The organism is Peribacillus sp. FW305-BF15, from assembly GCF_058783805.1.
In genome coordinates this window covers 56,706-114,376 of record NZ_JBYSYV010000004.1, presented here as the reverse complement: position 1 = coordinate 114,376, position 57,671 = coordinate 56,706, and the positions used below count along the sequence as shown (strand labels likewise).

Below are 57,671 nucleotides of genomic sequence, written 5' to 3'. Positions count from 1 at the left end.
CGGTAAAAAGTTTATAATCATATGATTCCAGATTGTAGACAGACTTGATGAAAACTCAAGTTTGCCTGCAGTTTTTTTTATTAAAAAATTTCCGTTGATTTCAGAAATCCGCTCCCTTTCCGCCGACTGTATGCCAAGCCTCCTCGGCGTAAGCGTCTGTGGGGTCTCGGCTAGCCAGTATTTCGGCAGGAGTGTCGCAAATTTCTTCAATCCAATAAGTATTTCAGGAAAAAAACATGAAGGGTAAATCCTGAGATATTCCGAAATCTCCTTTTGTTAACAAACTCGAAGAAAACCAGTTTCATACGTTCTTTTCTAAATAAATATCCAGCTGATTTCAGAAATCCGCTCCCTTTCCGCCGACTGTCTGCCAAGACTCCTCGACGTAAGCGTCTGTGGGGTCTCGGCAAGCCAGTAATTCGCCAGGAGTGTCGCAAATTTCTTCCATCCATTAAGGAGTACAGGAGAAAAAACATGAAGGATAAGCTAGTCTTAAAGAGTGTTTGGAATAAGACGAGTCAACAGTTTCTTCTTTTAAAACACAAAGTTGATTGGAACGGAAGGTACGAGACTCCTGCGGGAAAAGCGTGGCATGGGAGACCCCGCAGGCGAGCGCCGAGGGCGGACCGCCCGCGGAAAGCGAGTGCCTGGAGTGGAAATCAAATCTACTTTGTTCAAGCCATATAAAAATGGTAGGCAACGCCATTATTATCGAATTTATCTACAGTATGTAAGGTGCATCATGGCATTTTCCTGTTGTCGACAAAAGAGGTTCAATCTAAATGTTAAAACAAAGTTGATTGGAACGGAAGGTACGAGACTCCTGCGGGAAAAGAGAGTCGAAGGGAGACCCCGCAGGCGAGCGCCGAGGGCGGACCGCCCGCGGAAAGTGAGTGCCTGGAGTGGAAATCAACAAGTGGATGGTGGAAATTTTACTGAATTGGATGGTCCTAAAAATGGTTGTTCTTTTATTATAGAGGGGAAGGGTTTTACTAATATTTACTCAGTAAACACAAAGAGCGATCTACCTGTCATTTTGACATGCAAATTAGGTGCGATCTTTATGTAGTTACACTGCGAAATAGGATGAGAATCGGAATGATTTTAAATGGTTCAAGGAAATAGAAAATAATATTGGGAGGCGTTGATTCATGACGGTAAGTGTAATAGCAGTGGTGGTCATTTGTTTAGTTGCCCTGGTGGGCACCCTTTCATTAACGGGGAAAAGTGATAGTGATTATTCTGCAGCAACGAGAGGGAATTTATTGAACCTTAGTTATATTTATATCGGTCTCGCCCTAATATTAACTGTGGGCATCATCTACTTCGTAATAAAATCAGCCTAAGATACCGTGAATGATTATATAATAGCCTATCAAAATGAATAGGAATGTGAATTTGTTCACAAATGTGTCGAAAATATGAACGAAAAGAATCTGATCGATACCTGGAAACAATACCTTTGTAAGCTGAGTGAACAATCCTTTCGACATAATTATGGATGAAAAATATATAGATGAATCATTAAATAATAGTGTAGCGGAGATGATCAAAAATGACATGGCCTGTATTGATTTTGACAATTATCTTAAGTTTGCTTAAATTATTAGTTACGTGTCTTCCAACCGATGCCGTGAATTGGATTATGAGTAAATTTAAAATACATTCTGAAATTAGTGACGCGGATGCAATCGTGACCTTTGATGGAAAGCGTTTGGAAGGTGAAGATAAAGTTCAAGTGCTTCATTATTTTAACGAAGCTAAGTTTTTGAAAAAAAATCATATATTTCCCGGGAACGAGAAATTGTTTTTACATCCAGAGAACAGTGGGACTCCCATTATAATTGATGTAAAAAGAGGAAAAAACGATGTTAGATTATATGTGTACATTTACAACGACCATGTGGACGTAGTCAAACAGTACAAGAATAAAGTAGTGGCGTATAGTCTTCTTTCCGAGAGCCTCCAAGAACGTTCCATGCCAGTAATAAGGAATTTAGTTTAAAAGGAATAAAAGTGAACTGCACCCCAATTGGAGATGCAGTTTTTTTATGAAGAATAACGACAAGGACTTTTGCACAAGGTTCAGCTAAGCAAGCAAACTGATAACTTTCAGATGCCGAAAGTCAGTCGGTCTCGGTTAATACCTTTAAAGTCTTTTCCCTGATGCTTATCCGGTTTTTATAATCTTTAGCTACCAACTCTGTATATAATAAATCAAAAAGCAAAAGGAGCGGAAGCAATGGAGAGATGTTTTGTCCCATATGCATGCTGTTTTTGCTTGTGACCAATAGTGTTAGGTCGCCAAGCTGGGAGAGTGCGGAATTCTTATCTCCAGTAAAGACCAAGATGCATGCGCCTTGCTTCTTTGCGATTTTAACTGCAGAAATCACTTCTTTCGTCGTTCCGGAAATGGAAATGCCGATGACAACACTATTCTCGTTACTTAAAGCTGCATCCATCATGGACTGATGGGGGTCTGTAATGGCTTCGACAGTTAAGCCGATACGAAAGAACTTGGACTTGAACTCCTGGGCCGCTATACCAGAACTCCCTATTCCATATACATGAATCTTATTTGCCTTTGTAAGGAAAGAGACAGCTTTTTGGATATTGTCATATGTCGTTATATGAAAGGTATTATCAATGATACCTAAGTGATCTTGATACAGTTTAGCGAAATAATCCACCTGCTTGATGTTCTTCATGTTTTTCGGCGTATTTCGGAGATCGACGAACCTTTTTAACTCATGCCTGAACTCATTAAACCCAGAAAAGGCTAATTTCTGGCAGAAACGCGTAATGGTTGCAGGTGAAATATGAAGCTTTTTAGCTATTTGACTGATCGTTAACTGACTTACTTCTTCAGGGCGCTGCAGAATATAATGGGCCAATTCTTCCTCTGTTTTGGTGAACTTGTCCATGCTGCACTCTATGCCGTATATGAGGTTTTCTGCTAGGTATTCCATTTGATCACCCATTTCGGATTTCTTATCTGTATTTATAGTTTAATGTATCCAGCAGGGACGTCAATAACCGGAGGAACGGAAACAGGAATATGAAAAAGAAAAGACCCAAACTGTTGTTGCCAGTCTGGGTCTTTTCATTACCATGTGTCATTTTCTATTCTTGGATGGCGTCCACGAATCTTTTGGTGATTTGCTGCGGCCTGGTAATGGCACCGCCCACCACTACTGCATGGACGTTCATATCCAATACAGAGCGGGCGATTTCTGGTGTGATGACATTTCCTTCCGCGATCACTTTCGCTTTTTTCACTGCTTTTACAATCTCTTTGAGCACAGCATAGTCATCCTGATATATTTTCTCTCCGAGAGTTTCGTTCGTATAGCCGTATAAAGTGGGCGCCACAATATCGAATCCTAAATCGTCAGCGTATTTGGCTTCCTCAATGGTGGATACATCCGCCATTAGCAGGACATCCGGATATTTTGCCCTTATTTCACCATAAAACTGCTTTAACGTTTTACCGTCCGGCCTTACCCGGGTTGTAGCATCCGTCGCAATGATTTCCGCTTTGGTTTCCATCAATGCATCGATTTCGGCCATGGTGGGAGTGATATAGACATCGTTTTGTCCATACACCTGTTTAATGATCCCTATGACTGGAAGGTCCACATTTTTCTTGATTTCCATTATGTCAGCTACAGAGTTTGCGCGAATGCACTTCGCACCGCCTTCTTTGGCAGCAATGGCCATGCGTCCCATAATAAAAGAGCTGTGCAGCGGCTCATTCTCCAATGCTTGACATGATACAATTAAGCCCTTGTGAATTTTATCCAGCACCTGTTGCATGTTTAACACGTCCTTATCGTTGTCTATATTCTCAATGTCCCAAGAATTCTTCCACTTCATTTTTGATGATCGTCACTTGGGGACCGTAAACTATTTGAATGCCGTTTCCTTTTTTTACGACACCTTTTGAACCGGTTTGTTTTATGACGTCTTCTTTCACCAATGTTTCATCCTTTACCGTGACACGGAGACGGGTTGCACAGCAATCGACGATCTCGATATTTTCCTGTCCGCCCAATCCGTTAACGATGGTCTGGGTTCTCTCTGATGCCGTTACTTGTGTAACAGCGGCCTGTTCATCATCTTCACGGCCAACCACTTTCAAATTCTTCTTCCTGATCAAGAATTTAAAAGTGAAGTAGTATAGGAAAAACCACGGAATTCCGACGAAAAGTACATAAATCCAGTTTGTTTTACTGATGCCCTGGAGTATCCCGAATAAAGTAAAATCAATGAATCCTCCAGAAAAGGTTTGACCGATCGTGATATTGAATATATCTGCCATCATGAAGGCAAGTCCGTCAAACAAGGCATGAAAAACATAAAGGATCGGTGCGACAAATAAGAAACTGAATTCAAGCGGTTCGGTGATGCCTGTTAAGAAAGAGGTCAAGGCAGCTGAAAGCAGCAAACCGGCCACGACTTTCTTATTTTTAGGTTTAGCGCAATGGTAAATGGCCAATGCCGCGCCAGGCAGACCAAACATCATCGTGATGAACCGTCCCGACATGAACCGGGAAACACCCTCATAATACTTGACGGTAGTTGGGTCGGCCAATTGTGCAAAGAAGATGTTCTGGGTCCCGCTGACAAGCTGCCCTTTAATTTCCATCGTTCCGCCTAAAGCTGTTTGCCAGAAGGGAAGGTAGAAAATATGGTGCAGCCCTAACGGCCCGAGCATCCGTAATATGAATCCGTAAAAGAAAGTCCCGATCGTACCTGTGCTCGTTACCAGCGCACCTAATTGGTTTATGAAAAGTTGGAAATAAGGCCATACGATAAAAAGCACGGCTCCAACCAAGATGGATGCGAAGGAAACGATGATGGGAATGAAACGGGAACCCCCGAAAAATCCTAACACTTGCGGAAGCTGAATTTTATTATATTTATTGTGCAAAAGTGCGGCAACGATCCCTACTACGATCCCGCCGAACACACCGGTCTCCAGTGTCTGGATCCCGACGGCCATTCCTTGTCCGGAACCTGCCAAATTCTCTTTGGCAAGTTCCCCGGTTATTTGAAGCAGTGCATTGATTGAACTGTTCATGACGAAATAGCCGATCATGGCTGCCAATGCAGCGGTCCCTTTATCCGAACGTGCCAGGCCTACTGCAACACCTACGGCAAAAATAACCGGCAAGTTGCCGAATACGATGCTTCCTGCAGAACTCATGATCGTGAAAATGGCCTGCAGCCAAGCAAAGTCTAAAAAAGGATATGCTTCAACTGTATTTGGATTGGAAAGAGCACCGCCAATTCCCAGCAATAAACCGGCTGCTGGCAAAACGGCAATCGGGAGCATAAAAGATTTACCGAACTGCTGCGCTTTCTCGAAAGCTTTCTTCATAAATATTCCTCCCTCATTTAACGAGCCATTGATACTCTTTATTTTTTATCGCTCTATAGCTATATTAAATCCCTTTGAGAGCGTTTACAATGCGATGGAAGGTTATATCAACTGTTTTCAATCTTGTGCTTATTTCTCTGAAAAAGTTTTCATTAATAGAAGGTGCTGGATTGGATAAAAAATTATATGAATATATTGAAATCTTTATTGCTTATTTTTATAATTCGTGTATTGGTGAGTAAACGTACTATTTAATAAGAAAAAACATTTTTTTTGTGCAAAATCCGAATATTATCTTGTGCAATCAAAAAAAAGTATATATAATTACCTCAAACGATAGTTTGGCAGGTGATAGTCATCTTACCGATAAACGCTAACGAAACGAAGAAATTGCTTTCTCATATGTATAATGAGGTATCGAAGGAATTGTTCGGCTTTGGTACGACGCTGCTGAAGGTTACTGTTGAGCAGAATGTGATTACATTTCAGGCCAAACATCGACGTGCCCCGCGCTCTGAAGCTTTAGAAGGGGAAGTTCCCAGCCTGAAGCAGGAGGTTGACTTCCATATGTCCCTGCTTTATAAAAAGAAACTGAAACAAAAGCTGGAAACGCAAACGAATTGGGATATCGAAGCTGTCCTGAGGGATTATGACTCGGCGACTCAGCTGGCATTCACCAATATAGTATTGAAGGAAAAAATTATTTAATCATATAAGTGGATTTCCCTTCGGATTTATCTGGAGGGGACGCCGCTAGAGAACCAAATGATAAGTTTTATCTTTGTTTACAAAGAAAAGACAATCTTGGGTAGAATTTCAATTCTATTTAAGATTGTCTTTTTTTACATGTAAATCAGTAAAAAGGAAATTTTAAACAATATGAACTTGGAGGTTTGGATGATGAAAAAAATATTGATGATGTTATCACTGTTCACATTAGTTTTAGCTGCATGTTCTTCAAAGGACAATGGAAAGGAAAAACCAGCTAAATTGGTCGTTTCCACTTGGGGATTCGCCGATGATTTCTTCCGTCCTGAAGTCTATGAGCCATTTGAAAAGAAGCATAATGTCGAGATTGTCGTTGATTCAGGAAATAATGCAGATCGATTGAACAAAGTGCGCCAAGCGAATAGCGATGTGGATGTTATCTATTTATCCGACTACTATGCACAGCAGGGAATAGATGAAGGGTTATTTGAGAAAGTTGACCATAGCAAAATTCCGAATATTGATCATATCTACGACAAAGCAAAAGCGCCGAATGGTGCTGAGTATGGACCAGCCTATACCATTGCACAATTTGGGATTGCCTATAATCCCGATGAATTGAGTAAACCGATCACCTCTTGGAAGGATCTTTGGAGCAAGGATATGGCAGGGAAGATCACGATCCCATCCATCACTTCGACAACTGGACCGATGTTTTTGGATGCCGCTTCAAAAGCTAGCGGAAGTGAAGAGTTCAATGAGGATAAAGCGTTCGATCAAATGAAAAAAATCATGCCGAATGCGGTGAAGGAATATGGGCAAACATCAGAGTTCGTCAACATGTTCTCGCAAGGGGAAATCGCTGCAGGCCCGATCATGGAAATGTATTTTGGCGATTTACAGGAAGCCGTTCCCAATGCTAAGTTCATTTCCCCTCAAGAAGGCGGCTACGCAGTAATGAATACGGTGAATATTGTTAAAGCCAGCGATCAAAAAGAATTGGCAGGCGAATTCATGAATTACATCTTAAGCAAGGAAGTTCAGGAAAAATCAGCGAAAGCGAAAGTGGATTCTCCTGTCAATACGGAAGTCAAGCTCTCTGAAACGGAAGCGAAAGGCTTAACCTATGGAGATGACGTCATTGACAGCTTGCGTGTATTGGACATGAAGTTTGTTAATGAAAACTCGAAACAATGGATCGATCGCTGGAATCGTGAGCTTACACACTAAGAAAGAAACGAGGTGTGCTTGATGAAGAAAAAAATGATTCTTGATGTGGATACTGGAATAGATGATGCGATCGGGATCATTCTTGCTGTTAAAAGCCGTCAATTCGACATATTGGCGGTCACAACGGTGAACGGGAATGTATCCCTTGATACGGCAACATTGAATACATGCAAAATATTGGATTTATTGAATGAACAGGACATTTCAGTCATAAAGGGGGCAGATAGCCCAATTATCAGGAGCCCCTTTTTTGAACACCGGATCCATGGCGAGGACGGGATTGGCGGAGCCTTGAAGGATGTGCCAGTCAAAAAGCGGCCTGATGATGGATTTGCTTCTGATTTCATCATCAATTCCATTTTGAATTTTCCTGGTGAAGTGACGCTTGTCATGACGGGACCTCTTACGAATTTGGCATTGGCGGTGAAAAAATGTCCGCAAATCACAAAGCTCGTTAAAGAAGTCATTTTCATGGGCGGAGTGATCAAAGGGGGTGGCAATGTCACGCCGACCTCTGAATATAACACGTATGTCGATCCTGAAGCAGCCAAAATCGTATTACAGGCGGGATTCGCATCCATCACGCAAGTTGGTCTTGATGTCACGAGAAAGGTTCTATTGGGTGAAGAGCATATCCAATTGATTCAAAATCATGAACTTGCTGACTATATAAGGAAAAGTACATCAGATTACCGGAAAAGGTATTTTGAACGTAACGGCATATGGGCATGTGCAATGCATGATCCATTAGCTGTAGCCATTGCGTTGCAAGAAGATCTTGTCACCAGAGAAGAATATTATGTGGATGTTGAAACAAAAAGCGAGCTTTGTGACGGACAGATGGTTTGCGACTTTCAAAATAGGCTGATGAAGCAGCCGAATGCACAAGTTTGTCTGGACGTCGATGCGGAAGCGTTTTTCGACCTGTTCATTCGCATAATCAATTCATAAATAATACGAACAGGGGGTTCCGAGGTGAAGAAACGCTATCTATACCTGTTGCTGTTACCAGGCGTTCTATTTTTAACGATTTTCATGATCATTCCGATCCTAATGACGATTGGCACGACCTTTTTTCATGAAGGCGGCGGTTTTTCCGTACAAGGATATCTCGATTTTTTCCAAGACCGATACTTTATTGAAATTCTGCTGACGACACTTAGGGTGAGTCTGTTCACGACAATCATTTGCATACTATTGGGATTTCCAGCAGCTTATTATATTTCAAAACTGAAACAACGAAAAAAAGCCATCATGCTTTTGCTGACGATTTTCCCGCTATTAACAAGCCCTGTTGTCCGCTCATTCAGCTGGATGGTGATCATCGGTAAAAACGGTGTCGTGAATAAATTGCTGATGGGCATGGGCTTGATTGAGAAGCCGCTTGATATATTGTACACGCCCACTGCCATCATCATCGGATTGGTCCATTTATTCCTGCCATTGATCATCGTGACGCTGGTGGGTGTGATGGAGAACATCGAGACGGACTTATTAAAAGCGGCGGAAAGCCTTGGAGCATCAAGATTGGCCGTATTCTCAAAAGTGATCATTCCGCTTTCGGTTCCAGGTTTGGTCATTGGCAGCATCCTTGTTTTCGTAGGAAGCTTCACGGCTTATACTACGCCTGCTTTATTAGGCGGGAAACAGCGGGTCATTTCGACCTTTCTTTATCAAAACGCGATTACATTGAACGAATGGCAAGTGGCATCGATAGTCGCTACGATAATGATTGCCGTGACCGTCCTTATCATATCGATCATGAATGGTTTGGCAAAAAAATTAAATCCAAAGGGGTAGAGGTGTATGCAGGAAAAAAATCGAGGATTGGCCCTGTTTACATTCCTGGTGTTCCTTTTTTTACTAGGGCCTTTGCTTATCATATCCGTTACGTCATTTGAAGGCGGAAATATTTTGAAGTTCCCGCCAGAAGAGTTTTCTTTCAGATGGTACGAAAATATTTTTAATGTGGACATGTTTTTGGTCGCTTTTAAAACGTCCATCCTTGTTTCACTAGGTGGCAACCTTTTGGCACTGTTACTGGGAGTGCCGGCTGCCTATGCATTAAGCCGGTTTGATTTCAAAGGGAAAAGCGTGATAAATGCCTTTTTCGTTTCTCCGATATTAATACCGGGAATTGTGCTGGGCTTTGCGTTTTTACGTTACATTGTGGGGACTTATCAGCTTCCGATATATGCGGCCCTGTTTGTGGGACATACTGTTATCATGCTGCCTTTCATCATCCGTGTGATTTCTTCAAGCTTATCAAACTTTGACTTTTCCATTGAAGAAGCGGCCGAGAGTCTCGGAGCGAGTAAATTGGGCACATTCTTTACAGTCGTCCTCCCGAATATAAAATCAGGAATTCTGGCGGCAGTCATGATCGCCTTCTTGGAATCCTTCAATAATGTAGACATTTCAGTTTATATGACAGGCCCTGGGGTAAGTACATTTCCGATTCAGATGCTGACGTATGTGGAGAACTACTTCGATCCCACCATTTCGGCCATTTCCGTATTGCTCATGTTCATAACCGCTTTCTTCATGTTTATAGTAGAACGGCTCATGGGATTGTCTTATTTCACAAAACGATAAAGGAGGTAATGATGGGTGGCTTTATTCACTTTACAAGATATATCTGTAGCCTATAACAAACAGAATATATTAAAAGATTTCAATCTTGAGATTGAAAAAGGGAAACTGGTATCCCTTCTTGGCCCGAGCGGCTGTGGGAAAACGACGACCCTTCGTTTAATTGCCGGGTTTTTACAGGCGAATGAAGGTAAGTTTTTATTCAAGGAAAAGGACTATACGAAAGTGCCCGTCAACAAGCGGAATTTTGGCTTTGTGTTCCAAAACTATGCATTATTTCCGCATTTGTCGATATTCGATAATATTGCATTCGGTCTCCGTCTGAGAAAGAATTCAAAAAGTGAAATCGAAAAAAAAGTAATGAATGTACTCGAAATCGTTAATTTAAAAGGTTTTGAAAAACGATATCCCCAAGAGCTTTCTGGAGGGCAAAAGCAGCGGGTCGCGATTGCCAGGGCGCTGGTGATTGAGCCGGACATCCTCTTATTTGACGAGCCATTGAGTAATCTTGATGCCAACTTAAGGGTGAATATGAGAGTCGAGATTCGCCGTATCCAACAAGAGCTGGGGATTACAACGGTATATGTTTCCCATGACCAGGAAGAATGCTTTTCGATATCCGACCAGGTGGCGATCATGAATAAAGGGATCATCGAACAGCTTAGTGACCCTGCGACCATTTACAAATATCCTGAAACCAAATTTGTCGCGGACTTCATCGGCTTCAAGAACTTCATTGACTTCGATAAGCGGACAGATCATGACGGTAAAATCGAACTGAACAAATCTGGATACTCATTTGTGCTGCACAAGGATCCGCAGATGAGCAATTCAACGGGAAAAATAGGCGCCATCAGGCCGGACGATCTGTTGATCAGGGAAAAAGATAACACGGGAGCCGTTCAGGAAAATAGTTTACCTGGCCGGGTCAAGGTAAGTACGTATCTTGGAAGAAGCTATCAATATGTCGTTGAAACTCCAATAGGGGATTTCACTGTGAACAAGGAAATGGCGGAATCCTACCGGACGGGTCAGGAAATCATCCTTGAAATTCCGAGAAACCAGATGGTGCTTGTTGACTAGCTTAGGGGGGGAAGTTATGCGAATGGATATGCTTGTAAGGGATATCAACGTGTTTAACAGCTATTTTAAAAGATTCATTAAAGGGAATGCAGCCATCAAGGATGGAAAGTTCTATTATATTGGAGAACGTGAATTGGATGCCTTCGAGCCGGATCGAATCGTCGATGGACAGGGGAAGTATATGGTTCCAGGTCTGATCGATATCCATCTCCACATTGAAAGTACGATGGTGACGCCTGCGACTTTTTCCTACGGGCTAATCAAAAATGGCGTGACGACAATCGTGCCGGAACCACATGAAATGGCCAATGTTTTCGGCATTTCCGGTGTGAAGGAAATGATCAAAGCAAGTCAAGATTGCGTAGCGGATATGTTTTATGCCATCCCGAGTTCCGTTCCAGCCACATCGATGGAAACAACAGGCGGTTCGATCGAAATAGATGATATAGACGAATTGATGCAAACCGAGGACATTATATGTCTCGGCGAGATCATGAATTACTATGAGGTCATAACCGACCCGGATTGCAAAACGAATAAGATCTTGTCCCATATCCGTTCCCGTTATCCAGATTTGATCATAGAGGGGCACGTTCCAAAGCTGCTCGACTTGGACTTGCAAAAGATTATTAATGCCGGAGTGAATTCAGATCATACACACCAGACCGTGGAAGGGATGGATGCGAGGATCGCTGCCGGCATGTTCATTGAGATTCAAGAGAAATCAATGACAGAAGAAGTGATAGATTACTTGAAGGAAAATCAGGTGGATGAACATTTCTGCTTTGTCACCGATGATGTCATGACCGACTCTTTCCAAAACAGAGGACATCTGAACGTCCTTTTAAAGAAAGCCGTTCAAATGGGGATGACTCCGGAAAAAGCCATTTATGCATGCACCTATACACCTGCACAGCGGATGCGGATGCATGACCGTGGCGCCATTGCACCTGGGAAAACAGCAGACTTCCTGCTGCTATCGGATTTGGAAACATTTGAAATTGAACAAGTATACAAAAAAGGTGAACTAGTTTATGAATCTTCACGCCCCTATGTCCAAGAAGTGAAGGAAGAACAATTTCCTGAGCATTTCTATCAAAGTGTGAAGCTTGCGGAACTTACCGAAAACGATTTTAACATCCCGATCCCGGAGAGTCTTGAAAGCAGCAAGTGCCGGATCATAAACGTGCAGAACGGTTCTACTTTCACATCTGAAACCCATGATCGTATCGAAGGGAAGAATGGTCAATTAAGCTGGGAAGAAAGCCCTTATGGTTTAATCGCCACATTCGAACGATACGGGAAAAACGGTAATCGGGCGCACGGGTTGATCACCGGCGATGTATTGAAGCGTGGAGCTGTCGCCACAACCTATTCGCATGATAACCATAATCTTCTGGTGATAGGCCATAATAAGCAGGATATGATGATTGCCGCTAACGAAGTGATAAGGAAGCAAGGCGGTGTCTGCTGCGTCCACGATGGCAAGGTCCTATCGATGATTCCACTTCCGGTTGGAGGGATTCTTTCCGAAGAGCCGATGGACATCGTATCAAAGCAAGTTCAGCACCTGACAGATGCACTTAAGTCGTTAGGCTACGAACATTATAATGTCATCATGTCATTAAGCACCTTATCGCTTCCTGTCAGCCCGGCTCTGAAAATAACCGACCATGGATTGATCAACGTGAACGAAGGGAAAACAGTCCCTCTCATGATGAGTGATGAAGCTTAAACCGAAAAGGGGATTATCCAATGGATAATCCCCTTTCTTAATGCATCAAATGTTAGCTGGATTTGTTTACTTTCATATAATTACCATTAAAGGGAAAATATGATAAAATAGAGGAACAACTGAGGATAGAGTGGTAGGTCACGCTTTGCTTTTCCATCTAATGATAGATTGGAAAGGAGGTGACCGCTTGATTCATTTCTTATTGAACTTGATTACAGATATGGGTAAAGAGATATTTGTTGCTGTAGCAACCAGTCTTATCCTGTCTATGTTCGCCAAGAAACGGAAAAAGAACCACTCATCCTCCCAAGATGGCAATGGTTCTTCTTCTGACGATTAATTAAGTTAGTTGTGACCAACCACTCTTGCTAGTTGTCAGCCTCATGTTAGCGCATGAGGCTGTTTTTAGTTTATGTCAATATAAGGATAACATACCCCGATTTTAAAGTAAATATTCAGACAATGAAAAGGGGAGTACCATAGGCTTGGCTGCATTTTTTTCTTGAATCTTTTAATGAAACTTTGGAAAACCGCAAAAAAAGAATTGACTTTTTATTACTGATATGGTATGTTAATTCCAATCTAAGAAAAGGTGTGGTGTTTTATGTCGGGAGTAGGTATCAACTAATTTAGTTGAATAAGGTATTTAATCACTGATTTGTCAGTGGATTACGTATGCCTTTTTTCACAGTGCAATTCTGCATTGTGAATACCTACCTTAAGACTGCTTCCTTTTCCATAATTCGTGTAACATGCAGGTGTTACGGCGAAAAGCATGGTGGGATTTGTCCTATCATGCTTTTTTGTGTACGCAGGTCTATTCGAGCTGCCCTATTTGTTATCGATTTCAGGCACTTATCCATGGATAAGGCCGATGCCCGCAGGAGCTTTCTACTCAAATGGCTTGTTCATTTGTAAAGGTAGGGGGACCATTGCGGGCATTTTTTGGATTCGGGAATTTTTTAATCACTCACTCATTCAAGGAGGATCATTAGATGAATACAATGACTTATGAAAAATTACAATATATCCAACTCAAGGAAATGGTTAAAAACCATTGCGTAAGCGGTTTAGGGAAAGCGTTATTGGATCGGCTTAAGCCGAGCGGCACCTTGAAGGTCGTTAAAAGTCGTTTGAACGAGACCACGGAGGCAAGGAACTTACTGAATGCGGAAAGCCATATTCCCTTGAAGGGCATTTCACATATTGGCCTCCATATCGACAAACTGGAAAAAGGAATGATTTTGGAGCCGTCAGAGTTAGTGGCGATAGCAGACTTCTTAAGGGGCTGCAGGAATATCAAGAAATTCATGACCGATAAAGAGTTCTTTGCACCGACACTTCATTCCTACGCCCGCTCCATGACTGAATTCAGGAGCATTGAAGAAGAAATCCAATTCACCATAAAGGGAAATGCTGTCGTTTCCGAAGCAAGCAAGGACCTGAAACGGATCAGGAACCAAATCATCAAGACAGAAGGTAAAATAGAGGAACGGCTGAATAAGTTCTTGAAGAGCGGAGCCAATAAAGAGTTCATTCAGGAATTTTTCATCAGTAAAAAGGATGATCGCTACACCATCCCGATCAAAGCCTCCTATAAAAATCAAGTGGCCGGAACGATCGTGGAAGTATCCGCAAAAGGGGCTACCGTGTTCATTGAACCTGCCTCTGTTACGAAATTGAATGTAGAATTGGCAAGCTTAAAGGCGGAGGAATCGATGGAAGAGTATCAACTTTTGGCCACATTATCCGGAACGGTTTTCGAACAGCTGAAACCGATCAAGGTAAACATCGAGTTGATCAGTCAATATGACATGATCTTCGCAAAAGCCAAGTTCAGTAAAAGCATGGATGCCATCGAACCGAAAATCAATGATCACGGTTATATTAAATTAACGGGCTGTAAGCATCCACTATTGCCGCAAGACAGCGTACCTTTGGATTTTGAAATCGGTAAGGACTATCGCAGCTTGATTATCACAGGCCCTAATGCCGGGGGAAAAACTGTCGTCCTGAAAACGATCGGAATCCTTACATTGGCCGTCATGTCAGGACTGCATGTTGCCGGGAAAGAGGGGACGGAGCTTGCCGTCTTTGACCAGGTATTCGTCGATATCGGTGATAATCAAAGCATGGAAAATGCACTGAGCACGTTTTCATCGCATATGAAAAACATCTCGGAAATCATGGGGGCAATAACCAATAACTCCTTGCTGCTGTTCGATGAAATCGGGAGCGGAACGGAACCGAATGAAGGAGCCGCATTGGCGATTAGCATCCTTGAGGAATTTTATCAAAGGGGGTGCATAACCGTTGCGACGACCCATTATGGTGAAATCAAGCGCTACTCGGAAATACACAGTGATTTCATGAATGCGGCCATGCAATTCAACAGTGAAACACTTGAGCCAAAATACAAACTGTTGATCGGTCAATCCGGGGAAAGCAATGCCCTTTGGATAGCCAAAAAAATGAATGTCCGTGAAAAGGTTCTGCAAAAGGCAAAGCTCTATATCGAAAATAAAGACTATGATTTGGAGCGTGTCCAGGAAAGTAAAATCAAAAAAGCGAAGCCAGCGGCGGTTCCTAAAGAATCAACTTATGAATATGAAGTCGGCGACAAAGTGAAGGTTAGCGAACTGAATGGATACGCGATCGTTTATAAGAAAAAGGACTCCTTCAATAATGTCGTCGTACTTTTCGAAGATACCTTCAAGGAAGTTCATGCCAATAAGCTCGAGCTTGAAATAAAGGCCGTCGATTTATATCCTGAAGGCTATGATCTCGATTCTTTATTTGTCAGCTACAAAGAAAGGAAATTGAACCATGACTTAGAGCGGGGATCGAAAAAGGCGCTAAAGAACGTAGCAGCGGATATCAGGAAGAAGCTTGGTGAATAGACAGGGGGAATTTTGAACGGGAAAAACGGATGATTTATGAAATTGTAATAAAGTGGTTGTGATAACCGTGTTCCACAAAAAAAGTTAGACATTGGCAGGGTATGAGTTCTGTATGAACAGGGCTCATACCCTTTAATTTTGTCTTAATTTCTCGTGTGAAGAAGGAAGGATTAGGCTCTAGACGGAGATATAAAAGGTATTAAACAATCAAAATCAATTAGAGTTGAAAGATATAATAAGAAAGGGATACATACATCATCTGAAAGGTTGTTAGTATCACCTAGATATTTAGCTTCTTACATCTTTTGAATGATCTAACATCTTTAAAATATATCCCGCACGAAAAGAGCGAAAAAGGAAACGGCTATAACATTTATAAGCGTGGAGGAATAGAACGCTTCAAAGAGATACAAGCCCTTCACCGCGAACAAAACTGGAGTATGAAGCAAATAGAACAATACTTTGCTACTGGGGGGGAATCATTTAAGCCAGAACCAGAAAAGAAAGCTGGGGAATTGATCGCGGAAGAGTTAAAAGCCATACGTGAAGAAATGGCGGCACCTAGGGAAGAAAATAAACAAATGAAAGAACAGCTGGATAACCAAGAAACTATCAATAAAGAGTTTGTTATCCCAGGTATCCAACAAATAAAAGGTGAAGTATCTAGCATTAGAGGAAGTATAGAATGCGATAAAGAACTGGATGAATCCAATAGGGCAGCAAAAGAAGCTAAACAATTAATAGCAGCAGCCAACGAAAATCCGGATACTAACCTGGATAAACAAAAAAAGGGCCTCTTTGCTCGACTTTTCGGAAAGTGAACAAAGAAACCTTAGGCGTCTTCTTTATAGGTATTTCTTTAATGTAAAAAAAGGTAATTCAGCTGAATTACCTTTTTTATTAATGTTAGAACTTCCGGTAAAGTGCTTTATGTTAACTAAATTTCTATTTTTGCTTTTTTTATAGACGACTTACAAACGCAAAAACCGCGTTTTTTACTTGACACTCCCAAATTGAAAAATTCTAATGGCTCTTTTATATATTTATTTAGTAAATTAATTAAAAGTCTTTAACTTCTAAATTAATACCATCTACTTTATCTTTATAGATAAAGAATGAAATTAAAATATTGTTATCACGATCAACGTATTTAATTAATTTGTCAGCTTGATCACTTGAGCGTTCTATATAATTTTCCCCATAGATTTTAATTAAATCTTTTACAGATGTACCTACTGAAACATTTTTAGAAGTCTTGGAGCTAGAATCAAAAGCTTCAATTCTATATATAGTACTATTTTTTTTCTTATCTACAGTAATTTGTTTATTTACATTTTTATCAATGTTGTATATTGTATAACCCGGATGACTAACATCTTTACTAATAGAAAAAGAATGGTTCTTTTTATAGTTTTCCAAACTGTCTAATAAATATATATTATCTATATTTTCTTTGGATAAATTTGTGGTTTTTGTTTTATATTCATAAAACTTATAGGCTGCAAGAGAACTTATTACTACCAATATGATTATAGTCAATGACCAAAAAACATTTGTTTTTTTTATTTTCCCCAATTTTAAAAACTCCTATAAATTATTTTGAAGGGCTGAACCAGCCTGTGTGTTTGTGATAACCATTTGCGTGGCCTACGATATCTCCACAATGCCCATTTTTAGATGCAGGTTTTGCAGCACAATAGGGATTAGATCCATAATCTGCAAGACACTTGTTAGACTTACCAAGTGATACATCGCAATCACTTTGAAAAAAATTCCTAACCGCAGCCCAGCTTGCTTCGTCTTCATAGTATTTTCCGTCTCCTTGAAAGCCATTAAATCTATTACAATGAAGTGCACGTCCCCTTGAAGGTAATTGCTTATCGTCTAGATATGGAGCTTTTGCTTTCATTTCTCCAACTTGATCATTGCTTACTGCTGTGTTTTCAGTAGTATCATTACTTGTTTCTTTTCCCATGGAATTAAGTATATGATTTAAATTAATATATTCTTCGATAACAATAGGTTCATTGCTAACTTCAACAGTAGTGCTCAGTTTTTGCTCATCTTCTTTTGAATTTTTTCCACTAGCACTTAATTGTTCAGTTTCGATTTTAATATCTTCACCGTAACCTTTTTCTACAGGAACTTCTACTACACCATTATCATCTGTAGTATAAGGTTTACCATCAACTTCAATTTCTAAGTCTTTATAAGTTACAGGTTTTTCTAATTGATTTGAGGTAGGATTATATTGCCATCCTCCATTTTCATACATGTCGATGATAGAGCTATCTGGGTTCTCAGGTAACGTTATAATAAGGCGCTTAACAGTTTGAATTTCCAACTTTTTCTTAACTTGTTCAGAATCTTCAGCAAAGGCGCTTGTTGTTGTTACCAGAGGCATTAAAATTAATAATAAGATTGCAGTAGCTTTAATTAGTTTTATACAATTCTGTTTCATATGTGATCTCCCTTTTTAATGAAAAGTTGGTGTTCCATAGCCGTTTGTCTCATTCCACTTAGAAGCATTTGTCATTTCAACCAACTTTATATATATCTCTTTATTACTAATCTTTGGATTTAATTCTTTTAATCTAGCAATAATTCCACTCATGAATGCTGTACTAAAAGAAGTACCATCAACATACAAATTTTTATATCTATCTATTATTTTTACTCCGGGCATATTAAAATCTAATTCGTTACCGTAATTAGAATTGAACCACCTTTGACCTAAGAAATCATTAGCGCCTACACTAATTGTGTATCGAGATGAAGCTGGATATAATACTCGAGACTTTCCCTCATTACCGGTTGAAGCGACTAATACCGTGTTATGTTCATAAAGTTGTTCTAAGATTGGTTCAATAGTTGACATTACTGAATTAAAACCAAAGCTCATATTAACAATATCTGCTTGATTTTTCTTAAGCCAATTAAGCGCATTTTTTAAGTCATGTTCTTTTAATTGTCCATCTTCGTCAACAACCTCTATTAAATATATCTCTGCACCTGGAGCAATTGAACTGATGATACTAACTACCTGATCTGCATGAGTAGATTCAACAGGAGTACTATTATTAGTATGGTTAGACAAGAAATCATATTCACCCTTCAAGTTTGTAATTCTTTTAAACTTGATTTCTGTATCTAAAATTGCTATTTTAACTCCTTTTCCAGTACTTTGATTATTATTTAGGCCAAGAAACTCATTTGGCCATGTTTTTAGGTTTTCATAATATGTAGAATTAGAATTTGGTAGCTGATTATTTTTTTCGATAGTATAAGGTATGGCTGAAATCAAAATCCATATTAAAAATAAAAGTACAAACTTAGTTACTAAACTATTCTTTAATTGCATATTTAATCTTATGTTTCATTTTTAAAACATTTACTATATCTAATTTTTCTTGGAAATAGTTTTTACTCATATAAACATTTAAAATCTCTTTTTTATTCTTTTTTAAATTTAATAATGTATCATCCGATTTTGTAATTCCGGTTACTATTATTATTTTATGTTCAGAGCTATGTTCTTCATTCATTACGTGAATATAATCTCCAATCTTATTTTGAGAAAAATCTTTATTATACTCATTATTCAATGAAAATATATCTTTTTCTTGAACTACTAGAGAGTCTTTTTTAATAATATAATCAATATTGTTTTTTTTATGTAAAGCATTTTCTATTTTAGACAACTGCATATGGTTACCGCTAATCACTTTAACCGTTATTAAAAAATCCCCATTGTTATTTCGTTCATCTTCGAGAAATTTGGTTAATTTCTCATCATTTAAAGTGTAGTTTTGAGCTAATTTTCTTACATAAATATAATCTTCAACAAACTCTTTTGTTTGTTCATCAGCTAAATTTTTTTTACTACTATCAAATAATTGAATGTAGGGAAGTTGTTCTAACATTTCCTTACTAGAAGGTGATGCTAAATTTAATTCTTCCACTTCTAAATTAAGTAATTTTTCATTTATTAATTTGTCGGCTAATCTTTTCTTCTCTTTGTTATCTAATGTATTGATTAATTGTTTTTGAGTAATATCTCCATCATCTAAAGTAGCAATAACCTTATTTTCATTTTTGTAAATCTTCAATAGTGTAAAGGTTTCTAATACTAAAATGATAGATATGATTAGAATAACAATTTTTGTTGCGTGTTTTTTCATGTTGATCTCCTTTGTCTGCATTAACTGTTACCGTTTTTTTAATTTCACTACAGTACTACTATCGTAGAAAAGGACTTATTTCAAGCCCGTATTACTCAACTTTAGTATATATTTACATCCTTCGAGGCTTTTTTGCGTTGTATTGCCAAAAGTCCACTTTATTGAATTCTTTTCCTTCTTTCATTATACAGATTGATCAATTCTGCATTTTGCTCATTCATCTTTTTCACATTCTTATTAATCGTTGCCAATTCCCAAAGTACAGCCAATCCAAAGATTAGCATAAGCGTTAGTAAATCCATTGTTGCCCTCCTATTGATGTTGTGTACCTTTAATTAAGTGTTTCTTCTCACTTGAATTCATTTTCTCAACCCGGAAAGGCAAGTTTTTTCTTTGAAAATAATTGTTTTGAATCAAAGCATATATCACTAAAAAAGTTCCGAGTAATTCGTAGGATGATAGTGATCCCCCTTGGCTGAAAACGATGGCCAACGTGGTGATTGGAACTAAATTGATAAATAGGATTCCATTGATCGGTGTTAATAGTTTAATGCCTAAATTCCAGCTTAAAAGGGCTATGGCACCAGGGAAAATAATCATGAAAATCATCTCGCCATAAATGGATTGCATAACCTCTGCCGTAGGGACGGACAGGCCCATTGCCGTTGCGAGGAAGATTATGATGGCTGATACGGCTGTTCCTAAAATGCATGTTAAAGTCGAATAGCGAAGTGTTGACCATCCGTTAAATTGGTTGCCGCCCATCGTATAAATAACCCACCCTATAACCCCGATAAGAATGAAAAGGATAGGGATGATGCTATCTTTCAATAAAAATACGAATGATAAGCTGCCATTGGTAATGACAAGAATGGCCCCTATCAAGGCAAGGAGCATGCTGGCGATTGTATACTTCATGGGTCTGGCACTTTTGAAAACCCACAAAATTAAAATTGAAATCATGGGCATTAATGATTCCATGATGGAAGCAACAATCACCCCGTTATGCCCCAGTAAATCTTGACCTGCGAAAATGAGAAAATTGTAGACAGTGAAAGCCATCGTCCCAAAAAACAATAATTTCTTTCCTTGCCCTTCCAGGCTAAAAGACTTCTTACCCTCTTTCGTTAAAAGCAATATCCCTAAAATGACGCTAACAGCTAAATATCGCAAAAAAGCGAAATAAAAAGGATCAATATACATAAGGGCCCTTTCTGCAACTGGAAACATCGCTCCCCAAGAAATGCTGGCAGTCAAACATAAAAGTGCACCGATTAAAACTTGATTTTTTTTCATAAAAGCTTCCCCTCAAAAATAATGATTGATTTAATTCCTATACACACCTTATGATAAAGTCATTATCATGTAAAATGACTTAAAATGAATATAACCATCATTATTAATGATAGTTGAGAAAGGGGGGCACTTTTGTGGAAATGAGGGATTTGCAAATATTCCAGTGCGTCGCTAAATATGGCAGCGTAAGTAAGGCGGCTGTTGAGTTGAATTACGTCCAATCCAATGTAACGGCGAGGATTAAGCATTTAGAGCAGGAGTTACGGACGCCTTTATTCAATAGGCATAAACGTGGCATGTCACTAACTGCGGAGGCCAGAAAGATGCTGGAGTATGTAAACAAAATTTTGCTTGATGTAGAAGAACTCAAGCAAGTATTCCTGGATAGTGAAACACCTACAGGGATATTGAACATCGGTACAGTTGAAACGGTCAGCGATCTTCCCAAGATTCTAGCCTCCTATCATAAACAGTATCCAAATGTCGATTTATCCATAAAGGCGGGGTTAACGGAAGACTTAATCAAAGATGTCATTGAACACAGGCTGGATGGCGCTTTTGTTACAGGACCGATCAAACATCCGCTCATTCAGCCATACGATGTCTGTACAGAAAAACTTGTATTAGTTACAAGAAATGAAACATTTAACCTTGAAGAAATCATAACAGAACCATTTTTAGTATTCAGTCAGGGGTGTGGCTATCGCTCCAAACTGGAACAATGGCTGAGGGAAGAAGAGGTGATGCCCAAAAGGATCATGGAGTTCAATGTATTGGAAACGATCTTAACCAGCGTAACACTCGGCCTTGGCATTACCCTCGTACCACAATCGGCGGTAAATCACCTAACAGCCAATGAAAAAGTCCACGTGCATCCAATTCCGGAAGAATACCGCAATATCTCGACAGTCTTCATTCACCGTAAAGATGCTTATATGACAAACTCCATGAAAAGCTTTCTGCACACGATTGAAGCTCATCATGAAGACCGGTTCAAGCAAAATCCAGAAACAGCTCCTGAGGTGATATGAAGGGTGAGCAGCAAATCGCTTTGCATAGAATGATAGAGGATTGCTGAATAGGCTGCGAAACTATTCATAAAAAGTAAAACATAAAAAACATGGCGAAACTGGGACAGCGATATAGCATGGTATGGCATTTATTATTGTTTCGGCTCCTTATGCTTGTCGTTTATTAATCATGTTACTTCTAGAAAGTATTTTGGGAATTATTTAGACAAAAAGCCGACGATTTCGTTGGCTTTTTGTCTGTAGGATCCTTTCAATTATCATACATTCAAGTAACCTTCTTAAACTAAACTGGTAGTTTAGCTACAGAAAAATTGTATTACTTTTCATCAATTGGGAAAAAATATAAATAGGAACAAGAAGGAGGGAACAGAGATGGAAGTAAATATGAGTGTTGAAGAAGTCGTGAATCAAATTTCCGACTTAGTAGAAAAAGAAGGGAAGCTACCTCGAAAGAAAGAGGTAAAGAAGTCAGATCCGGAGTTAATGAAGAATGCATTGTATTATTTTCCTAATTGGGATACTGCAGTAGAACATAGCATTGGATCTTAACCAAAACATATATTTTTCAATTAGTACATATAAGGCAAGGGAAGTGAAGGCCGCCAATTGGCGGCCTTTTGAACGTGCGATTCTTTACATTATCATACATTCAAGCACTCCTACTCAAACTATCTATTGAATGGTTTAGTTAAATAAAGATATAGACGCATCAAAGTGAATCAATCTCATATTTTCTTTTTCGGAACGAGTGGAGTATCGATCTTTTTTAGTCGATAAAGTCTGATATTTCAATGAAGCGTAGTGTAACTTTTTTCCATATGGGACCGTATAATAATTTGTTAAAACACAAGAAAAGAGGGTTCCAATGAAAAAGATATTGTTGATTTTGGCAGCCGTTTTTTTGGTAACAGGGCTTAGTGCTTGTAAAGGAGTCCAGGAGGGAAATAAGGAATCTCCGCCAATTTCAGAAAAGCCAAATGATAATCCTAAGCAAATCGACGGGCAAGATGAAGATCCTCCAGGTGAATCGGTTGAAGACCCGACAAAAGGTCTGCCAAATACGAAAACGGATACAATTATATTGGAAGGTATGGAAGAACCATTCCAATTCACGCTTCATCATAGTCAGGCATTGGGATTCTCAACCTACATCGTGGATGACATGGTCGTTGAAGAGGCCAGTTCTGGTGAAGGAGATGCAATGATTGTTTTTGCGAATTTTGCAGGCGATAGAAATGAGGATGCCAAAGTTCAGATTTTTTCCAAAAGTGAGGGTACGAATGCGACAATAGAAGAACAGAAGGAGTTTGCGAGGGAAGTTGTGATAAGCAACGGCTTTGAGATAAAACAGCCATCTGATAATTCGCCTAACCGATTTGATTGGTCTGAGGTGGAATTTGACATTAGTCAGAAGGGCAGTAATTACTCCATATTAGGTACAGTGTCCGTTTTTCAACATGGCGACCGTGTTTACTATGCGATCGTGCAATACCCGGAAGATTATGAAGAAGGCTTCATACCGCGGGTTGTAAAAATGTTTGATGATATCGTATGGTATGAAGCAACTTGATCAATGAGTATCCGAAATTGGGTACACCATTTTAACAGAGAGTGGTAATATATTTGTCCGGTAAGGAATCCTGTTGAAAGGCAGGGAGCTAGTTTGTCTACAGTCTGAGAGCAGCTCTTTTGCTGCTCTTTTTTGTATGATAGGATAGTCTGGTCTATTTAGGTGAAGAAGGATAAATGATTAGGTTAGAGAATAATTAGTCATAGGTTTTCGAAAAACGAATTTGATAGAAAATAGGTGAAGCAGGTGGAGTTGGATACATTATATAAGACATATCGACCTTTTCTTTTTTCCATTGCATACCGGATGCTTGGATCGGTTACCGATGCAGAAGATATCGTTCATGATTTATTCCTGCAGCTTAAGCTTGATACCGACGAAATTAAGGACATGAAAGCATATCTTGCGAAAATCACGACAAATCGCTGTCTGAATTTTTTAAAATCAGCCCGTAAGAGAAGAGAGGTTTACACAGGTCCTTGGCTGCCAGAACCTCGGGTAAACGAAACAGATCAGCCTCTAGATAAGGTCGTAACGGATGAAACGGTTGCATATGCCTTCCTCGTTTTGCTGGAACAGCTTTCACCTGTTGAAAGAGCGGTTTTCGTGCTTAGGGAAGCATTCACTTACAGCTATGAAGATATCGCCGAGATGCTGGAAAAGAATGAAGTGAACTGCAGAAAGATCTACAGCCGGGCGAAGCGGAAATTACAGAATGATAGGCCCGTCCATCCGGAGGATACGAAACATGTCGATCTTTTGGCAAAAAAATTCATAAAAGCATCTGCGACAGGAAACTTTGAGGAGTTTTTGGACCTTCTTACAGAAGATGTTGTCCTTGTTACTGACGGCGGAGGAAAAGTGCTTTCTGCATTAAACCCAATTGTAACCAGACAGCGCGTATCCGCCTTTCTTAAAGGCATTTCCGCTAAAGGAGGCTTCATAGGAGAACTTCTTCCGGTGATGGTCAATGGACAGGAGGGAATTTTGCAAATGAAAGAAGGAAAGCCTACCAAAGTCATCTGCTTTGAAATAGATCCAAAACAAAAAAATATCCGCAAAATCTTCATTGTCACCAATCCCGATAAATTAAATCATATCCCTGTGATAGATTGAGGGATCTTTTTTTTGGATGTCACAAATCAAACCTCTATTTTGTCTTATAAGTGGAACCTAAAAAGATTTAATGGAGGAGATAGACATGGAACAACGGATTAACTACATGAAGACAAATCGTGAAGTGGTCAAATTAATGATGGGTTTGGAGGAGTACAAGAAAACAACGGAAATCGATAGCGCATTAATCGAATTGATAAAAATTCGCGCTTCCCAAATCAATGGCTGTGCGTACTGCTTGGATATGCATACAAAGGATGCCCGGGCAATGGGTGAAACGGAACAAAGAATTTACTGTTTGAGTGCTTGGCGTGAAACACCATTCTATTCTGATTCGGAAAGGGCAGCGCTGGAATTGACGGAAGCGGTCACGGCCATTTCCGCAAACGGTGTACCTGATGAACTGTATGAGAGGGTCCGCCTGCATTTTGATGAAAAACAATATATCGATCTCGTTACCATAATCATCACGATCAATGGCTGGAACCGATTGGCCATTTCAGCCCAAAACATACCAGGGCACTATAAGCCTATAATGGAAAAATAATGTCGTTATCAAAACCCCTTGTATGATTACAAGGGGTTTTAATTGTAAACACGTGGCTTTTAAATTATTTTTCTTTTTTATAAAAGCGTTCACCCGTATCAGGATTATAATACACCCTTGTTTTTTCTCCTGTCACGGGGTCTATATTTATTTCATCTGTCGATTGAAATCCATCAGGAACTTTTACACCGTGATTGCGTTTAAACCGTTTATCATAGATAAAGTATCCAAGTAAAATGCATAAGATAGCTATAATAATTTGCAATATATAGTACCCTATGATGAATTTCATTATATTTTCTCCACAATGACGGCAGTTCCATATGCAACGATTTCGCTCATATTCGTACCGATTTCCCCAGAATCATATCTCATCATTATAATTGCGTTTGCACCCATTTCATTGGCATTTTTTATCATACGGTCCATAGCTTCTTTTCTTGAATCTTCAAGCATCGCTGTATATTGCTTGATCTCTCCGCCTACCAGGGACTTTAACCCTGCCATGATATCGCCGCCAATCCCTCTGCTTCTTACAATTAGACCGAAGGCAGGCCCTTTTACCTCTACAATTTTGTATCCTTCAATTTTTTCTGTGGTAACTACCAACACATTAATCGCCTCCGACTTATTTACTTTATTATTTAAAACTACTCATGAAATTTTCCTGAACTGAAAGCATAAACAAATGAGCTTAAATATTATATGTAGTTCCTTTTTTATCAAGCGCAATAATCATTCCTTTAAATTTTAACATAATATAAGCTTTACCCCTCTTAACAATGGATAACATATGTCGGGTAAGCATAAAAAATCCCATTTCGCAGAAAAGAAATGGGATTAAATTCATCAGTGTTTTTACTGCTGTTTTTTGATTGTTATATATGTGTAGATTTATGATGCTCATTGCATACCTTCAAAATGAATTTCGCTTTTTATTTCTAAAAGTACTTTAAATTGCGGTTTTCCATCTTCACTTCATGAAGAATTTCATGCAATTTATTTTCATAATGCAAGCTGATTAATTGTGATCTGGAGGCCACGTCTAATTCTTCAAACAGTTTATTTATATGGTTACGAACTGTAGAAACGCTAATATGCAGATTATCAGCTATTTCTTTATCTTTGAGACCTTGCGTTATATTCTGGATGATTCGCAAATCAACATTATGCGGTTCCCTGGTGAATAAAGACGATCTATCTGTTTTTATTATTTCTTCAATTAATAATTTCTCACGGTAGACATGTAACTCGTAGGAGATTTGATTAGCGAGCATTTCAGAAATCATTTTGAAATTTTCACTATCATCCGTTGTGAATATACCTACATAGCCTTGCAATTCCTTATTTTTAATTTCATGGAAGGGGGAAGATATAACACTAAAATCCTTTCCGGAAATTTGATTTTGCTCGAGAAGGCAAAATTAGCTCAGGAGAATTTCTTATATTGGTCATCATATTTACGATAGGAGGTTCGATACTTAATGTACCTGCGCTGCTTGTCAATTTGGCAAAGCAGGATGCCTGGATTTCCTATATAATAACTACTCTCGTCAGTTGTCCGATTCCTTGAAAAACGACTCGGATAAAATGATTTCTTTCTATTGAAAAAGCCTTGGTATTTATAGGCTTTTTTTAGATTGAATCATATTCTAGCTTTTTCTCCGATATGGTCCCTCATTTTTTCCATGTTCTTGAAATCGTAAAAACAAAATTCGACAAGGATTTCATGGCTGGTGTAAGATGAATGAAAAAGCCAGAAAAGGGATGAATGCTTTGGTTGATTTATTACCGTCGCTGTTTGAAAAAGTGGGGATCATCGTGATTGCTGCCTTCCTGCTTTCTTATATGAAACCCTTTCGGCAAATGATAGGCCATGAACATGAAATGTCGAAGAAAATCATGCTTATCGCACTTTTTGGAACATTCGGCATCATAAGTAACTATACAGGAATCGAAATCGGAAACCATGCCATGCCGGATGGTGATTGGCATGCTGAGATTGATCCCGATAACGCGATTGCCAACACAAGAATTATGGGCGTGGCTATCGGCGGTCTGCTGGGAGGACCTTTTGTTGGGTTGGGAGTAGGTTTGATTGCGGGGCTTCACCGTTATTTTCTCGGGGGCTTTACGGCGGGGGCTTGTGCGGTCGCTGCAATTTTGGCTGGGGTTTTATCGGGTCTTTTGGGGAAAAGGCGGCGAAAGCATGGGACAATCACCCCTTGGTTTGCCCTGCCCATTTGCATGGCATTGGAAGCGATCCAAATGGGTATCATCCTGGTGACGGCCAAACCCTTTGAAAGGGCGTGGGAGCTCGTACAAGTAATCGGGATTCCCATGATCATCATCAATGGATTCGGGACTTTACTTTTCATGCTCATCATTCAGTCGATCACAAGGGACGAAGACCGGACTCGGGCCGTACAAACCAATCTTGCGTTCCTGATTGCGGATCAGACTTTGCCCTTTTTCCGGCAAGGCCTGAATCAAACTTCATGCAAGAGAATAGCCGAAATCATCTTGGGGCTGACTGAAGCCGATGCCGTGGCCATTACCAATGAACATAGCGTGCTTGCCCATGTTGGTGCTGCGTCAGATCACCATGTCCCTAAGGTGGGGATAGCGACAGGCTTAACGAAACAAGCCCTTGAACAAGGGAAAATCATTGTGGCCAAAACAAAAAAGGACATTTATTGCTTTCATGATCAATGTCCATTGCAAGCGGCCGTAGTCCTGCCGTTGCAGGTCCAACAGAAAACGGTCGGGACTTTGAAGATGTATTTCAAGCATCCGGATAAATTAAGCCAAGTGGAACAAGAGTTAGCTGAAGGATTGGCCAAACTATTCTCCACTCAATTGGAACTGGCAAAAGCGGAAATGCAAACGAAATTATTGAAAGATGCTGAAATAAAAGCATTGCAGGCACAGGTCCATCCTCACTTTTTATTCAATGCAATCAATACGATATCCGTTCTATGCCGGACGGATGTCGAGAAGGCAAGAAGTTTATTGCAGGAGCTCAGTGCCTTCTTTCGTTCTAATTTACAAGGGGCCCGCCAAATACTGGTGCCGCTAGAAAAGGAATTAGAGCATGTTAACGCATATTTATCACTGGAGCAGGCGCGTTTTCCAGATAAATATCATATCGATTATCGCATTGAGCCAAGGCTTAAGGAAGTTCTCATCCCTCCATTCACATTGCAGCCACTTGTTGAGAATGCTGTACACCATGCATTTCCACATGTGAAAAACAAAGGTCAAATCATCATCCGCGCATACTTTAAAGACGATGCGGTGCACATTGTTGTCGAGGATGACGGAAAAGGGATTCCGGGCGGGAGAATAGATGAATTGGGCAAGCATGCTGTAGAATCGGCTAAGGGAACAGGAACGGCCCTTCATAATATCAGTGAACGGCTGGAAGGGATCTATAAAGGTCAGGCCAGCCTCTCGATCGAAAGTGAAGCGGGTCACGGAACCAAAGTGAACATATCAATACCACTCAACGAGAAAGGAGTATGGCAACGATGATGAAAGCATTTATCGTAGAGGATGAACCACTGGCTAGAGATGAATTGAAATATCTATTGAAGAGAAGCAGGCAAGTTGAAGTCGTGGGTGAGGCCGAGGGGATAGAAGATGCCTTGAGGGATATCTCCCGCCTTAAACCTGAACTTGTCTTTTTGGACATTGAGCTTGCAGATGGCAATGGTTTGCAGTTGGCTAAGCAACTGGCGGAACTTGACCCCGCACCTTCGCTCATTTTTGCGACCGCTTATGATGAGTTTGCCCTCCAAGCCTTCGAGTTATATGCATTTGATTATTTATTAAAGCCCTTTAATGAAAAAAGGATACGTCAAACATTGGATAAGCTCATGAAGCAGCGTCAAATCGGGAAAGACGAATCCGGAACAGCAGCTCCCGCCAGCCGAATGGCGGTGGAACAGACAGGTAAATTGGCTGTAGAGATAGATGATCGGATCGTTTTGATCGACCGGGATCATATTTTGTTCATAGGTCTCGTGGAAGGAAAGACGGTCATTAAAACCGGGAAAAATGAATATAAAATCGGCGACCCTCTCATCGTGCTTGAAAAGAAGCTCGATAAGCCCTCATTTTTACGGGTGCATCGCAGTTTTATCGTGAATGTCATCCATATATCCGAAATACAGCCTTGGTTCAACTCGACTTATAATCTCATTATGAGTGACGGATCAAACATCCCGGTAAGCCGGACGTATGTGAAGGAGCTAAAGCAGCTGATCGGTTTTTAAAAATTTTCATAATTCTGCATTTTACCTTCATCATAATGCAGTCCATCCCTCGATATTTGCATTATAACTTGAAAACCCATTGAATTCGCTTTCATTGTGATATCATTTTTTTACGATGTAAGTAATAGAGGGGGTTCAAATATGAATGCGGTTACAATTGTCATAGGCTCCATTTGTATATTAATGATTGCCTACCGTTTATACGGGACATTCATAGCACTCAAAGTATTAAAACTTGATGATTCCAAGCCGACACCGGCCCATAAATTAGAAGATGGAAAAGATTATGTTCCAACAAATAAATGGGTGGCATTCGGCCACCATTTTGCAGCCATTGCAGCGGCTGGTCCTTTGGTGGGACCCATCCTTGCTGCACAATTCGGGTATTTGCCAAGTTTATTATGGCTTCTGATCGGGGCTGTAATCGGGGGAGCGGTCCATGATGCCGTCGTGCTTTTCGCGTCGATGCGTAAAGACGGAAAATCCCTTTCGGAAGTTGCGAAAGAAGAACTTGGACCTGTAGCAGGCTTCTGTACAGGACTCGCGATGCTTTTTATCATCACGATCACGATGGCAGGACTTTCAATGGTCGTTCTGCATGCTCTGGAAAACAATCCATGGGGGACGTTCGCTGTCGGGATCACCATTCCGATCGCCATGGGTGTAGGGCTTTACCATAAAAAAACCGGCAACCTGAAAGGGGCGACCATCGTCGGGTTCGGGCTCATCATGGCCGCAATTTTACTTGGGCCGAACATTCAAGGAACGGCACTTGGCGACTTATTGACACTTGAGGCGAGCACACTTGCCATCATTTTGCCGATCTATGCTTTCTTCGCTGCCGCCCTGCCTGTTTGGCTGCTGCTGGCACCTCGTGATTACCTGAGTACATTTATGAAAATCGGTGTATTTGCCGCATTGATTATCGGCGTTTTCGTAGTGAATCCAGAAATCCAGTTTCCTGCGTTTACCGAATTCATTAATGGCGGGGGCCCGATTGTAGCCGGTCCTGTTTGGCCATTCATTTCAATCACCATCGCCTGTGGCGCGATTTCAGGATTCCATGCATTTGTCGGATCCGGTACAACTCCAAAAATGTTAAACCGATGGAGTGATATCAAATCCGTTGGTTTCGGAGCAATGCTTGTGGAATGTGTCGTTGCCATCATGGCATTGATTGCTGCGGTTTCACTGCAGCCAGGAGATTATTTTGCGATTAACTCCACACCTGAAGTATTTCAAACATTAGGTATGGAAACCATACATCTTGACGAACTCAGTGAAGAAATCGGCATTAATTTGGAGGGACGGACAGGCGGGGCAGTTACACTTGCTGTCGGCATGACCTATATTTTCACCGAAATCCCCTTCTTTGACAAACTGGCTTCATTTTTCTTCCAATTCGTCATCATGTTCGAGGCGGTGTTCATATTGACTGCCATCGATTCAGGGACACGTGTTGCCCGTTACTTAATCCAGGACTTCTTCGGGGAGTTCTATAAACCATTAAAACGAGTCGACTGGCTGCCGGGGAACATCTTCGCCAGCGCATTAGCCTGCTTTATCTGGGGATACCTGCTTTACTCTGGGGACATCGGTTCGATCTGGGCACTCTTTGGCGTATCCAACCAGCTCATGGCTTCGATTGGACTCATCATCGGTGCGACCGTCGTACTGAAAATCGCAGACAAACGCTGGTATATGTGGACATGCCTCGTGCCCCTTGCCTACTTATATGTAACAGTCAATGTCGCAGGGTACTGGATGGTGAAAAACGTATACCTGAACCCGGACTCTGCAGGATTCAGCATCTTGAACGGAATATTATCGATCACCATGTTAATCCTGGGCTTGATCATCCTGGTTGCCGCCTTGAAAAAATGGCGGGAGCTTTGGAAAATCCCTCAAGCAGAACTATTGAAAAGATCAGCCTAAGCATAAAAAATCCGGGCGGAAACTGCCCGGATTTTTGTTCGTTATGATGCCCACAATTAAAATCAAGACCCCAAAACCTGAAAAAGGAAAGTATCAATCACCACAACTTTGTTAATGATAGCAAATGAGGAGGTGTGATAAGATGGCAAAAGATGTTCTATGTGAAGTGAATAATTGTAAATATTGGGATTCTGGAAACAAATGCAGTGCAGATGCTATTTATGTTGTCAGCCATAAAGGGAACCATGCATCAAATAGCAAAGAAACGGATTGCAAAACATTTGATCCAGAAATTTAAAACATCGAGGGTAACCATCAACTGGTTACCCTTCTTTTATTTTATTATTGATAATAAAAATCATTTTCATTCAAGAATATAGAAATTCATTTTATTTTTCTTCATGAAAAGGATATTTGGGTGACAATATCGTGAGTTTGAGCGATTTATTCGTGATTTTGGCAGATATAAACTGAGTTTGATCGATAAAATCAAAAATTTGATCGATATCCACGAGAATTCGTGCGATAACCCCGTGAATTCGCCGTTTACTCGTGTGTTTGGGCCATTTACTCGAGTGTTTGGGCCATTTACTCGTGAGTTTAGGCAGTTTACTCGTGAGTCTAGGCAGTTTTACTCGTGAGTTTGAACAGTTTACTCGTGAATTTGCACTATTTACTCGTGAGTTTGGGCCGTTTACTCGTGAGTTTGATTGATTACTTTTGAAAGGGTCAGCCCGTCACCGATTGGGATTAGCATGGATTCCAGTTGAGGATGTTTGGCCACGGTTTCATTGAATGCCTTCATAAAGGCAGTGTGACGTTTAGGTTCAGCATCCGGATCTGCGACACTGCCCCTTGCAAGTACGTTATCCATGACGATTAAAGCGCCTGGCTCTGCGAGTTTAATGCAATATTGCAGGTAATTTTCATAATTGTCCTTATCAGCATCTATAAAGAAGAAATCAAATTTCTTGTTATCATGAGCGAGTTTTTCAAGGCTTAGCAGGGCTGCTCCGGTCATATAGGATACTTGATCGCCAAAGCCAGCTTTGGTTAGATTGCGATAAGCTAATTTTGCGTATTCCTCCTGTAATTCAAGGGAGGTTAATTTACCTTCGCTGCCGAATCCCCTGGCAAGGCAAATCCCGCTATAGCCTCCAAGAGCGCCTATTTCCAACACATTTTTAGCTCCTGAAATGGATATGAGCATGGTAAGAAGTTTTCCAGATGAGGGAGAAACCGATATGGACGGCATTCCGTTTTCTTGTATGGACGCAATGACTTCTTCCAAAAGATCATCTTCAGTATAAAATAATGAATCGATATAACTGTTAATTTGTTTCATTCATTTCCATTCCTTTCTCATTGGAAGTTTCCTTTTCTTCACTGCCCTTTTCGGCTGCTTCTTCATTTTCTTGTATTTCAAATAATTGAATGAATTCGTTGATTAACATATCAATCGCTTTTAATTCACCGACTAAGATTTGCTGAATGGATTGAAATTCTGGTTGATCTAACTGTTCCTTAATGGTTGAACGTTTAAGGTTCATCATGTCTAAAAAAGCGATGGCTCTTCCGCGGCGAAACGTTTTTGGGCCACGATGGTGTGCAGCATGGACTTTTCCTCTGTGATGTACATCTTTTTTGGATTTTTCATTTCTCATAGGAAAACCTCTTTCCGTGTATACATATGTATACATTTTTCTCTCTTGTGTTAAATGTATACATATGTATACAAAATGTCAAATGGCAAACGAATAGAAAAATTAAATTAAAAGTTTGTCTAAATTGTGAATTCGTTATTTAGAGGGGCAAAAAAGTACTTACATTCAAAGATTTTTTTTTGTTATAGTTACAAATAGACCGGTTGGTATGGCGGGGGTGTGCTACGGATATGGATACAAAATCGTTGATAATCGACAATGCAACGATTCTTTTCCAACAAAAAGGATATAAAGGTGTTGGACTAAGCGAAATCTTAAAAGTATGCAATGTTACGAAAGGTTCGCTTTATCACCATTTTCCTAATGGAAAAGAGGAATTATTAATCGCTTGCCTTCATTCTTTGAATGAAGTTATTACGATGGATATCGTGGATATTTTTGAACGATATCCGACAACGTTTGAAGCGACAAATTACATGATTGAAAAGCTGATCGTCAATTTAGAAAGGGAAGGGACGATTACGGGTTACACATTTAGCAGCATGGTAAGTGAAATGGCCACATTAAGTGATCCCGTACGAAAGGCTTGCGCCGATCTCTATGCGAAAATTCAGGGGATTTATTTTAAAAAGCTATTGGAAGATGGATATCCAAAAGAGTCAGCTTCCAATATGGCATTGATGATGACAGCCACTATCGAAGGGGCAATGATGCTTTGTTTGGCCGAAACATCGGCAAAGCCGCTAAAAGTAATTTCGCAATTGTTACCTAATATATTGAAGGAGTTTTAACAGTGGATAATAAACATATTAAAACAGGACCGATAATGGCTGCTCTTTTGGTAGCAGGCTTTGTTGGGCTTTTTAGTGAAACCGCATTGAACATCGCCTTAGGTGAATTGAGCCACATTTTTGGCGTGGATGCGACGACAATACAGTGGCTTGCAACAGGCTACTTTTTAACGCTTGGTATTTTAGTGCCGGTAACAGGAATTTTAATGCAAAAATTCACAACACGCCAAATGTTCATGGCGTCTTTATTCTTTTCGATTATCGGAACGGTCATTGCTGCAGTAGCACCGGTTTTTAGCGTGTTATTGACGGCCCGTGTCATTCAGGCAGCTGGACTGGCTATCATTTTGCCATTGACGCAAAGTGTCATTTTCACGATTTTTCCACCGAATAAACGCGGCGGGGCAATGGGTGTGATGGGCTTAGTCATCTTGGCGGGTCCAGCATTCGGTCCTACATTGGCAGGGATGATTTTAGATACGTTATCATGGCCTTGGATATTCTGGTTTACGATTCCATTCTTGTTATTCTCGCTTATCTTCGGCTATATCTATATTCCGAATGTCAATGAAACCAGGAAAGTATCAATCGATATTTTGTCAGTTGTGTTATCGACGATTGGCTTTGGTGGAGTTGTATACGGTGTAAGTGTAGGCGGGGATCATGGTTGGACTAGTATGACGGTAATTGGCATGATCATCGTTGGATTGATCGCCCTGATTCTCTTTGCAATCCGTCAAACGAAGATGGAAAACCCAATGTTGAATTTAAAAGCATTCAAATACCCGTTATTTGTGCTGGGCCTTGCGATGAACATGATTACGTTCCTTAACATGTTATCGATGCTGGTTGTGTTACCCATGTATATGCAAATGGCGCTATTGGTATCTGCGTTCGCCACTGGGCTTATCATGCTGCCTGGCAGTCTATTAAACTGTGTTTTTGCCCCGATCATCGGCCGGCTATTCGATAAATATGGACCACGTGCCGTAATTACACCAGGAACGATTCTGGTCGTCATTGGCTATGGGCTATATGCAATGTATGGAACGGACACAGCACTATGGATCATGGTTGTTACGCATATCGTGATGATGCTTGGCATTGGCATGGTACTTGCTTCCGTACAAACGAATACATTGAATGCATTGCCAAAACAATTCTATCCGGATGGCATTGCGATTACGCAAACATCTCAACAAGTATCAGGGGCAATTGGCATAGCGGTCATGGTTTCGCTATTCTCTGCGAAGCAAAATGGCTATTTGACTGATGTAGCAAATGATTTACCAGCAGCTGCTGCCTCTGGTTCATCACTTGTATTTAAAATTAGTTTGATTTTCGCCATCGTGAATGTGTTGCTTTCATTGTTCATGAAAAAACCGAAGTAACAAAGATAGAAAAACAGATCACCATTCAAACGGGTGATCTGTTTTTATTATTTTTGAACCTTACTAAGAAAATCCAAAAGCTGCTGTTTTTCCGTTTCATTCAAGTTGGCAAACTGTGATGCCTGAAAATGCTCTTGTTTTGGAACGACTTCATGAAAAAACTCTTTACCTTCCTCAGTCAATGACAGGTACTTCGTTTTCCATACCTGTTCCCGTTTAATCAATCCCAACTCTTCCATTTTCCTTAATAGTTGAGTGATATTGCCTTTCGTCACAAAAAGCTTGTTTGCCAGTTCCTGCTGAGACAATCGTTCATGGGAACCCACTTGAACCAAGATATCGAATTGGGCTGCCGATAGATTCCATTTCTATAAATGTTGATTGGATTCGCGGATACTCTGGTTATATATCCGTGTAATCCGGAACCATAACATTAAACCTAGTCTTTCCTCATTATAAGATGTGGAGGGATGCATGAAGGTCACCTCATACTTTCTTTGTTCCAATCTGTTTATGAATAAACCAATTGTGTGTCAGTATTATCGTTAAATACTCGTTTCTTTGATCCCTTTATTATGTAGTCGTTAGTTTAGCATAGATGATAAAGAACAGTGTTAATTCGGCTATTACCACAATATTCGGTACACCGACAAACAAATTAAAAATAAAAAAGACGGCTAAAATCCCTAAAAATAACCCTAAATGATATATTTGCAACCGCTGGTGCTTATGTCTATATTGGTGGAAAACAAACGTTGCTGACATGAAATAGAGCAATACGGAACCAAAAACAAAATAGAGGATAAATGAATAATGGACCTCATGTAAAAACAATAACCTGATGGCTGCTGCAATCATGCTTATAGACATTAAAATAAACAGATGACCGTAAATGATGATTTGGCCGGAAGATTGTACAGACTTGTCGACTTTCTTGTCCATATTATCGAAATATTGCCACCACATGGCTATTATCAGGGCAAATGAAATGATGGAAAAGGCTATCGAATCCCAATTTCCTTGTTTAGGTTGAATGACCGCAAGCGTGCTTACAAGAGCTTCCCCAAAGAGAATGATGGTAAATAGGCCAAAGCGCTCCAACAGGTGGGCCGTATTTGTAGGAACCTTTTCCAAGCACTTTCTTCCAAGGATCGGGACAATGATATCGACCAGGATGCCCAAATACAACACAGCATACCGAAGCCAAGAATCAAAAAGGACGGACAATATTGAAATGGCGATTCCAATCCAAAAATACCTTCCCAAAAAGAGTGCTGCCTTTTTTCGAAATCCCTCTTCTATCCGCTGTACAACGAGATATTGGATAGCAGTAACGGCTCTTAAACCAATATAACCAATTAAAAAAGAAAGGTAATAAGGATCAAAATCTGCAGATAAGCTTGATGTCATGATCAGGACAAAAAACATTTGCAATATCAAAAATAGCCGTTGATGAAATACATCCTTTCCAAACCGGTTAATAAATATGGTTTGCCCTACCCAAGCCCACCAGATAGGAATAAAAATCAGCACGAACTTTAATAAATACTCTGGATGGATATATCCATCTTCAACATGCAGTAAAACATGAGTTGCGCCCGCAACGGCCGCAACAAATAACAAATCATAAAAGAGCTCTAACCATGTAACTTTCTTTTCATCCATTTCTGTACTCCTCCCAACGCCTTATAGGTTATAGTATGTTGGAAACATTCAGAAAATGGAAGGGGTCCAATATAACTTTGAGGTAAGATATGAAGTTCTTTTTTCCCAATATTAAGTTAAGCCAAATTTAGTACATACAAGCTTGTAATCAGGAGTAACGTCGCTTTTTTACTTTTGGTATATTGTGGTGCCGCATGAGATAAACAGGGAGGGAAGTAGATGACCCGAACCATCGGCTTTATTTGCGGCAGTTTACGGGAAAATCCTTATAATCGAATCATTGCGCAAATATTGATAGATATGGTTGATTCGCATCAATTAAATCCGCCATCCAGGACGTCGACGTATTTATCGTAAGTCCTGAGTACGATTCTGGAATGCCAGACGTATTAAAAAATGCATTGGACTGGGCATCAAGACCTCGTGAGTCCGCCGTTCTTACCAAAAAACCAGTTGGCCTTGGCAGACAGTCGGCGGAAAGGGAGCGAATTTCTGAAATCAAGTTTTGTAAAATATGAACGTTGATTTCCCTTTCATTTTGATTAGATGAAGCCCTTTAAAACGCTCATTCCACCCCCTCAACTTTCATCCCCGAATCCCCTTTATACCTTGTCCTCATGACCTCACTTGCCTCCAAACTGCATATGTACAAACCTTCCAAATATAGCCTGTATTGAAAACTGATTACATGCAGTATTGTGCACAAATGTTTAAAGAGTATATTATTGTGCAGTAACCATGACAACATTCGGACTGAGAAACGCTACATTTTTAATAAGAAGTGAGATATCGTAGAAGCAGGGAGAGGGATTGAGAATGTTTTTAGATGAAAGAAGCGCCAATTTACTAAAACTATTACAGCATTCGCCCATTTCAAAAATGAAAGAACTTGAAGCCCAAACAGGTCTGACGAGAAGGCAGATTCAATATGGATTGAGCAAAGCGAATGACTGGCTCCAATTTCATGGATATCAACCGATTCAATATAATCGTGAAATGGGCTACTCCTTTTCTGAAACAATCAGGGATGAAGAATTGAATGTAAAACTGACAAAACGCAATTATATATTTTCAGAGACAGATAGGGAAAAGGTTTTTTACCTCATGATCCTGTTAAGCCAAGAAGAATTGTCCGTCTTTCATTTCCAGACGATCACCGGGGTTTCGCGAAATACGGTGCTGAAGGATTTAAAAAGACTTAAAGAGAAAAACAGGGACATATCGCTCAAGATCCAGTATTCCAAACAAGATGGCTACGTGGTGATTGGGGACAGCCGAACAAAGAGATATATCATTGAACGTCTCGTGCATGATGTACTGAACAGTCCCAATAGTGAATGGATCATGGAGTGCATATGGGGAAATCATGAAAAGCAAATCGGCTCGATCCGGTTGCAGCTTGAAAGGGCCGAACGTAAATTGGGCATCACCTTTACGGATGAACGGCTTCATGAACTGAGCTATTTATTTCTATGTACAGATCAGCTCATAGGAAAAGGGGAAGAGTTACAGGCCGACCAGAGCTGGGCGCCGTTTGTTGCGACGGAAGAATACAAACTGGTCGAGGAGATGACCGGGACGGATGCCTTTCAATCAGTATGGAGCGAAACGGAAAACTTATATGCAGCCTTACATTTATTGAGCATGAATCGAACGAAGGATATTTCCCCTCTTAAGGATGATGAAGTCATTCAACACCTTTTGCAGGAAATCGTGGAAGAATTCGAGAGGCTGGCATTTGTTCACCTGAAAGACAAAGAGCAGCTATGCCAGCAATTATACGTTCATTTTAAACCGGCATATTATCGCCTGCGGTATGGTCTCCCGCAAATAAATCCGATGACGGGACGGGTGCAGAAGGTATATCCCGAACTGCATCATTTGACAAAAAAATCCCTGTGGGTGCTGGAGAAAGAGGTTGGCTGTCCAGTATCGGAAGAAGAAGTGGCCTATTTCACGATTTATTTTGGCGGATGGCTGCGCAGGCAAGGCACAACATTGGATGATCGAAAACGGGCGATTGTCGTATGCCCGAATGGTATCGGCATCAGCAATATCCTCATTTATACATTAAGGGAGTTATTTCCTGATATTTTGTTCCTGGATGTTTTGTCCGTTAGAAATGCGGCTGAATACCCGCTGTCGTACGATCTTGTTTTCTCGACCGTGCATATGAGAACAAAAGCGGCATTATTCGTTGTACCGCCGATTTTGGAAATGCAGGACAAACATACATTGCGCCAGCAGGTCATGCAGGAATTGTATGGATATACGACGGAAAGTGTGGATGTTGCAGCTTTATTAAAGATCATTTCCAAGTATGCAACCATCCATGAACAGGATCAGCTTGAAAAGGCTTTGAAGTCGAATGTGTATACCCATACACCAAAAATAACCCAATTTTCTTTAAAGGAGGCAGAGAAGCCCGTGTTAGAAGAACTGCTCAATATGCAAACGATCCAATTACAGCAGCAAGTTTCCGATTGGAAAGAAGCGATTCAAGTCGCGGCCAAGCCTCTCGTGGACTTAGGTACCGTCGAAGAACGATATGTGGATGCCATGATCGAGGCCATAGAAACAAATGGCCCATATGTAGTGATAACGCCTGGAGTGGCGATTCCCCATGCACGCCCGGAGCAGGGGGTCAGGTCTTTATCCATGAGTTTGCTGAAATTGGACGAAGCCGTGGACTTTGCTCCGGATAAACCGGTTCGCCTGATTATCATTTTGGCGGCCGTAGATAACGATTCGCATCTGCGGGCATTGATCCAGCTCACTCAATTATTGAATGATCCGGCCAATATAGAAGAAATAGTAAGCACTTCAGATAAATCGGTCCTTATGGAGTACGTTCATAAATATTCGAAGGAGGAAGCGGAATGAAAATCATGGTAGTATGCGGAAACGGATTGGGAAGCAGCTTCATCATGGAGATGAATGTGAAGAAAGCATTGACGGAAATGGGGAAGACGGCCGAGGTGGACCATACGGATCTGGCATCCGCAAAAACGGTTCAAGCTGACATTTTCCTGGGGGCAGCGGATATTGTCGGCCAGCTGGATGATGGAACCCGGACGATCGTCACACTGGAGAACATGATGAGCATCCCTGAAATTAAATCTAAATTGGAAATGCATGTAGGATAAAAAAAGGAGAGATTGATATGAAGAAAATCATGGTAGTATGCGGAAATGGTTTGGGAAGCAGCTTCATCATGGAGATGAATGTGAAGAAAGCATTGACGGAAATGGGGAAGACAGCCGAGGTGGACCATACGGATCTGGCATCCGCAAAAACGGTTCAGGCTGATATTTTCCTGGGAGCGGCGGATATTGTCGGCCAGCTGGATGATGGAACCCGGACGATCGTCACACTGGAAAACATGATGAGCATTCCTGAAATCACATCTAAATTGACTTCACATCTATAAGAAGAAAACATAAAGAAGAGGGGGAGAGGCAATGCTGGAACTTATCATGAATGACATCTTGGGTACACCTTCCATACTTGTGGGGCTGTTTGCCCTCATTGGACTGCTGTTACAGCGGAAATCCAGTGCGGATGTCGTATCCGGAACGCTAAAAACCGTCATGGGCTTCATTATCATCGGAGCGGGAGCGGCAGTGCTCATTGGCGCCCTTGATATATTCAGTAAAATGTTCGATCATGCATTCAACGTACAAGGCGTCATACCGAATAACGAAGCCATTGTCGCAGCCGCCCAAAGTGATTTTGGGACTTCGACTGCACTTATCATGGTATTTGGGATGGTTGTCAATGTTTTGCTTGCTCGTTTCACGCCATTTAAATATATATTTTTAACGGGACACCATACCTTATTCATGGCTTGTTTACTTGCAGTCACCCTATCCGTCGGCGGGCTCAGCGGATTTCCGCTTATCTTGGTCGGCTCCATTCTATTAGGAGTATGCATGGTGTTGTTCCCAGCCCTCCTTCAGCCATACGTACGGAAGATTACCGGCAGCGATGATTTTGCCATCGGCCATTTCGGGACTATCGGATATTTCGTATCCGCGAATGTGGGAAAATGGTTTGGAAATAAGGAAAAAACGACAGAGCAAATCAAGGTTCCCAAGTCTTTAGGATTCCTGAGGGACACATCGGTCGCTGTATCGCTTACGATGACGATGTTCTTCGTGATCGTCGCATTGTTTGCCGGGCAGAACTATATTGAAACGGAATTATCCGGCGGTTCGAACTTCATCGTATTCTCTTTCATCCAGGCGATAACATTTGCTGCGGGAGTCTACATCATCCTTGCAGGAGTACGGATGTTAATTGCTGAAATCGTCCCTGCATTCAAAGGGATTGCCGATAAAGTGGCGCCGAATACAAAACCTGCATTGGACTGTCCGACCATCTTTCCATTCGCTCCAAATGCAGTGATCATCGGGTTTCTATTCAGTTTCCTGGCTGGACTACTATCCATGTTCCTCCTTCCGGCACTTGGATTGAAAGTAATCGTTCCTGGGCTCGTACCGCATTTCTTCACCGGAGCTGCAGCAGGTGTTTTCGGAAATGCCACGGGAGGCAGACGCGGAGCGATGCTTGGATCGTTTGCCAACGGACTCATCATCAGTTTCCTGCCGGCAATACTCCTGGTCTTCTTGGGGGATGTAGGGTTTGAAGGCACCACATTTGGTGATTCGGACTTCGGTGTGGTAGGTCTCTTGATCCTGAGTGTCATGAAACTTTTAGGATTATCCTAAACTGTTATACTGATAAGGTACAGAAATAAAAATATATGAATGAAACCAACAGCCTAAGATCTTATAGATAATGGGCTGTTGGCATTTCATCATCATTCTGATTTTAGAGGTGATTGGCATGGCCAACAAAGCAATTGTGCTTGATTTGGATGGCACGACATTGAACGAAAGAAATACTGTGAATGAGACGCTGGAACAATACATAGGCGAACTTAGGGAAAGTGGTAAGCTGATTTTCATTGCAACAGGAAGAACGCTGGAAGAGGTGAGGGACGTTTTGCCGGCCGGCATAGAGGCCGACGGAATGGTGACCGCCAATGGAATGTCCGTATTCATCGGAAAGGAACAAATTGTCGAACACGCCCTGTCGACGGAACTTGTCGAAGAATTGGTCGCCAAAGCAGGAGCGGAAGAGATTTTTTACGAAGTTCATCCGAACGAAGGAACACGGATGGCATTACTTAAAGATAAAGACTATATGGTTAAACAAGGTTTGAAACCAAAACCTGAAACAGTCGATGAAAATGAATGGCTATCAAGACAGGATGCAGTCGAAGACAAAATAAGATGGTCAGAACAACTGGATATAAAGAGCGTCGCCAAAATCTACTTTTTCAGCAATGAAATGAATACGATTCGAAAATGGAAAGCGGAGTTGGGGAAAATCAAGCAGTACAATGCCTTTACCACAGCTTCCTCCACCCATCATAATGTAGAAGTGACCGTGGAAGGCATCACAAAAGCAACAGGCGTTCAACTGCTGCTGAAACATTTTCAGCTAGCACCCGAAGAGATCCTCGCAGTAGGCGATGGCGAAAATGACCTCCCGCTATTTAAACTCGCCGGACATTGCGTTGCCATGAAAAACGCCACTGACCTGGTCAAAGAACAAGCCGATGAAGTGACGGAGTATTCATATCGAGAAGATGGACTGTATAGCTTTTTAAAGGGAATGTTTCACTGAAACCTGGAAGAGCGAGTGTCTTACGTTCCAAACAACGTATGAGTTTTGACAACTTAATTATGTCTACAAAACGGGTTCGGAATGGTATCATTCCGGATCTTGATATTAAACAATATTCCTTAATGGTTTTAAACTGTTTGAAACCCTCAAAGGATTAAAGAAATTTGCGACACTCCTGCCGAATAACAGGCTAGACGTGACCCCACAGACGCTTGCTTTGATGCGGCTTGGCAGACAGCCGGCGGAAAGGGAGCGGATTTCTGACATCAACTGGAACGTTTTTAGGTCCAGTCCTAATCGGCATCTTGATTGAAGTGTTTTCAAGATCCACAGGTTACCTGATCATGGGGGCATTATCAATTGCTTCAACCATTCTTATCAAAACCTCCATAAAACGCTCAAAAAAAGAAGCTTCCAAAGAAGAACTTCCTCTTGAAGAGATGCTGATTAATAGAAAATAATTTCCGAAACAGGAAAGAGCAGACCTTAACGGGTTTGCTCTTTTTTTACTTTTTTTAATGTTCAACTTCACGTTATCAATAAAATGCATGCAGATTGTCTTAATGGCCATAATGATTTTTATTCACAAAATTTCATTAATATTGACGGTATCAATCTATGACTTTATCATAACAGCAGGATAATGATAATCATTTTCAATTATGGTTAACTCGTGAAGAAGGTATAGATGACGGGAAGGGTGCAAAATATGAGGGAATTTAGAAAAGTAAGAGCGTTTGGGGGAGGAGCATTCACCCTGTTACTTGCTATTATGGTGATGTTATCAGGATGTAATAATTCTCAAAAAACAACAGAAGCAGAGAAGACTTCTGCCAAAACAAGTAATCAAGAAACACGGACGATTAAGCATGAAATGGGAGAAACGGAAATGAAAAATACTCCTAAAAAAATCGTTACGCTTGAGTTATCTTTCGTTGATTCTTTAAATGCCCTAGGGATAAAACCTATCGGGATTTCAGATGACAACAAAAAAGATATGATTACAAAACTTGTAGGTCAAGAAATGGATTATACTTCTGTAGGGACACGTGAGCAGCCTAATTTAGAGGTGATCAGTTCTTTACAGCCGGATTTAATCATTGCAGATGCTGAGCGGCATAAAGGGATTTATAAAGATTTGCAGAAGATTGCTCCTACCATCGTCTTAAAAAGCCGGGAATCTACCTATCAAGAAAACCTGGATTCTTTTAAAACGATTGCAAAGGCAGTGAATAAGGAAGATGCTGCAGAAAAAAGATTGAGCGAGCATGAAAAAACGATTAAGGAACTTAAAGCAAAGCTTACTGTTGATTCAAATATGACGGTTTTACCTGCAGTTGTACGAGATACTTCATTCCAAGCCCATACTTCATCTTCTTATGATGGAGAATTGCTTGAGCGCATGGGATTGAAAAATGCCATTCAGCAGAAACAGCCACATGCCGAGATGAACCTTGAGCAGCTTGTCGAGATCGATCCGGATGTGTTGCTTTTAGCGAACAATGAGGGTAAGTTACTTACTGATGAATGGAAAGACAATCCACTTTGGAAAGACTTGAAAGCTGTAAAAAACGGACAAGTGTATAGTGTTGATCGAGACTTATGGACGAGATACCGCGGTGTTGTATCAGCGGAGGCCATTGCTAAAGACACTTTAAACATGCTTGGAGAAGAATAGACGAACAAAAGCGAAGTAAGAGATCCCATTCTTACTTCGCTTTCCATTAGGTTTAAATTTTGTCAGGAAGTGTGTTGTATAGAAAATGGAAACTGTAGGTAGAAGTAAACTGAAAGTATTATGTACGGCTATAGCTGGGATCGTTTTGTTAATTTTAGGCATCCTGACGAGTATTTCTGTGGGAGCGTCCGATATTGATGCATCAATGGTTTTGAAGTCCTTTTTTGAGGCCGACTCGTCCAAGGAACAGACTATTATAAGGACTCTTCGATTGCCACGAGCTTTAGTTGGAGCGTTGGTCGGTGCCAATTTAGCGGTAGCGGGTGCTCTCATGCAGGCTATTACCCGGAATTCATTAGCTTCTCCACAAGTGTTTGGTGTTAATGCCGGTGCCTCATTTTTTATTGTGTCAGCTTTTGTTTTCTTTCCTAACCTTTCTTCCGTGACTCTAGTTTGCGTTGCATTCATTGGTGCAGCAGTGGGAGGGATGGCAGTCTATTCTTTTGCTTCGGGAGGAGGAATGACCCAAGTGAAGCTGGCATTGGCTGGAATGGCTGTTCACTTTTTTTTATCTTCTTTAACGCAAGGCATGATCATCTTTAATGAACAAGCGAAAGATGTGCTCTATTGGTTAGTCGGGTCAATTAATGGAAAAACATGGGCCCACGTGAACATGATTCTTCCTTGGTCTATCTTCGGGCTGCTTGTTGCTGCCATGTTCTCTCGATCTGTTTCTATCCTTGTCTTAGGAGAAAATATGGCGCAGGGACTTGGGCAGCGCGTGAACCGAATCCGTATTTTAGCAGGAATATTGGTGATCATTTTGGCAGGATCTTCGGTTGCCGTCGCAGGACCGGTAGGCTTTGTAGGTTTGATCATTCCTCATATCGTCAGGAGACTGGTGGGCGGGGATTATCGAAGGATCATCCCTTTTTCTGCATTATTCGGCGCTTTACTCTTAGTGTACGCAGATATTCTCGCACGTTTCATCGCTTATCCTTTTGAGTCGCCGGTAGGCATCGTAACCGCTATGATCGGTGCGCCATTCTTCCTTTATTTAGCGAAGAGAGGGAGGAATATTAAGCAATGAAACTAAAACGGACATTTGGGTTGAAATCAAATTTGCCCCCTTATTCCATTATCCTGTTGCTCTCGGTTACCGTGCTGATTTTAGCAATGGTGAGCCTGGGCTTAGGGGCCATTTATATTTCACCTTTAGAAATTCTCCAAAATTTCCTTGGAAATGGCATGCAAAGTCAGACATTCATTCTGCACAACTATCGCATACCGCGCATTCTGATTGCCGTGATGGTGGGGGCCGGATTGGCAACGGCCGGAGCCATTCTGCAAGGGGTCCTTCGAAATCCGCTGGCTTCTCCAGATGTGATTGGGGTAACAAAAGGGGCCGGATTGGCAGCAGTTATCGTCATTGTTTTATTTCCGCAATCGCCCATTATCATACTGCCTCTTTCAGCATTTATCGGAGCGGCGGTCATGGCTGCCATTTTGATGATATTTGTTTATAAAAAAGGAGCACAACCAAATACGATAGCTTTGGTCGGAATCGCTTTAGGGGCCATATGTCAAGCTGGCATAGAGTATTTCATGGTCAAGTTCCCGGATGATGTAAACACGACACTGCTGTGGTTGACTGGCAGTCTATGGGGAAGAGGATGGGATCAAGTATTCATTTTGCTACCATGTCTTATGCTTGTACCGGTATTGATTGCATTAACTTCAAAAATGGATGTACTGAGCCTTGGAGACGATATGGCCACAGGTCTCGGTGAAAGGTCAAAATTACTGCGTTATATATTGTTAAGCGTTTCAGTCATATTGATCGGAGTCTGTGTAGCTGCGGTTGGTTCAATCGGGTTCATTGGTTTGATCGCCCCCCATATTGCAAGGAGAGTGGTAGGGCCAAAATTCAAGGTTTTACTTCCCGCTTCAGCTCTTTTTGGTTCTATCTTTCTACTTGTTGCCGATAGCCTGGGAAGAGGATTATTCCCTCCAATAGAAATCCCTGCCGGAATTATCACTGCGGTGATTGGTGTACCATATTTTTTATATCTATTGCGCCGTGAAAGAAAAATAACATAAGGAAGGCTGAATATCATGACAACATTATCAGCAGAGCATCTTTCGCTCTCTTATGGGGCAACTCAAATCATTGATAATATCGATTTGGAAATTCCTGAAGGTAAGATCAGTATAATCATTGGTTCCAATGGTTGTGGCAAATCTACGATTCTGCGGTCCCTAGCTAGATTATTGATGCCGCAGCAAGGCACGATCTATTTAGATGGAAAGTCCATTCATCAGCAATCTTCCAAAGAAGTGGCCAAGAAATTGGCCATCTTACCCCAAGCTCCGGAAGCTCCGGAAGATATAACCGTTAAAGAACTATGCTATTATGGCAGGCATCCGCATAAAGGCTTATTTTCCAGACAAACCCCAGAAGATCATAGGATTGTCGAACGTGCCTTATCAGCAACAAAAATGACGGAGTTCGCTGATCGGACATTGGATGCCTTATCTGGAGGACAAAGGCAAAGAGCATGGATTTCGATGGCCTTGGTACAAGAAACCGACCTTTTACTGTTAGATGAACCGACAACCTATCTGGATTTAGCGCACCAAATTGAAATATTGGAATTACTGCGCGATTTAAACGAAACGTATGGACGCACGATTGTCATGGTTCTGCATGATTTGAATCAAGCGGCACAGTATGCCGATCATCTGATTAGCATCAAGCAGGGAAAAATCTATAAAGAGGGACCGCCTGAAACGGTATTCACAAAAGAGATGATCAAGGACGTTTTCAGACTGGAATGCTGCATTATTGAAAACCCTGTTGATCAAACGCCTCTATGCATTCCCATAGGTTTATCTCAGGATTAGAAAAACTATTTCTAATAAAGTTAGAGATGCATTTAGAGTCTATCGAAGGCAAAAAAACATCAGGGGGATTTCCCATCCCCCTGATGTTTTTTTGTTCTTATTTATTTCCTGGGGCAGGTTGATCGACCCCTGTAATTCTATGTCTATGCCCATCATCTTCCGTTGTATAAAAATCATAGTAATGAACATGCATTCCATTTCCAACCGGAATGGGCGGTCCCGAATATGCCTTATAATAATGGGAATGTCCATCCTCAAATAACACATATCCTTCAGTATAATGAATATGTCCTCCCTCTTGTGCTGAAATTGGCGGGGATGTTACATCTAAACATTGATGGACATGGCCGTCCGCTATGGAAGTATAATCAACAGATCCATGATTGTGATGTGGTACAAACCCAGATACAAAATCATTTTTTCCTACCTTATTCAATCTCTACACCCCTTGTACATAATAAAAAAACTTTTATAAAACATATGCTTGGAACAACAAGAAGATTCTTAACGACAAATTTATGGAAGGAGGGATTAAAACGTGGAAAACCAGAATCATAATATAATAATTCCACAGTTTTGTTAAAATGGAAAGACTTATATATTAAAGGAGACTATTATTTTGGAAGCCAAATGTATTAAATTCTATGAGTTTGGGGATCCGCAAACGGTTTTAAAGGTTGAAAATAAATGTATTCAAAGACCTTTCGAGGGGGAAGTCCTCGTCCGGATGATCACACGTCCCATTAATCCGTCTGACTTGCTGCCCATTCGCGGTGCCTATTCCCACCGAATCCCCTTGCCTTCCATACCTGGTTATGAAGGGGTCGGCATTGTTGAAGAAGTGGGTCCAGCAGTTTCGAAAGAGCTGATAGGCAAGCGTGTTCTGCCCTTGCGCGGTGAAGGGACCTGGCAGGATTTTGTTAAAACATCAGCGGAGCTGGCCATCGTCATTCCGGATTCGATTGAAGACCATATAGCAGCGCAATTATATATAAACCCGGTAACCGCATGGCTAATCTGTACAGAAGTATTAACTTTGAAACCGGATGATGTATTACTCGTAAATGCTTGCGGATCTTCCATTGGCCGTATACTCGCCCAGTTATCCAAGATTCTTGGATTTAAGCTGATTGCTGTAACGAGAAACGATAAGTATACGGAAGAACTGCTTAAACTTGGTGCTTCATATGTGATCGATACATCCCGATCATCATTGCATGATACAGTAATGGAAATGACGGGTGGGCGCGGCGCGAAAGCGGCCATAGATTCAGTGGGCGGCATCGATGGTTCAGAACTAGCTTTTTGCGTACGGCCTAATGGCACCTTATTGACGATTGGCCTTTTATCAGGACAGTCAGTGAATTGGGCGGAAATTTCACGAAGGACAAAAGTGGATGTTAAAATGTTTCATCTTCGGCATTGGAATCAGCAGGCTTCCGTTCGAACTTGGCAGGAAACATTTAACCTTTTGATGGGGTTCATTGCTGATGAAAAGTTGAAGTTCATGATGCCCTATTCCCACTACAGCCTTCAAGATGTTAAGGAAGCGATTATTGTCACGAGCAATAAAGGGAAGATATTTTTAAGCAGCTGATTTCACAAAGGATAACCATTTAATTGAAGCATTTATCTTGGTGCTCTTCCAATAGGTTCCTAAGGTAAAGTGAAATGGCCCCTGATAATATGGAATTACTTGATTACCTGTAAGGTGCTAGTTTAGAATGCGGAATAGGACATGTTGATACTGATACGACTTTGGAGGAAATACTTATGAAAACAATATATGTGAGTGCTACATTTTTTACGATGGACAAGGAAAACCAAATCATTGAAAACGGCATGATGATTGTACAAGATCATACCATATCCTACATTGGCCAGCATGATGAACAGCAATTGGCAGATGCAGATCATGTGGTCAACCTTGGCGGGAAATGGATCATGCCAGGCCTTGTGAATGCCCATTCGCATATTGTAATGACCCTTTTACGCGGTATCGGGGACGATATGCTGCTGAAGCCATGGCTTGAAACGAAAATATGGCCGATCGAAAGCCAGTTTACAACGGAAATCGCCTCTGTAAGTTCACAGCTAGGCATTATGGAAATGATGAAATCAGGAACCACGACATTTTCGGATATGTTCAATCCTAATGGAATAGATGCCGGTGCCGTCATGGAGACGATAGGCGAAACAGGAATGCGCGGAGCCTTTTCCTATACGATTTTCAGCTTGGGTACCGAAAAAGACCAAAAAGCGAACCTCATGGGGGCTGAGCAGTTTTCAAAAAACTATAAAGCATTTGCCGATGGCCGCCTGACTACCATGGTCGCACCACATAGCCCATATGCCTGCACGCCTGAAGCGATCATGGAAAGTGCACGAATTGCGAAAGAGAATGATTTGATGGTGCACATCCACGTATCGGAAACGGACTTTGAAATCCTCGACATCGAAAAACGTTACGGATCCCGTCCTGTCGAGCACCTCCGCCGTCTAGGCCTGTTCGATCAGCCGACCGTCATGGCACATGGTGTGGTCCTTAATGATGAAGAGCGGGCGATCCTAAAACAGCATGATGTTCGCGTTGCCCATAATCCAATCAGTAACCTGAAGCTCGGATCTGGGATAGCAGATGTCGTCAGCCTTCTTGATGCAGGCATTAAAGTGGGGGTGGCAACAGATGGCGTTGCCTCCAATAACAACTTCGATATGTTCGAAGAAATGAGGACAGCCGCATTACTGCAAAAAGGAATGTATAAGGATGCCACAAAATTCCCTGCCCAAACAGCACTCGCCATGGCCACAAGAATGGGCGCCGAAGCGATAGGCATGGGTCACACAGGATCACTGGAAGCTGGTAAAAAAGCAGATTTCATCACCATTTACCCATATAACAAAGAACACCTGCAGCCACTGAGTGAAGCCTATTCGCACCTGCTCTATGCAGCACGCGGAAATGACGTATGTGATGTATACATTGATGGAAAAGTGGTAGTGAAGGATGGCCGATGCTTAACGATCGATGAAGAAAAAGTAATCGCCGAAACCAATCGTCTGCAAGGAACCCTATCACGATAACACTGATGGGAAAACGACCGGATGCACAGAAGAAGGAGCTGTTATTGCAGCTCCTTTTTATATGGACTCAATGAAGGGCCGGGAAGGGGGTGGAGGACGAATTAATCTGGTTTAGGTCAACAGAAAAAGCAAATATAAAAGGAGGAGAAACGCGGAATAGAATGATATTAAGAAGTGGGGTACTTTAATATAACTTGTCACTATCACAGTAGGTTTCTGCTTGCTTAGCATATTCCACATTTGAAGAATTTCTTCTATTAATACAGTAATAAGGGTGAGTATAAGGTAAAAAGAGAGTCTACTAAAGATCCTTTACAATAAACCGATATACTATGTGAAATTGGTTATATTACACATTGTTTATATTAAGGGGTAATAAAGTATCCTTTAAAAAAATAATCCCAAATGTGTAAGTATAAAAATCCATAAAAAGGGGGTAGTTTTTATAAATAAATATAAGAGGAGTGCAAACTTACACATTCTAAAAACTGAATATTCTAAATCTATGGTAATTTTTTATTTGGAAAATTAGTTGAATTACAAACTAGGAGGATTCAAATGTTCAAGAAAATACTATCAACATTAATAGTGCTAACTATAATTATTTCAACAATGCCAAATTCTTCTAATGCCAATACAAAAGCTACTGAAGTTTATAGTGTACAACAAGAACTTTTAGAAGAGTTACAAGATAAATATAACAATGTAGGTGAATTCCTAGAAGATAACTTCACAAAAGAAGAGATCAATGTAATCAAAGATGAATACGTCAAGGAATTCGATGAGGATCTTGATTTAAATCAAACTATTACACCTAGGGCTTTAAGTTTTTTTGTTCAGGTTCTTGCCAATGCTCTTGGAGCTATCCTTGCTACTGCTGCCGTATTTTCTCTTTCCTCGGCAACAACTTGGTTGAAAAATAGAATACAAAAAGATGGAGCTGAGACTTCAACTTGTGGGCAAGTGAAAATATCTGGTAAGAATTTCAATCCCTCTAATAGAGCGTACTGGATAGGTTCTGGTTACGCTAATTCTCCTGATAAAGTGAAAGCCCTTCAAGAATATATCAATCGAGCAAAAATTGGTCACACCCTTACTACTGATGGTATTTATGGACCTAAAACTGATAAAGCTATACGCGCCCTTCAAGGAAAGATGGGTTTAACAAAAGATGGTATTGTAGGTACAAATACTTGGATGAAAATGGGCGGGAAAAATAATGTTGTTTGTAGATAATTTATCAGAGGAGGGGTCTCTCTGGGGTCCCTTCCCCTTAATTTAAATGAGGTGAATCGTGAAAAATAAAAAGGAAGAAATAATATTGGTTGATAACTTAAGCTACACAATAAAGAATAAAAAAATTTTAAAGAATATAAATATGCAAATTAAAAGGGGAGATAGAATAGGCATAGTTGGCCCTAACGGAGTAGGTAAGTCAACGTTATTAAAAATAATTTCTGGCATCCTTGTTCCGACTTGTGGAACTGTTGAGATAGAGGATTCATTATTAAACTCTATAGGAATTCATCTGACCGATGAACTTCCTCCCTATTTATTAGGAATAGATTATTTAAAGTATTGTGGAACTTTAAGAGCTATGAATAACGAACAAATAGAAGCCTCTATTAAACAGGTAGGTCAAGTATTAGAAATTACATATTTGAATAAAAAAATAAAGGAGTATTCTCAAGGAATGAAAAAAAGGGTAGCATTGGCTGGAGCTCTTATACATTCTCCTCCTTTCGCTCTCTTTGATGAACCTACAAACTTCCTGGATTATATAGGGAAGGAGCGATTCTTAAATTATCTAAATAAACAAAAAGGTCGTACGTATATAATTACAAGTCATGATGTTAATGAACTCTATAAAATATGTAACAAGATAATCAAAATTAATAAGGGACAAGTTGTGGAAACTATTCATACAAATATAGACCAAAAAATGTACAAGATCTATGTTGATAGATTTGTTGAAGATCTTAATATCCAAACTACAGGTAATAGTTACTATAAGGTGGTTTCAAGAAAAGAAATACACCAAACTATTAATACTCTAATTAAAATGAAAGTGATCATAATGGATATATCAATAATTAATTGAAGGTGTTAAAATGAAAGATTTAATGTTACTAGAAATAACGAATGCAATTAGGTCTCGTAGATTAATAAGTATAATAATATCTTTATTGATAATATGTATAGTTAGTTTTTCAGCTTATATTTTGTTAGAGGGGAATGATTTAATACAAAGTATAGACTTTTTATTTGCTTTGAATTCGCAGATATTATTCCCTGTAATATTTAGTAGTTTTATAATTGCATCTTTTATAAGTGATTTCACACATGGGAAGGCATATTTGATCAATTTATCTACAATTAAAAAAGATAAAATTTTCATCTCTAAGATTTTGGTAAATGTAGTCCTGATATTAATTAGTATTGTAGTTATTGTTAATTTGTACCTCACATTTAGCTTTATTTTTCACAATCAAAGTTATGCTTTTATTGGATTTCTTAAATTTAATATATTTGAAGTTTTTTTAAGAACTAACATTATATTGGCTTGTACATTTTTTTATATATTAGGTTTCTGTTTATTAGGTCTTATTGTCTCATTAATAATCCCAAAATTTTCAGTTGCGATTCTATTTATTATTCTTATTAGCATATCTCATACAATATTTCCATTACCTGTTTATTTATCAAAGTATCTCTTTTTATCTAGTTATAATACCTATTCAGCTATTCAGTTTATAGATTTTCCTTTGTTTCGAATTTTGGAAGCAACTTTAATAAATATAATTAGTACTATTATTTTATTAGGAGTATCAACATTTGTTTATGTTAAAAAATTTTCAATAAGGAATGTTTAAAATGCATAAAACTATTAAATATTTACTTGCATCTTTATTAATATTTATATCTTTATTATTATATTTAAATTTAGTAGATAATGATAAGGAATCTGTAATTTCTGAAAAGGAAGTACAAAATGAATTAAAAGAAACGGTAAATAATATTGAAGAATATATAGTTGAACACCCAGATGATTTATCAGCCTTAGATGAGGCAGTGTATTTACAATATGTGTTAGGTAACTATAATGAGGCGATAGAGTTAGGAATAGAACTGATAGATAAAGACCCAGAAAATTATATGTCTTACTTTAGAATGGCTAACATTAAAACAAAAATAGAGGAATGGGATGAAATGATACATTATATGGAAAAAGCCCACGATATAGAAAAATCATCTCATATGCTATATTATCTTTCAACAAGCTATATTGTTAAAGATGCAAATTATGCTTTAGAATTATTAAATAAACTAGATAATTATCAGATGGGATCAGAAAGAAAATTCCTTAAAAATTACAAGACGGCTCTAGAAAAGTATACTAAGGTAAAAAATTTTGAAAATATAAATGATTTGGTCGAATACATTCCTGATAATGTATTGATGAACTGCTAGTCCAAGATGGAATTAAAACATCCCAATCTTCAGATGACATTTCTAAACTTAAAAAATTGAGTAAACATTTAAATGAATAATTTAAATTCATTTTTTAAAAGCATTACAACTAGTTTTGTGATTAGTTTATTAGTTTTGGTTATTTTGGCAAGCATTTATCATATATTATGGAAAAATAATAGAACGGAAGCATTGTTAAAAAGTGAAGTACACCAGTCTTTTGATGAGGTGAAAATTTTTAATTCGAAAAATAATGAATTGAATAATCTAATCATTAAAGAGGTAAGGGATCTTAATAAAGAGTTATCTAATATTTTTGGGAAGATAGATACAAATGCTGGGTTAAATATAGTGATTTTTGAGAAATTGGAGGAATTACAAAAGTATGGGGAATTAGAAGATATCGGAGCTTTTTTTGATAACAATGCTAATTTAATTGCCTTGGTATCACCCGATTCCCTTTATAGAGAAGCAGATGAATGGTTCTTTAGAAAGGATTTACGCCACGAGTATACACATTATTTTTTGGCTAAATATCTTATAGAAAAAAAAATTAAAGACGTTCCGAAATGGTTCGATGAGGGGGTGGCCGAGTACGTTGCAGTTACCATGGATGGGGTTGAGGCTACGGATCCGTTAAATGAAGTTATTAATTTTGAATTGTTGAAGAGTAGGGAAGATTGGGCAAGGCAAAGAAGAAATCATAAAGAGTTATATCCTCAATCACATTATGGAATTAGGTATATTATCGAAAAAAAAGATTTAGACATATTAAAGAAAATAATAGATGACAGCTATGATTTAGGTTTCTCAAAATCCTTCAAAAGACATACTAACATTGAAATCAATGAATTACATAAGTTCATCAATTGAAGTCAATTGAAGTATTACAGATGCTGAAAGGTTGTTTTCGTTAATAGAAAAAGGAGGACAAGATGAATGGACAGGGAATCTTCATTATTAAAAGAGCATTTGTATCAGCTGGAGGAGAAATTGTTAAAATCTGAAGTTCGTACATCTCCAGAAGAGCTTTCATCCTTATTGAAAGATGATTTCTTTGAGTTCGGCAGTTCGGGTAACATATGGTCAAAAAGCGATTTTATGGGGCAAGAGGGTGCCGGAGCGGTGAACATGACCCTAAGTCAATTTGAGATGCATCCATTGTCTGATGATACCGTGTTAATTACATACCGGATTTTTGATGAAGATAAGCTGGAACATACCTTAAGAAGTTCAATCTGGAAATGTGCGAATGGAAGATGGCAGATGTTTTTTCATCAAGGCACAAAAACAAAAGGGCCCCTTTAAGACTATTATTTATGAAAAAGAAAGTTTTCCCTGCTTGAAAACTATTTCACTAAAATGATAAGGGTGGATGAAGTTGATCTTTCGTACCATTGATACGGACAAAGATAAAGATACTATCATTAAATTCCGGAAAGATTCCTTTATTGTAAGTTTTGGAACTGATGCGGGTTTTGGAGATGAACATGCCTATCTGCAACGAATGGAAGAAAGGGTACGCAAATTTCCGGATGGACAGGTGATCATTGAAAAGGACCAAGAACGGATTGGACAAATGGAACTTCAAATTCGTGAGTATGAAGGAACTGAAATTGGCTATGTGAATCTATTTTATCTTATTTCCGAATACCGCAGTAAAGGCCTTGGCAAGGAATTGGTCCGCTACGCAGAAAACTTTTTCAGGCAATTTAATGTATCCGAATATCACTTAAGGGTTTCTCCGGATAATCAAAGGGCGATTTCTTTATATACGAATTCAGGCATGGTGAAGATAAGGGAAGAAAATGAAAAATACCCTGTATGGAGAATGAGCAAATCATTATAAAAGTAGAAATATAAAATATATTGATATAATAAAAAAAGTATCGATTCACTATACTATGAAACTATTTATCGCGATGAAAAATATGGTTGACTTTAGCGAAATTAGAATATATAGTGAAGGACATAATTAAATATAACGTTAATTCTTATCAAGAGATGTGGAGGGACTTGGCCCTATGATACCTCGGCAGCGGGTTTTTACTTTTGTAAAAATACTGTGCTAATTCCAACGGACGAAAGTTTGAAAGATAAGAAGGAGCTTTTCTTAGATAATTAATTTAAGAGTTTACTCTTTTTTATGTCTAAAAGAGGCCTCTTCTGTCTGATGACGGAAGAGGCCTCTTTTGTTTATTCAAAATGTATATGGTTATTTTGAGAATGGGTGCAATTACTCGTGAGTTTCGCGCAATAATCGTGAGTTTGGTGTAATTATTCGTGAGTTTGGCGCAGTTACTCGTGAGTTTGGTGGATTTACTCGTGAATTTTGCAGTTTCACTCCTGAATTTTAACTCTATCATTATGAAACGTTGCAAAGCTCTTCTCTCTGGATAAGGAATTCGTACAAATAAACAGCATGGGGGGAGATTGGATGATTGAGTTTCAGGATGTTAAAAAGGTTTATCAAACAAAGAAACAGACTGTCGAGGCTTTGAAGGGCATTGATTTGACAGTGGAAAAGGGGGATATATTCGGGGTAGTCGGTTATAGCGGGGCCGGAAAGAGTACGTTGATCAGGTTGGTCAATTTGCTTGAACATCCTTCAGATGGTTCGGTGATTGTTGGTGGCAAGGATTTAACCAAATTAAGCCCGAAGGAATTACGGGCAGAAAAGAAAAAAATCGGGATGATCTTTCAGCATTTCAACTTATTAAACTCAAAGACTGTTTTTGATAATATTGCTATGCCGCTGGTTTTATCGGGAACTCCGGCTAAGGAAATTCAAAAACGTGTAGGCGAGCTGTTGGAGTTCGTTGGCTTATCGAGCAAAGCAAAGAGTTATCCGGAACAATTATCCGGCGGGCAAAAGCAGCGGATCGGCATTGCGAGGGCATTGGCTACGAATCCATCGATCTTATTGTGTGATGAAGCTACGTCGGCATTGGATCCACAAACAACGAGTGCAGTTCTGCAGCTCTTAAAAAAAATTAATAAAGAATACAATATCACCATTTTGCTAATCACTCATGAGATGTCTGTCATTCGGGAAATTTGCAATAAGGTAGCGGTCATGGAGGGCGGCTGCGTCGTTGAACAAGGTTCGGTTTTCGAAGTTTTTGCCAAGCCGCAAACGGATATTGCAAAAAACTTCGTGAGAACGGTCATACATGACGAAATTCCACAAAGTTTCTTAAAAAGCATAGGGTCCCATATCCCGATTATTTGGAAAATTAATTTTATTGGAACTACTTCGGGTACTCCTTTACTTTCAACCATCTCGAAGAAATATGATGTTCATTTAAGTGTCTTATCAGCCAATATTTCTGAAATCCAGGAAACGCCTTTCGGGAATTTGATCATCGAAGTGACCGGGAGCAAAAATGAGGTCGACAAGGCTTATCAATATATTAAAGATGAGGGGATTCTCGTCCAGGAGGTGCAAGTATAAATGGGTAATACGCTTTGGGGTATGGAAATAACGGCAGACCAGCTGTCGACAGCTTTCGGTGACACACTTTATATGGTAGCCATCTCATTGATATTTTCCGGATTGATCGGGCTTCCGCTCGGTATCCTGCTTGTCATTACAAGAAAGGGTCACATCCTGGAGAATAAATGGATTTTTAATGTATTGAATCCGATCATCAATATCCTGCGGTCCGTTCCTTTCATCATCTTGCTTGTAGCACTCATTCCGTTTACAAGAATGATTGTCGGCAGTGCGATCGGAACGAATGCG

The 57,671-nt window shown here is 40.0% G+C and carries 60 protein-coding genes, 2 pseudogenes and 1 riboswitch (2 of these 63 cut by a window edge); of the genes and pseudogenes, 45 read left to right on the top strand and 17 right to left on the bottom strand.

What is annotated here, in order from left to right; genetic code table 11:
• The 3 genes from pdxR to AC3WLU_RS05485 form a co-directional block, all read left to right on the top strand.
• Nucleotides 1–17: the final stretch of a MocR-like pyridoxine biosynthesis transcription factor PdxR gene (pdxR, locus tag AC3WLU_RS05495; protein ID WP_430187286.1), read on the top strand. 1,414 nt of this gene lie to the left of the window's left edge; only the last 17 of its 1,431 coding nucleotides appear in the window; its start codon lies off the left edge, out of view; its stop codon occupies nucleotides 15–17.
• 1,134 nt (nucleotides 18–1,151) lie between these two features.
• A complete protein-coding gene (locus AC3WLU_RS05490; RefSeq protein ID WP_063575181.1) occupies nucleotides 1,152–1,346 on the top strand; it encodes a hypothetical protein in 195 nt (64 codons plus the stop codon).
• A gap of 209 nt (nucleotides 1,347–1,555) precedes the next feature.
• On the top strand, nucleotides 1,556–2,005 hold the full coding sequence (locus AC3WLU_RS05485; RefSeq protein WP_492596935.1) for a YfmQ family protein: 450 nt from the start codon (nucleotides 1,556–1,558) through the stop codon (nucleotides 2,003–2,005).
• A 121-nt stretch (nucleotides 2,006–2,126) separates the two neighbouring features.
• Here AC3WLU_RS05485 and AC3WLU_RS05480 read toward each other — a convergent pair whose 3' ends face one another.
• The 3 genes from AC3WLU_RS05480 to AC3WLU_RS05470 form a co-directional block, all read right to left on the bottom strand.
• Nucleotides 2,127–2,969: a MurR/RpiR family transcriptional regulator gene (locus tag AC3WLU_RS05480; protein WP_057278473.1), complete on the bottom strand. Its 843-nt coding sequence runs from the start codon at nucleotides 2,967–2,969 to the stop codon at nucleotides 2,127–2,129.
• A 154-nt stretch (nucleotides 2,970–3,123) separates the two neighbouring features.
• A complete protein-coding gene (locus AC3WLU_RS05475) occupies nucleotides 3,124–3,816 on the bottom strand; it encodes an N-acetylmannosamine-6-phosphate 2-epimerase (protein WP_492596934.1) in 693 nt (230 codons plus the stop codon).
• 31 nt (nucleotides 3,817–3,847) lie between these two features.
• A complete protein-coding gene (locus AC3WLU_RS05470; RefSeq protein WP_413003971.1) occupies nucleotides 3,848–5,383 on the bottom strand; it encodes a maltose/glucose-specific PTS transporter subunit IIC in 1,536 nt (511 codons plus the stop codon).
• A gap of 357 nt (nucleotides 5,384–5,740) precedes the next feature.
• On the opposite strand from AC3WLU_RS05470, the gene AC3WLU_RS05465 reads away from it, so the two are divergent.
• From AC3WLU_RS05465 to AC3WLU_RS05420, 10 genes are all read left to right on the top strand, one after another.
• A complete protein-coding gene (locus tag AC3WLU_RS05465; protein ID WP_095679093.1) occupies nucleotides 5,741–6,091 on the top strand; it encodes a DUF2294 domain-containing protein in 351 nt (116 codons plus the stop codon).
• Nucleotides 6,092–6,283: 192 nt separating this feature from the next.
• Nucleotides 6,284–7,321, top strand: a complete 1,038-nt coding sequence (locus AC3WLU_RS05460) for an ABC transporter substrate-binding protein (RefSeq protein WP_268589959.1) — start codon at nucleotides 6,284–6,286, stop codon at nucleotides 7,319–7,321.
• A gap of 21 nt (nucleotides 7,322–7,342) precedes the next feature.
• Entirely contained in the window at nucleotides 7,343–8,272 is a 930-nt protein-coding gene (locus AC3WLU_RS05455; protein WP_492596933.1) for a nucleoside hydrolase, read from the top strand.
• A gap of 24 nt (nucleotides 8,273–8,296) precedes the next feature.
• The gene (locus AC3WLU_RS05450; protein ID WP_096340021.1) at nucleotides 8,297–9,121 is read left to right on the top strand and encodes an ABC transporter permease; all 825 of its coding nucleotides are present in this window, start codon (nucleotides 8,297–8,299) and stop codon (nucleotides 9,119–9,121) included.
• A 6-nt stretch (nucleotides 9,122–9,127) separates the two neighbouring features.
• Nucleotides 9,128–9,916, top strand: a complete 789-nt coding sequence (locus tag AC3WLU_RS05445; RefSeq protein WP_048687496.1) for an ABC transporter permease — start codon at nucleotides 9,128–9,130, stop codon at nucleotides 9,914–9,916.
• A 15-nt stretch (nucleotides 9,917–9,931) separates the two neighbouring features.
• Complete coding sequence (locus tag AC3WLU_RS05440) at nucleotides 9,932–10,996, top strand: ABC transporter ATP-binding protein (protein WP_048687495.1); 1,065 nt, start codon at nucleotides 9,932–9,934, stop codon at nucleotides 10,994–10,996.
• Between the two features lie 16 nt (nucleotides 10,997–11,012).
• Nucleotides 11,013–12,731 (top strand): adenine deaminase, encoded by a 1,719-nt coding sequence (locus tag AC3WLU_RS05435; RefSeq protein ID WP_492596932.1) that lies wholly within the window; start codon nucleotides 11,013–11,015, stop codon nucleotides 12,729–12,731.
• A 187-nt stretch (nucleotides 12,732–12,918) separates the two neighbouring features.
• Nucleotides 12,919–13,071, top strand: a complete 153-nt coding sequence (locus AC3WLU_RS05430) for a hypothetical protein (protein WP_153246156.1) — start codon at nucleotides 12,919–12,921, stop codon at nucleotides 13,069–13,071.
• A gap of 655 nt (nucleotides 13,072–13,726) precedes the next feature.
• Nucleotides 13,727–15,631 (top strand): endonuclease MutS2, encoded by a 1,905-nt coding sequence (locus AC3WLU_RS05425; RefSeq protein WP_492596931.1) that lies wholly within the window; start codon nucleotides 13,727–13,729, stop codon nucleotides 15,629–15,631.
• A 440-nt stretch (nucleotides 15,632–16,071) separates the two neighbouring features.
• Entirely contained in the window at nucleotides 16,072–16,452 is a 381-nt protein-coding gene (locus AC3WLU_RS05420) for a hypothetical protein (protein ID WP_413003963.1), read from the top strand.
• Nucleotides 16,453–16,690: 238 nt separating this feature from the next.
• Here AC3WLU_RS05420 and AC3WLU_RS05415 read toward each other — a convergent pair whose 3' ends face one another.
• The 6 genes from AC3WLU_RS05415 to AC3WLU_RS05390 all read right to left on the bottom strand — a co-directional run bounded on the left by AC3WLU_RS05415 (nucleotide 16,691) and on the right by AC3WLU_RS05390 (nucleotide 21,108).
• Nucleotides 16,691–17,206: a hypothetical protein gene (locus AC3WLU_RS05415; RefSeq protein ID WP_057278326.1), complete on the bottom strand. Its 516-nt coding sequence runs from the start codon at nucleotides 17,204–17,206 to the stop codon at nucleotides 16,691–16,693.
• A 19-nt stretch (nucleotides 17,207–17,225) separates the two neighbouring features.
• Nucleotides 17,226–18,092: a hypothetical protein gene (locus tag AC3WLU_RS05410; RefSeq protein ID WP_413003961.1), complete on the bottom strand. Its 867-nt coding sequence runs from the start codon at nucleotides 18,090–18,092 to the stop codon at nucleotides 17,226–17,228.
• Between the two features lie 15 nt (nucleotides 18,093–18,107).
• Nucleotides 18,108–18,992: a S8 family peptidase gene (locus AC3WLU_RS05405; RefSeq protein WP_492596930.1), complete on the bottom strand. Its 885-nt coding sequence runs from the start codon at nucleotides 18,990–18,992 to the stop codon at nucleotides 18,108–18,110.
• Nucleotides 18,976–19,812 carry a hypothetical protein gene (locus tag AC3WLU_RS05400; protein WP_057278323.1) on the bottom strand — a complete coding sequence of 279 codons (837 nt, stop codon included), beginning with the start codon at nucleotides 19,810–19,812 and terminating at the stop codon, nucleotides 18,976–18,978. Before AC3WLU_RS05400 ends, AC3WLU_RS05405 begins: the two co-directional genes overlap by 17 nt.
• A gap of 158 nt (nucleotides 19,813–19,970) precedes the next feature.
• Nucleotides 19,971–20,114, bottom strand: coding sequence for a YrzO family protein (locus AC3WLU_RS05395; protein WP_133350491.1), 144 nt, complete (start codon nucleotides 20,112–20,114; stop codon nucleotides 19,971–19,973).
• Nucleotides 20,115–20,124: 10 nt separating this feature from the next.
• A complete protein-coding gene (locus tag AC3WLU_RS05390) occupies nucleotides 20,125–21,108 on the bottom strand; it encodes a DMT family transporter (RefSeq protein ID WP_492596929.1) in 984 nt (327 codons plus the stop codon).
• A 134-nt stretch (nucleotides 21,109–21,242) separates the two neighbouring features.
• Between AC3WLU_RS05390 and AC3WLU_RS05385 the strand changes: the two genes are divergently transcribed.
• The 5 genes from AC3WLU_RS05385 to AC3WLU_RS05365 all read left to right on the top strand — a co-directional run bounded on the left by AC3WLU_RS05385 (nucleotide 21,243) and on the right by AC3WLU_RS05365 (nucleotide 25,372).
• Complete coding sequence (locus tag AC3WLU_RS05385) at nucleotides 21,243–22,139, top strand: LysR family transcriptional regulator (protein ID WP_052137140.1); 897 nt, start codon at nucleotides 21,243–21,245, stop codon at nucleotides 22,137–22,139.
• Between the two features lie 372 nt (nucleotides 22,140–22,511).
• Entirely contained in the window at nucleotides 22,512–22,688 is a 177-nt protein-coding gene (locus tag AC3WLU_RS05380; RefSeq protein ID WP_164468801.1) for a hypothetical protein, read from the top strand.
• 316 nt (nucleotides 22,689–23,004) lie between these two features.
• Nucleotides 23,005–23,709 (top strand): LptM family lipoprotein, encoded by a 705-nt coding sequence (locus tag AC3WLU_RS05375; RefSeq protein WP_427526673.1) that lies wholly within the window; start codon nucleotides 23,005–23,007, stop codon nucleotides 23,707–23,709.
• 246 nt (nucleotides 23,710–23,955) lie between these two features.
• Nucleotides 23,956–24,825 carry an RNA polymerase sigma-70 factor gene (locus tag AC3WLU_RS05370; protein WP_492596928.1) on the top strand — a complete coding sequence of 290 codons (870 nt, stop codon included), beginning with the start codon at nucleotides 23,956–23,958 and terminating at the stop codon, nucleotides 24,823–24,825.
• Nucleotides 24,826–24,910: 85 nt separating this feature from the next.
• Entirely contained in the window at nucleotides 24,911–25,372 is a 462-nt protein-coding gene (locus tag AC3WLU_RS05365; protein WP_492596927.1) for a carboxymuconolactone decarboxylase family protein, read from the top strand.
• 64 nt (nucleotides 25,373–25,436) lie between these two features.
• On the opposite strand, the gene AC3WLU_RS05360 is transcribed toward AC3WLU_RS05365, so the two are convergent.
• The 3 genes from AC3WLU_RS05360 to AC3WLU_RS05350 all read right to left on the bottom strand — a co-directional run bounded on the left by AC3WLU_RS05360 (nucleotide 25,437) and on the right by AC3WLU_RS05350 (nucleotide 26,649).
• Nucleotides 25,437–25,664, bottom strand: coding sequence for a hypothetical protein (locus tag AC3WLU_RS05360; RefSeq protein ID WP_053536275.1), 228 nt, complete (start codon nucleotides 25,662–25,664; stop codon nucleotides 25,437–25,439).
• Nucleotides 25,664–25,984 (bottom strand): YbjQ family protein, encoded by a 321-nt coding sequence (locus tag AC3WLU_RS05355; protein ID WP_034304199.1) that lies wholly within the window; start codon nucleotides 25,982–25,984, stop codon nucleotides 25,664–25,666. The genes AC3WLU_RS05360 and AC3WLU_RS05355 overlap by 1 nt, the downstream gene beginning before the upstream one ends.
• Nucleotides 25,985–26,313: 329 nt before the next feature.
• Nucleotides 26,314–26,649, bottom strand: coding sequence for a response regulator transcription factor (locus AC3WLU_RS05350; RefSeq protein ID WP_492596926.1), 336 nt, complete (start codon nucleotides 26,647–26,649; stop codon nucleotides 26,314–26,316).
• 146 nt (nucleotides 26,650–26,795) lie between these two features.
• On the opposite strand from AC3WLU_RS05350, the gene AC3WLU_RS05345 reads away from it, so the two are divergent.
• The 5 genes from AC3WLU_RS05345 (at nucleotide 26,796) to AC3WLU_RS05325 (ending at nucleotide 31,882) form a co-directional block, all read left to right on the top strand.
• The gene (locus tag AC3WLU_RS05345; RefSeq protein ID WP_492596997.1) at nucleotides 26,796–26,945 is read left to right on the top strand and encodes a hypothetical protein; all 150 of its coding nucleotides are present in this window, start codon (nucleotides 26,796–26,798) and stop codon (nucleotides 26,943–26,945) included.
• Between the two features lie 203 nt (nucleotides 26,946–27,148).
• A complete protein-coding gene (locus AC3WLU_RS05340; RefSeq protein ID WP_492596996.1) occupies nucleotides 27,149–28,906 on the top strand; it encodes a LytS/YhcK type 5TM receptor domain-containing protein in 1,758 nt (585 codons plus the stop codon).
• Nucleotides 28,903–29,649: a LytR/AlgR family response regulator transcription factor gene (locus AC3WLU_RS05335; RefSeq protein WP_492596925.1), complete on the top strand. Its 747-nt coding sequence runs from the start codon at nucleotides 28,903–28,905 to the stop codon at nucleotides 29,647–29,649. Before AC3WLU_RS05340 ends, AC3WLU_RS05335 begins: the two co-directional genes overlap by 4 nt.
• A gap of 141 nt (nucleotides 29,650–29,790) precedes the next feature.
• Nucleotides 29,791–31,584, top strand: a complete 1,794-nt coding sequence (gene cstA, locus AC3WLU_RS05330; RefSeq protein ID WP_492596924.1) for a carbon starvation protein CstA — start codon at nucleotides 29,791–29,793, stop codon at nucleotides 31,582–31,584.
• Nucleotides 31,585–31,726: 142 nt separating this feature from the next.
• Nucleotides 31,727–31,882 carry a DUF1540 domain-containing protein gene (locus AC3WLU_RS05325; protein WP_082854535.1) on the top strand — a complete coding sequence of 52 codons (156 nt, stop codon included), beginning with the start codon at nucleotides 31,727–31,729 and terminating at the stop codon, nucleotides 31,880–31,882.
• 396 nt (nucleotides 31,883–32,278) lie between these two features.
• On the opposite strand, the gene AC3WLU_RS05320 is transcribed toward AC3WLU_RS05325, so the two are convergent.
• Both AC3WLU_RS05320 and AC3WLU_RS05315 read right to left on the bottom strand, forming a co-directional pair.
• Complete coding sequence (locus tag AC3WLU_RS05320) at nucleotides 32,279–32,929, bottom strand: O-methyltransferase (RefSeq protein ID WP_492596923.1); 651 nt, start codon at nucleotides 32,927–32,929, stop codon at nucleotides 32,279–32,281.
• Nucleotides 32,916–33,248: a hypothetical protein gene (locus AC3WLU_RS05315; RefSeq protein WP_487373776.1), complete on the bottom strand. Its 333-nt coding sequence runs from the start codon at nucleotides 33,246–33,248 to the stop codon at nucleotides 32,916–32,918. The genes AC3WLU_RS05320 and AC3WLU_RS05315 overlap by 14 nt, the downstream gene beginning before the upstream one ends.
• Before the next feature lie 230 nt (nucleotides 33,249–33,478).
• Between AC3WLU_RS05315 and AC3WLU_RS05310 the strand changes: the two genes are divergently transcribed.
• Both AC3WLU_RS05310 and AC3WLU_RS05305 read left to right on the top strand, forming a co-directional pair.
• The gene (locus AC3WLU_RS05310) at nucleotides 33,479–34,039 is read left to right on the top strand and encodes a TetR/AcrR family transcriptional regulator (protein WP_262871398.1); all 561 of its coding nucleotides are present in this window, start codon (nucleotides 33,479–33,481) and stop codon (nucleotides 34,037–34,039) included.
• A 35-nt stretch (nucleotides 34,040–34,074) separates the two neighbouring features.
• On the top strand, nucleotides 34,075–35,430 hold the full coding sequence (locus AC3WLU_RS05305) for a DHA2 family efflux MFS transporter permease subunit (protein ID WP_487373854.1): 1,356 nt from the start codon (nucleotides 34,075–34,077) through the stop codon (nucleotides 35,428–35,430).
• Between the two features lie 47 nt (nucleotides 35,431–35,477).
• Here AC3WLU_RS05305 and AC3WLU_RS05300 read toward each other — a convergent pair.
• Together AC3WLU_RS05300 and AC3WLU_RS05295 are read right to left on the bottom strand one after the other, a co-directional pair.
• Nucleotides 35,478–35,906: pseudogene (locus AC3WLU_RS05300) on the bottom strand (MarR family winged helix-turn-helix transcriptional regulator).
• A gap of 97 nt (nucleotides 35,907–36,003) precedes the next feature.
• Nucleotides 36,004–37,095 carry a low temperature requirement protein A gene (locus AC3WLU_RS05295; RefSeq protein ID WP_413003934.1) on the bottom strand — a complete coding sequence of 364 codons (1,092 nt, stop codon included), beginning with the start codon at nucleotides 37,093–37,095 and terminating at the stop codon, nucleotides 36,004–36,006.
• Nucleotides 37,096–37,314: 219 nt separating this feature from the next.
• Here AC3WLU_RS05295 and AC3WLU_RS05290 point away from each other — a divergent pair.
• The 10 genes and pseudogenes from AC3WLU_RS05290 to AC3WLU_RS05245 form a co-directional block, all read left to right on the top strand.
• Nucleotides 37,315–37,556, top strand: a pseudogene (locus AC3WLU_RS05290) (NAD(P)H-dependent oxidoreductase); the annotation flags it as partial.
• Between the two features lie 355 nt (nucleotides 37,557–37,911).
• A complete protein-coding gene (locus tag AC3WLU_RS05285) occupies nucleotides 37,912–39,978 on the top strand; it encodes a BglG family transcription antiterminator (RefSeq protein WP_492596922.1) in 2,067 nt (688 codons plus the stop codon).
• Complete coding sequence (locus AC3WLU_RS05280; protein WP_048883162.1) at nucleotides 39,975–40,241, top strand: PTS sugar transporter subunit IIB; 267 nt, start codon at nucleotides 39,975–39,977, stop codon at nucleotides 40,239–40,241. The genes AC3WLU_RS05285 and AC3WLU_RS05280 overlap by 4 nt, the downstream gene beginning before the upstream one ends.
• 17 nt (nucleotides 40,242–40,258) lie before the next feature.
• Complete coding sequence (locus tag AC3WLU_RS05275) at nucleotides 40,259–40,525, top strand: PTS sugar transporter subunit IIB (RefSeq protein WP_053536259.1); 267 nt, start codon at nucleotides 40,259–40,261, stop codon at nucleotides 40,523–40,525.
• Nucleotides 40,526–40,556: 31 nt separating this feature from the next.
• Nucleotides 40,557–41,825, top strand: coding sequence for a PTS ascorbate transporter subunit IIC (gene ulaA / locus AC3WLU_RS05270; RefSeq protein ID WP_063575201.1), 1,269 nt, complete (start codon nucleotides 40,557–40,559; stop codon nucleotides 41,823–41,825).
• Nucleotides 41,826–41,943: 118 nt separating this feature from the next.
• Nucleotides 41,944–42,789: an HAD family hydrolase gene (locus tag AC3WLU_RS05265; RefSeq protein WP_492596921.1), complete on the top strand. Its 846-nt coding sequence runs from the start codon at nucleotides 41,944–41,946 to the stop codon at nucleotides 42,787–42,789.
• Nucleotides 42,790–43,498: 709 nt separating this feature from the next.
• Nucleotides 43,499–44,467, top strand: coding sequence for an ABC transporter substrate-binding protein (locus AC3WLU_RS05260; protein ID WP_440438453.1), 969 nt, complete (start codon nucleotides 43,499–43,501; stop codon nucleotides 44,465–44,467).
• Nucleotides 44,468–44,552: 85 nt separating this feature from the next.
• Nucleotides 44,553–45,557, top strand: coding sequence for a FecCD family ABC transporter permease (locus tag AC3WLU_RS05255; protein ID WP_492596920.1), 1,005 nt, complete (start codon nucleotides 44,553–44,555; stop codon nucleotides 45,555–45,557).
• Entirely contained in the window at nucleotides 45,554–46,567 is a 1,014-nt protein-coding gene (locus AC3WLU_RS05250; protein ID WP_440438452.1) for a FecCD family ABC transporter permease, read from the top strand. Before AC3WLU_RS05255 ends, AC3WLU_RS05250 begins: the two co-directional genes overlap by 4 nt.
• Before the next feature lie 15 nt (nucleotides 46,568–46,582).
• Entirely contained in the window at nucleotides 46,583–47,371 is a 789-nt protein-coding gene (locus AC3WLU_RS05245) for an ABC transporter ATP-binding protein (protein WP_063575205.1), read from the top strand.
• A 97-nt stretch (nucleotides 47,372–47,468) separates the two neighbouring features.
• Here the strand turns inward: AC3WLU_RS05245 and AC3WLU_RS05240 are convergent, their stop codons facing one another.
• On the bottom strand, nucleotides 47,469–47,807 hold the full coding sequence (locus tag AC3WLU_RS05240; protein ID WP_098863897.1) for a YmaF family protein: 339 nt from the start codon (nucleotides 47,805–47,807) through the stop codon (nucleotides 47,469–47,471).
• A gap of 183 nt (nucleotides 47,808–47,990) precedes the next feature.
• On the opposite strand from AC3WLU_RS05240, the gene AC3WLU_RS05235 reads away from it, so the two are divergent.
• From AC3WLU_RS05235 to AC3WLU_RS05190, 10 genes are all read left to right on the top strand, one after another.
• Nucleotides 47,991–48,968: a zinc-dependent alcohol dehydrogenase family protein gene (locus AC3WLU_RS05235; RefSeq protein ID WP_492596919.1), complete on the top strand. Its 978-nt coding sequence runs from the start codon at nucleotides 47,991–47,993 to the stop codon at nucleotides 48,966–48,968.
• A gap of 176 nt (nucleotides 48,969–49,144) precedes the next feature.
• Complete coding sequence (locus AC3WLU_RS05230; protein ID WP_492596918.1) at nucleotides 49,145–50,455, top strand: amidohydrolase family protein; 1,311 nt, start codon at nucleotides 49,145–49,147, stop codon at nucleotides 50,453–50,455.
• Between the two features lie 558 nt (nucleotides 50,456–51,013).
• A complete protein-coding gene (locus AC3WLU_RS05225) occupies nucleotides 51,014–51,691 on the top strand; it encodes a peptidoglycan-binding domain-containing protein (RefSeq protein ID WP_413004657.1) in 678 nt (225 codons plus the stop codon).
• Nucleotides 51,692–51,749: 58 nt separating this feature from the next.
• Nucleotides 51,750–52,556: an ABC transporter ATP-binding protein gene (locus AC3WLU_RS05220; RefSeq protein WP_492596917.1), complete on the top strand. Its 807-nt coding sequence runs from the start codon at nucleotides 51,750–51,752 to the stop codon at nucleotides 52,554–52,556.
• A 773-nt stretch (nucleotides 52,557–53,329) separates the two neighbouring features.
• Nucleotides 53,330–53,926 carry a tetratricopeptide repeat protein gene (locus AC3WLU_RS05215; protein ID WP_492596916.1) on the top strand — a complete coding sequence of 199 codons (597 nt, stop codon included), beginning with the start codon at nucleotides 53,330–53,332 and terminating at the stop codon, nucleotides 53,924–53,926.
• 72 nt (nucleotides 53,927–53,998) lie between these two features.
• Nucleotides 53,999–54,799, top strand: coding sequence for a collagenase (locus AC3WLU_RS05210; RefSeq protein WP_413004663.1), 801 nt, complete (start codon nucleotides 53,999–54,001; stop codon nucleotides 54,797–54,799).
• Between the two features lie 66 nt (nucleotides 54,800–54,865).
• Complete coding sequence (locus AC3WLU_RS05205) at nucleotides 54,866–55,234, top strand: nuclear transport factor 2 family protein (protein ID WP_034304172.1); 369 nt, start codon at nucleotides 54,866–54,868, stop codon at nucleotides 55,232–55,234.
• 67 nt (nucleotides 55,235–55,301) lie between these two features.
• The gene (locus tag AC3WLU_RS05200) at nucleotides 55,302–55,775 is read left to right on the top strand and encodes a GNAT family N-acetyltransferase (protein ID WP_440438450.1); all 474 of its coding nucleotides are present in this window, start codon (nucleotides 55,302–55,304) and stop codon (nucleotides 55,773–55,775) included.
• Nucleotides 55,776–55,917: 142 nt separating this feature from the next.
• Nucleotides 55,918–56,029, top strand: a riboswitch (SAM riboswitch).
• A gap of 334 nt (nucleotides 56,030–56,363) precedes the next feature.
• A complete protein-coding gene (locus AC3WLU_RS05195) occupies nucleotides 56,364–57,380 on the top strand; it encodes a methionine ABC transporter ATP-binding protein (RefSeq protein WP_106026237.1) in 1,017 nt (338 codons plus the stop codon).
• Between the two features lie 21 nt (nucleotides 57,381–57,401).
• Nucleotides 57,402–57,671 carry the 5' portion of a methionine ABC transporter permease gene (locus tag AC3WLU_RS05190; RefSeq protein WP_048687362.1) on the top strand. 381 nt of this gene lie beyond the right edge of the window, so the window shows 270 of its 651 coding nt (coding positions 1–270); the start codon lies at nucleotides 57,402–57,404; its stop codon lies off the right edge, out of view.

Bases quoted from the DNA above. Each gene is read 5' to 3' on its own strand.
- AC3WLU_RS05205 (WP_034304172.1), top strand. From the start codon at position 54,866: ATGGACAGGGAATCTTCATTATTAAAAGAGCATTTGTATCAGCTGGAG.
- AC3WLU_RS05395 (WP_133350491.1), bottom strand. From the start codon at position 20,114: ATGGATTTACTAACGCTTATGCTAATCTTTGGATTGGCTGTACTTTGG.
- AC3WLU_RS05360 (WP_053536275.1), bottom strand. From the start codon at position 25,664: ATGAAATTCATCATAGGGTACTATATATTGCAAATTATTATAGCTATC.
- AC3WLU_RS05250 (WP_440438452.1), top strand. From the start codon at position 45,554: ATGAAACTAAAACGGACATTTGGGTTGAAATCAAATTTGCCCCCTTAT.
- AC3WLU_RS05405 (WP_492596930.1), bottom strand. From the start codon at position 18,992: ATGCAATTAAAGAATAGTTTAGTAACTAAGTTTGTACTTTTATTTTTA.
- AC3WLU_RS05350 (WP_492596926.1), bottom strand. From the start codon at position 26,649: ATGCTCGCTAATCAAATCTCCTACGAGTTACATGTCTACCGTGAGAAA.
- AC3WLU_RS05475 (WP_492596934.1), bottom strand. From the start codon at position 3,816: ATGCAACAGGTGCTGGATAAAATTCACAAGGGCTTAATTGTATCATGT.
- AC3WLU_RS05285 (WP_492596922.1), top strand. From the start codon at position 37,912: ATGTTTTTAGATGAAAGAAGCGCCAATTTACTAAAACTATTACAGCAT.
- AC3WLU_RS05455 (WP_492596933.1), top strand. From the start codon at position 7,343: ATGAAGAAAAAAATGATTCTTGATGTGGATACTGGAATAGATGATGCG.
- AC3WLU_RS05490 (WP_063575181.1), top strand. From the start codon at position 1,152: ATGACGGTAAGTGTAATAGCAGTGGTGGTCATTTGTTTAGTTGCCCTG.
- AC3WLU_RS05380 (WP_164468801.1), top strand. From the start codon at position 22,512: ATGGAAGTAAATATGAGTGTTGAAGAAGTCGTGAATCAAATTTCCGAC.
- AC3WLU_RS05410 (WP_413003961.1), bottom strand. From the start codon at position 18,092: ATGAAACAGAATTGTATAAAACTAATTAAAGCTACTGCAATCTTATTA.
- AC3WLU_RS05390 (WP_492596929.1), bottom strand. From the start codon at position 21,108: ATGAAAAAAAATCAAGTTTTAATCGGTGCACTTTTATGTTTGACTGCC.
- AC3WLU_RS05260 (WP_440438453.1), top strand. From the start codon at position 43,499: ATGAGGGAATTTAGAAAAGTAAGAGCGTTTGGGGGAGGAGCATTCACC.
- AC3WLU_RS05470 (WP_413003971.1), bottom strand. From the start codon at position 5,383: ATGAAGAAAGCTTTCGAGAAAGCGCAGCAGTTCGGTAAATCTTTTATG.
- AC3WLU_RS05315 (WP_487373776.1), bottom strand. From the start codon at position 33,248: ATGAGAAATGAAAAATCCAAAAAAGATGTACATCACAGAGGAAAAGTC.
- AC3WLU_RS05365 (WP_492596927.1), top strand. From the start codon at position 24,911: ATGGAACAACGGATTAACTACATGAAGACAAATCGTGAAGTGGTCAAA.
- AC3WLU_RS05280 (WP_048883162.1), top strand. From the start codon at position 39,975: ATGAAAATCATGGTAGTATGCGGAAACGGATTGGGAAGCAGCTTCATC.
- AC3WLU_RS05210 (WP_413004663.1), top strand. From the start codon at position 53,999: ATGAATAATTTAAATTCATTTTTTAAAAGCATTACAACTAGTTTTGTG.
- AC3WLU_RS05200 (WP_440438450.1), top strand. From the start codon at position 55,302: ATGAAGTTGATCTTTCGTACCATTGATACGGACAAAGATAAAGATACT.
- AC3WLU_RS05265 (WP_492596921.1), top strand. From the start codon at position 41,944: ATGGCCAACAAAGCAATTGTGCTTGATTTGGATGGCACGACATTGAAC.
- AC3WLU_RS05275 (WP_053536259.1), top strand. From the start codon at position 40,259: ATGAAGAAAATCATGGTAGTATGCGGAAATGGTTTGGGAAGCAGCTTC.
- AC3WLU_RS05425 (WP_492596931.1), top strand. From the start codon at position 13,727: ATGAATACAATGACTTATGAAAAATTACAATATATCCAACTCAAGGAA.
- AC3WLU_RS05325 (WP_082854535.1), top strand. From the start codon at position 31,727: ATGGCAAAAGATGTTCTATGTGAAGTGAATAATTGTAAATATTGGGAT.
- AC3WLU_RS05400 (WP_057278323.1), bottom strand. From the start codon at position 19,812: ATGAAAAAACACGCAACAAAAATTGTTATTCTAATCATATCTATCATT.
- AC3WLU_RS05375 (WP_427526673.1), top strand. From the start codon at position 23,005: ATGAAAAAGATATTGTTGATTTTGGCAGCCGTTTTTTTGGTAACAGGG.
- AC3WLU_RS05420 (WP_413003963.1), top strand. From the start codon at position 16,072: ATGAAGCAAATAGAACAATACTTTGCTACTGGGGGGGAATCATTTAAG.
- AC3WLU_RS05485 (WP_492596935.1), top strand. From the start codon at position 1,556: ATGACATGGCCTGTATTGATTTTGACAATTATCTTAAGTTTGCTTAAA.
- AC3WLU_RS05480 (WP_057278473.1), bottom strand. From the start codon at position 2,969: ATGGAATACCTAGCAGAAAACCTCATATACGGCATAGAGTGCAGCATG.
- cstA (WP_492596924.1), top strand. From the start codon at position 29,791: ATGAATGCGGTTACAATTGTCATAGGCTCCATTTGTATATTAATGATT.
- AC3WLU_RS05445 (WP_048687496.1), top strand. From the start codon at position 9,128: ATGCAGGAAAAAAATCGAGGATTGGCCCTGTTTACATTCCTGGTGTTC.
- AC3WLU_RS05230 (WP_492596918.1), top strand. From the start codon at position 49,145: ATGAAAACAATATATGTGAGTGCTACATTTTTTACGATGGACAAGGAA.
- AC3WLU_RS05225 (WP_413004657.1), top strand. From the start codon at position 51,014: ATGTTCAAGAAAATACTATCAACATTAATAGTGCTAACTATAATTATT.
- AC3WLU_RS05460 (WP_268589959.1), top strand. From the start codon at position 6,284: ATGAAAAAAATATTGATGATGTTATCACTGTTCACATTAGTTTTAGCT.
- AC3WLU_RS05245 (WP_063575205.1), top strand. From the start codon at position 46,583: ATGACAACATTATCAGCAGAGCATCTTTCGCTCTCTTATGGGGCAACT.
- AC3WLU_RS05195 (WP_106026237.1), top strand. From the start codon at position 56,364: ATGATTGAGTTTCAGGATGTTAAAAAGGTTTATCAAACAAAGAAACAG.
- AC3WLU_RS05435 (WP_492596932.1), top strand. From the start codon at position 11,013: ATGCGAATGGATATGCTTGTAAGGGATATCAACGTGTTTAACAGCTAT.
- AC3WLU_RS05305 (WP_487373854.1), top strand. From the start codon at position 34,075: ATGGCTGCTCTTTTGGTAGCAGGCTTTGTTGGGCTTTTTAGTGAAACC.
- ulaA (WP_063575201.1), top strand. From the start codon at position 40,557: ATGCTGGAACTTATCATGAATGACATCTTGGGTACACCTTCCATACTT.
- AC3WLU_RS05215 (WP_492596916.1), top strand. From the start codon at position 53,330: ATGCATAAAACTATTAAATATTTACTTGCATCTTTATTAATATTTATA.
- AC3WLU_RS05295 (WP_413003934.1), bottom strand. From the start codon at position 37,095: ATGGATGAAAAGAAAGTTACATGGTTAGAGCTCTTTTATGATTTGTTA.
- AC3WLU_RS05335 (WP_492596925.1), top strand. From the start codon at position 28,903: ATGATGAAAGCATTTATCGTAGAGGATGAACCACTGGCTAGAGATGAA.
- AC3WLU_RS05310 (WP_262871398.1), top strand. From the start codon at position 33,479: ATGGATACAAAATCGTTGATAATCGACAATGCAACGATTCTTTTCCAA.
- AC3WLU_RS05320 (WP_492596923.1), bottom strand. From the start codon at position 32,929: ATGAAACAAATTAACAGTTATATCGATTCATTATTTTATACTGAAGAT.
- AC3WLU_RS05255 (WP_492596920.1), top strand. From the start codon at position 44,553: ATGGAAACTGTAGGTAGAAGTAAACTGAAAGTATTATGTACGGCTATA.